Origin of the sequence: Nocardia sp. AB354, assembly GCF_049538315.1 — a bacterium.
Classification (GTDB): domain Bacteria; phylum Actinomycetota; class Actinomycetes; order Mycobacteriales; family Mycobacteriaceae; genus Nocardia; species Nocardia nova.
The window spans coordinates 1-57671 of sequence record NZ_JBMVFU010000024.1 but is presented as its reverse complement, the minus strand read 5'-3'; the positions used below and the strand labels follow the sequence as shown (position 1 = coordinate 57671).

Here is a 57671-nt window from a genome sequence, read left to right as displayed (position 1 = left end):
CGGAGGCGAGGCCCGCGACCAACAGCGCGGCCCCCAGCAACTGCAGCAGGAACACCTCGCGATCCTTGCTGTCCACGATCGAGGACACGAAGCGCCCGTAGCGCAGCGCGATGACCAGCACGATCGCAATCACGAGCAAGGCGAGCGCCAACGACCGTAGCCCGGCCAGCCAGCCGACACCGGCCAGGATGGTGGTCAGGATCGGCAGGTAGATCGCCATCGCCAGATCCTCGAACACCAGAACCGACAGCACGACCGGCGTCTCCCGGTTACCGAGCCGTCCGAGGTCGTTGAGCACCTTCGCCGCGATGCCGGAGGACGAGATGTAGGTGACGCCGGCCAGGGTGATCGCGCCGGTCGGCCCCCAGCCGAGCAGCAGCGCCACCACCGCGCCGGGCGTGGCGTTCAGCACGATGTCGAGCAGACCCGCGAGCCAGGACTTGCGCATGCCCGAGACCAGTTCCGGCGCGGTGTATTCCAGGCCCAGCAGCAACAGCAGCAGCACGACGCCGATTTCGCCTGCGAGATGGCCGAATTCAGTGGCGGCCTTGACGGTGAGCACACCGCCGTCACCGAAGGCCAGGCCGCCGAGGAGGTAGAGCGGGATCGGGGACATGCCGAAACGCCCTGCGACACGCCCCAGGACACCGAGGGCGAACAGGACCGCTCCGAGCTCGAACAGGGCTAGTGCGGTCGACTCCACCGGCTCACCCGCCGGTCAGAATCTCGAGCGCCTCGTCGAGGCCCTGCGGGGTTCCGACCACGACCAGCAGGTCGCCCGCCACGAGCACGAAGTCCGGACCGGGCGAGGGGTAGATCTGCCCGGCCCGCATGACGGCGACGATCGACGCCTTGGTGCGGGTGCGCATGCGGGTGTCGCCGAGCGCACGCCCCGAATACGGCGATTCGTCACCGATCGGGAGCTGGCGGGTGGTGATGCCCGGCAGATCGCGATGATCGTCCTTGAGCTTCTCCACGAGCTGCGGTGCGCCCAGCAGATTGGCGAGTACGGCCGCCTCGTCGACGGTCAGCGGCACCTGTGCGGCGCAGTCGTCGGGATCGTCGTGCTTGGAGACGATGAGATCGATACCACCGTCACGATGCGCGACAACTCCGATCCGGCGCCCGGACCGCGCCTCGAAGTCCTTACGGACGCCAATTCCGGGCAGCTGTGTCACATCGACGTTCACGAAATCCAGCCTAGATCAAGCACTTCGAGAAGCCGGCCACTGAGCCGGATCCGCGGTGAGTGCCGGAAATGTCCCTTTTTCATCAGGGCCATAGTAACTGGTGCGCACCACCGCCGTGACGGGAAGCGGGCCGTAGAGGTGCGGAAAGCGCATCGAACCCGGGTCGTCGGCCACGCCCGGCTCCCAGCGCAGCGGCGTGCTCAGGCGGGTGACGTCGACCCAGAGCAGCAGCATATCGTCGCACCCGGCGAACAACCGGTTCGCCGGCAGATGCACCTGATGCGGTGCGGACAGATGAAGGAAGCCCTCGGCCTCGAGCGAGGGTGCCACCCGTTCGCCGATTCGCCGCGCCTGCTCCCACTCCGCGGGCGTACAGAGATGAACCAGCATGCGCCCGTTGGTGTTTTCGGTATTCGAGGCGGCGGGGGCAACGTTGTCGGCAGTCACGGCTGCACCATACCCAGCGTGGCGCGCGCGACCCGCCGAACGGAACGAAGCGGACGTTTGATTGAGCGGTTGATTGTCGGTGGGCGCGGGTAATCTGCGAGCAGACAACTGGATCGGCCTTTTTCCGAAGTGTTGAACCACAGGTGGTGAACCGAGGTTCCCAAGGATGGTCATGGTGTTCGCCCACAGCGAAATACCTGGTCATGTTAGGGAAAACACATACAAACATCTTCGGGAACAAAGCCCCCGTCCCGAACGTCTGACAGAGTAGTCATCAGCCACTGCTGGGAAGTAGCGGTAGCGAGCCCGCGGAAGGGACCGCGGGCCCCACACCAGGCGAACGGCTTTCTGCGCCGGGAGCCAGGACGGAGGAGTCATGCCAGGAACACTGACAAGCACCCCACTGACTGCGGTCGATCGTTGCGACCGCTGCGGTGCGGCCGCGCGCGTGCGCGCGACACTTCCCGCCGGTGGCGAGTTGCTCTTCTGCCAGCACCACGCGAACGAGCACATGGAGCGCCTGCGCGAACTGGAGGCAGTCATCGATACCGAGTCGGCACCGGCACTGTAAGGCCGGCTCCTCACGTCCCCTGTCAGCCAAGGGCGGCCTCCGGGCCGCCCTTTTTCGTGTCTCGGATCACAGCACCTCCGATCACAGGTGCCGGGATGTCAGCCCGTCCAGCAGGCGGGCCAGTCCGTACTCGAAGGCGCCGTCCGGATCTCCGGGCGCCTGATACTGCTCCCCTACCGCGGCCCCCACCCGCTCCGCGAGCGGAAACGACTGCCCCGTCATGGCCTCGGTGAGCACCGGCCCGTACGCCTCCCACCAGCGCGCATCGCTCATCTCCTCGGCGCCGCGCCGGGCCGCGACCGCCGTGCGAGCATTGCCGGTCGCGAAATCCGACAGCGCGGCAATGGTCCGGTCCATGTCGACATCGGACAGCCCCGCCCCTTCCAGCGCGCTCAACTGCCTTTCGTAACGTCGCATCCGCCCCGGACCCAGATCCAGCCGCCACGGCGGTACCTCCAGTAGCCACGGGTGGGTGAGCAGTTCCGCGCGGACACCGCGAGCAATGGCCGCCAGACGCTCGCGCAGGGGCGCGGCCGGGTCGAGCGGCGTGTCCTCGCCGGCCACCCAGTCGACCATCGCGATGATCAGCGCCTGCTTGTCCGGGACGTAGGTATAGAGACTCATCGGCCCCAACCCGAGCGCCGTCGCCACCGCTCGGATGGATACCGCGCTGTAACCGTCGCGGTCGGCGATCCGGATCGCGGTGCGAATCACCTCGTCCACCTCGACCGTCTGCTTCGGCCCGCGCATCCCCGGACGGGCCGGAAGTTCGCGGCGCCACAGCAGGGCGATCACCTGCCGCGCCCGGTCGGAGGCGGATTTCTGGGCCACAACACTCCTCGGGAATCTCATTACACTGTACGGGGTTATACTACTCCGTACGCTATACGTAGATAAGCGAGGGTCCTCTGCACACGACACACGCCACCTATCTGCCTGACCGCCATGCGTTCGCCCTGTGGCACTGGGGCGCCGCGGCGACCGAAGCTCCGCCGCCCGGTGTGCGCGATACCGTCCGGCTCGCCCTCCCGGATCCCGACGGCACCACGATGGGAGTGAGCGAGGTTACCTGCGCCGTCGTCGACGCCGATCAACTCGGCGCGGTCGACGTGGCCCGCGCCGGTTCGTCACTGTCGGCCTGGCAGCGCGTCGCACGAGAGGCCGGCGGGCCGGAGCTGTTGCCCGCCGCCGCCCACGCCGTACCCAATGCCGCGGCGACCGCGATCGTCTCCGCCGACCGGGCGGTGCGGGCCTACCGCGAGACCGAGGACATCGCGCGGGCGTTGCGCGAACCACTCCGTGCGCGGTTGCGGCCCTATCAGGCGCGCGGGATCTCCTGGCTGCACCGGACGACCGCCGACCACGGCGGCGCGGTGCTCGCCGACGAGATGGGACTGGGAAAGACCGTGCAGGCCATCGGCTTTCTCCTCGGACGCGCCGAGTCCGGCCCGCAACTCGTGGTCTGTCCGACCTCGCTGGTCGGCAACTGGATCCACGAGATCACTCGCTTCGCGCCCGGACTGCGCCCACTCGCCTGGCGCGGCGGCGAACTCGGCGAGCCCGGACCCGATGCGGTGCTCGTCACCGGATATCCGACGCTGCGCGGCCACGGACCGGCACTGGCCGATATCGATTGGGTCACCGCGATATTCGACGAGGCGCAAGTGCTGAAGAATCCCCGCACGCAGGTCTCGCGCGCCGCGCGCGCCGTGTCCGCGCGAGCGCGGGTCGCCCTGACCGGCACGCCCGTGGAGAACCATCTCGACGAACTGTGGGCGCTGCTCAATCTGGTGACACCCGCGGCGTTCACCCACAAGGCGCAGTTCCGGCGGCGCTTCGTCCGTCCCATCGAGGAGGGTTCCACCGCGGCCGTGCAGCGGCTGCACGACACCATCGAGCCGATCGTGCTGGCCCGCCGCAAGATTCAGGTGGCCGCGACCTTGCCGCCGAAGATCCACACCGACCTGGTCTGCGATCTGACCGCGGAACAACAGCGTCTCTACGACGAGCTGCTCGGCCGCGCCGAGGCCGACGGATTCGGCGTGGGCGCCGAACGCAACGCGCGCGTATTGGCTGCGCTGACCGCCCTGAAGCAGGTGTGCAACCATCCCGGGCTGGTCACCGGCGATCTCGACGAACTCACCGGCCGCAGCGGAAAGTTCGACGTCTGCTTCGATGTCCTCGCCAACAACCTCGAACTGGATTGCCCGACACTGGTTTTCACCCAATACCGGCGCACCGGGGAGTTGCTGGCACGCCACTGCGCCGAGCGATTCGGAGTCGAGGCGCCGATGTTCCACGGCGGTCTGTCGCAGAGCGAGCGCGATGCGATCGTCACCGCTTTCCAGAGCGCCGACGGCCCGCCGATCCTGATATTGAGCCTGCGGGCCGCCGGGACCGGCCTGACCCTGACCCGCGCCGCGGACGTGGTGCACTTCGACCGCTGGTGGAATCCCGCGGTCGAGGCGCAGGCCTCGGACCGCGCGCATCGCATCGGGCAGACCCGCCCGGTCACGATCACCACACTGACCAGCGCCACCACCGTCGAGGAACATATCGCCGGTATGCACGATCGCAAATCAGCGCTGGCCGGACTCGGCGCCGGCGACGGACGTTCGGCGGTCGCCCGGCTGGCCCGGTTGGACGACGACCACTTGCTCGCCGTACTGCGCCGGAAGCGAGGCAATTGACATGCCCGACAACGAATTCGGTTACACGCCGTGGGGTATGGGCTGGGTGCGGCTGGCGGAGCCGATCCGGACGGCACGTCCCGAGCCGCTGCTGCCCCGCGCACGCAGCATCGCCCGCAACGGCGGCGTTCACCTGACAATCGACGGCACCACGGTCTCGGCGCACATCCACCGTGGCGGGCAGGCATCGGTGACGCTGCTGGAGATCGCACCGCTGCCGGCGTCCGTGGTGAGCGCCATGGCCGAGCACATCCCCGCGCAGCTGGTCCAGCTCACCGATGAGGTGCACGCCACCCTCACCGCCGCCGGCTTGGCCCCGATACCGCGGCTCGCTGCGACCGACTGCTCCTGTTCGGCCCGCAACCTACGCTGCCTGCACCTGCTGGCCGGCTGCTACGCCCTCGCCCGAGCCGTGGACGAGAACCCTTGGCTGTCCTTGGATCTGCAGGGCTACCAATCCGGCGGCGCGGAGGAGACCGGCGCGGCGGACGTCCCGCCCGCGCGGTGGACACCGCTCGATTCTCTCGACCCCGCAACGTTTTTCACCGGCGCGCACGACGGGATGTCACGCGTTGGTGCCGCCGTCGACGGTGAGGGTCGCACCGGTCAGGCGGGCGCCGGACGGGCCGGCGAGGAAGGCGACGACACCCGCCACGTCGTCGGCCTCGCCGAAGCGGCCGAGCGCCGAATGCCGTAGCTGGTTCTCGGCGTGCGACGACGCGGCCGGATTCATATCGGTGTCGGTCGAGCCCGGCTGTACCAGGTTGACCGTGATCCCGCGCGGGCCCAGTTCCCGCGCTAGGGCTCGGGTGAATCCGTTGAGTGCGGATTTGCTGAGGTTGTAGAGCGTCAAACCCTCGAACAACGCGCGTTCGGACAGGTTCGACCCGATGCTGATGATGCGCCCGCCGCGATCCATGTACGCCAGTGCGGTCTGCGCCGCGACGAAAGCGGCCCGGGCGTGGATGTGCAGCGCCTCGTCGATCTCGGCAACGGTGAAATCGGTGAACGGCTTGGCCGGGAAGATGCCCGCGTTGTTGACCAGGATGTCGACGCCACCCAGTTCCGCGGCGGTGCGATGGACCGCCGCGACGACCTGCGCGGCATCGGCACTGTCGGCCTGCACCGCGATCGCGCGCCGCCCGAGACCCCGGATATCGGCGGCTACCGCCTCGGCCGCCTGGGCCGCGCCGCGGTAGGTCAGCGCCACATCCATGCCGTCGGCGGCCAGGCGCCGCGCGATCGCGGCGCCGATGCCCCGGCTTCCACCGGTCACGAGAGCCACGGTGGTCGACTCGCTCATCTGCACTCCAATTCTGTGTCGATCAATACAGAAATAGACAAGCAGCTCGGCCGAGGGTCGTCAAGAGATATATTTAGTGATCGACACAGAAAGAGGATTCGATGGCCGAACGCGGACGACCGCGCGGATTCGATCGCGACATCGCGCTGCGGCACGCCATGGAAGTGTTCTGGGAACACGGCTACGAAGGCGCCGCGATGAGCGATCTGACGTCCGCGATGGGGATCAATTCCCCGAGTCTGTACGCCGCCTTCGGATGTAAGGAGCAACTGTTCCGCGAAGCCGTCGAACTCTACGGTCGCACCGAAGGCGGATACACCGCCCGCGCGCTCGCGACAGGGCCGACTGCGCGCGTAGCCGTCGAGGCGATGCTGCGCGACAACGCGGCCGCCTACTGCGACCCCGCCACGCCGCGCGGATGTCTGGTGGTGGTCGCGGGCAATACGGCGGGCCCGCGCCACGGCGCCGTCCGGGATCTGCTCGCCGAACGCCGTCGCCACACCACCGAAGCGGTGCGACAGCGCCTCGAGCGCGGCATCCACGACGGGGATCTGCCGGCCGACACCGACATCGACGGTCTCGCCGATTTCTACACCGCCGTGCTGTTCGGACTGTCGGTACAGGCCGGTGACGGCGTGGACCTGCACCGGCTCGGCCGGACCATCGACCGGGCGCTGCAAGCCTGGCCGGAATCGGCCCCCGCCGAACAGCGCTGAAACACCCGGCCCGTCTCGGAAAACCTGCGGGCCAGGACTTTTCGCCACCCCGACGCAGCTGCGACTACATGCGCCGCAGTGCCGCGATGCGCTGGGACAGCTGATCGGCGGTCGCCAGCGCTGTCGGCGGCCCGCCGCATTCGCGCCGCAGCTCGCCGTGAATCACCCCGTGCGGCTTACCGGTGCGGTGATGATGCATGGCGACCAGCGAGTTGAGTTCGCGCCGCAACTCCCCCAGCCGATCGGCGGTCGCGACGCGTTCGGCCGCGGCCGCCGCGGACGGGCCGGCATCGGGCGCCTCGGCCACCGAGACAGCGGCGCTGCGTTCGCGGATCTGGCGGGTCTGGCGATCGCGCAGCAGGGCGCGCATCTGATCGGCGTCCAGCAGGCCCGGAATGCCGAGGTAGTCGGCCTCCTCGTCACTACCGGAGAACGTCGCGGTACCGAACGAGTCGCCGTCGTAGATCACCTGATCCAGTTCGGCATCGGCCGCCAGCGCGACGAAGGCGCGTTCCTCCTCGCCCGGTTCGTCCTTCTGCTTGTTGGCGTCGATCAGCAGTTCGTCGTCGAGGGCGTCCTTCTCCCGATGCGGTTTGCCGATGACGTGGTCGCGCTGCACCTCGAGCTGGGCGGCCAGATCGAGCAGCACCGGCACCGACGGCAGGAAGACGCTCGCGGTCTCCCCGGTCCGGCGCGCACGGACGAAACGGCCGATGGCCTGGGCGAAATACAGGGGGGTCGAGGCGCTGGTGGCGTAGACGCCGACGGCCAGGCGCGGCACGTCCACACCTTCGGACACCATGCGCACCGCGACCATCCACGGGTCGGTGGTGTTGCTGAACTCCCCGATGCGCTGGGAGGAGGTGGGGTCGTCGGAAAGGACCACCGCCGGTTTGCTGCCCGAAATATGTTCCAGCAGTTCGGCGTAATCGCGGGCCTTCTCCTGATCGGTCGCGATCACCAGGCCGCCCGCGTCGGGCATGCCGGTGGCGCGCAGCTGCCGCAGCCGGGTGTCGGCGGCGGTCAGCACCTTCGACATCCAGTCGCCGGCCGGATCGAGGGCCGTGCGCCAGGCGCGCGCGGTCTGTTCGGCGCTCAGCGGCTCGCCCAGCCGGGCGGAGTACTCCTCCCCCGCGCTGTCGCGCCATTGCGCCTCACCGGAATAGGCGAGGAAGACCACCGGCCGCACGACGCCGTCGGCCAGGGCCTCGGAATAGCCGTAGGTGTAGTCGGCACTCGATCGCGGAAATCCGGATTCGTCCGGTTCGTAGTTGACGAACGGAATCTGCGAATCGTCACTGCGGAAGGGAGTACCGGTCAGCGCCAGGCGGCGGGTGGCGTCGCCGAACGCCTCGGCTACCGCATCACCCCAGCTCTTGGCGTCACCCGCATGGTGGATCTCGTCGAGAATCACCAGCGTCCGGCGATTCTCGGTCCGCACCCGATGCTTGAACGGATGCGAGGCGACCTGGGCGTAGGTGACCACGACGCCGTGGAAATCGCCGGAGGTGCCTCCGGTGCTGTTGGAGAAGTTCGAATCCAGCTGGATGCCGATCCGCGCCGCCGCCGCCGACCACTGATGCTTGAGATGTTCGGTCGGCGCGACCACGGTGACCTGGTCGACGGTGCGGTCGGTGAGCAGTTCGGTCGCCAGCCGCAGCGCGAACGTGGTCTTACCCGCCCCGGGCGTGGCCACGGCCAGGAAGTCACGTGGCTTGGTCGTCAGATATCTGGTGAGTGCCCTGCGCTGCCATGCTCGTAACGAACCGCCACCACCCGAAGTCACTCGACAGACAGTAGCGACCGGCACCGACACCTAGCCAATTCGACACCACCTCATCCGCCACGAATCCGGCGGCGGCCCGGCTCACCTCGCAGATCACCGCGGGCCTGTGCGGCAGAACACTTACGACACGTTCACCTCCTGTTGCTGCCGTCGGGCCACCGGTGGGCAATGCTGTACTCACGATGTGTTCCGACCGACCGGCCTCGACCTCCGGCGCGGCGCGCTCCTGGCAGCGGCTGCGCGGCCGAGTCATGGCCGTGCTCCGGCGCATCTGGCAGGTGATCGCGCGGGTCGCCGACAAGGCGTGGAGCGATTCGATCTTCGCCAAATCGGCCGCCGCCGCGTTCTGGCAGACCCTGTCGCTGGCACCGCTGCTGCTCGGACTGCTCGGTTGTATCGGTTACGTCGGCGGGCTGTTCGGCCCCGACACCGTCCACATCGTCGAGGGCAAGATCGTCAGCTTCAGCCGCAATCTGTTCAGCGCCAACGTCGTCGACGAGATGATCGCGCCGACCGTGCGCGACGTACTGCAGCGTGGCCGCGGGGCGGTGGTCTCGGTGGGATTCGTGCTGTCGCTGTGGGCGGGGTCCTCGGCCATGGCGACCTTCGTCGATTCCATCGTCGCCGCACACGGGCAGGCCGATGCCCGCCATCCGGTCTGGCAGCGCATCTTCGCGCTCGGGTTGTATCTGCTGTTCCTGGTGGCGGCCGTGTTCGTGCTGCCGCTGGTGGCGTTGGGCCCGACCCTGATCGGCCGCACGCTGCCGCCGGACTGGCGCGAACCCGGATTACGCCTGATCGACACCTTCTACTATCCGGCGGCCGGACTGCTGCTCATCGTCGGCCTGACCACGTTGTACAAGCTGGCCCTGCACCGGTCGCTGCCGTGGCACAGGCTCTTCGGGGGAGCGCTGGTGGCCGGCATATTCTTCATGGCGGCCAGCGACATCCTGCGCCGCTACCTGACCTACGCGGCGCGCGCCGGCGTCAGTTACGGGGCTCTCGCGACGCCGATCGCCTTCCTGCTCTTCACGTTCTTCCTGGCCTTCGCGGTGATCCTGGGCGCGGAATTCAACGCCACCGTGCAGGAGTTCTGGCCGGCCCGCGCGACCCGGTTCGAACAGTTCAAACAGTGGTGGGCCCGGCGCAAGCACCGGCACGACGGACCCCACGACGAGAATGAGACCGTGCGCGGCGACGCCGAGCCACCCGCCGATCTGCCGTGGACGCAGCCCGATGACCCGGGAACCGCGAAGCCGCAACACGCGCAGCATTCGGAAGCCTCGCCGACGACCGGGCAGTCCGACGACGCCGCCGGTGGTTCCGCCCACCGCGCCGACACCCGCCCACCGACCGTCCTCGATCGCGGCCGGATCCGCCCCGCCGGCTGACCGCACCGGAGACGATCGAGCCGGCAGCCGGCCCGCTCGCTGGGTGCCGTTCGGCGCGTCGCCTACTTCCCGGCGCCGGGCAACGGGTGGTCGCGGAAGAAGTCCCAGATGATCCGGTTCGCGCTGATCGCCGTCGTGGTGCGGCCGACCAGAGGTTCCGGCGAGATCACCGACGCGGTGCCCGGCCACGTGTGCCCGCCGCCGAGTACCGCGTACAACTGCACGGCCGTCTGCTCCGGGCACGGATAGGTGTAGCGCACGACGTCGGGGGTGACCTGCCGCCGGTCCGGTTGCGTTCCGCATCCTTCGCGCCGCGCCCACGCCGCCGCCTGATCGGGGATGCTCGCCGGTCCGGGTCCATCGACACCGCTCGGCCGCGTATCGCCGCGCTGAGCCGACCCGGTTCCGTCGGCCGAGGGCAGATATTTCGCATTGGGCCCGACACCGCCCGTATATGCGACGATCGGATCCTCGGTGCCGTGGAAGGCGACCACCGGGACGGCCCGAACCGGATCGCACCACGCGAAGTCCTGCAGTCCGGCCACCGGCGCCACCGCGGCGATGCGATCCGCGAGCTGACATGCCAGCGACGAGGTGGTGAAGGCCCCCATCGACAGCCCGGTCACATAGACGCGGCGTTCGTCCACGCACCGGGTGGCCTCGACGTGGGTCAGCAATTCTGACAGGTAGGCGATATCGGCGCTGTGCTCACCGAAATCCCATCGCGGCACACCGGATTCGTCCAGCTGCGGCGTGACCGTCGCGAATCCGTTCGCCATGCCGAAGGAACCCAGGCCGGTGCCGGCGTACTCGAGTGCGGCCGGTTCCAGATAGCCGTGCAGATCGACGACCAGCGGCAGCGGTGTGGTGGCGGCGGGGACGTCGAGAAGGTAGGTCCCGGATTTCCCGGCCGCCGCGAAACTCTCGTTCGAGGTGCCGGTGGGATGCGGCGCCGAACATCCCGGCGACGGCCGCGCCGCGACGTTCGCAGGTTCGCCGGCCTGGGCGGTGGTCGCGGTCGAGAAGGCGGCAGCCGCCACGAGGCAGGAGACGGTGCGCAACCACCGGGACGTCGCGATTTTCATGTAGTGCCCACCTCGCGGAAAACATTGTTCTCGTCAGAGAGAACAATGATCACACAAGCGGGACGGGCGTGGGCGCAGACGGAGGAGACAGCCGCAACCGGCCGCTCGGTCGGTGCTGCGGCTCAGTCCTTCTTCATCATTTCGTAGATGCGCTTGCAGTCCGGGCAGACCGGCGAGCCGGGCTTGGCCGAGCGCGTCACCGGGAACACTTCGCCGCACAGCGCTACCACATGGGTACCCATGACGGCACTTTCGGCGATCTTGTCCTTCTTCACGTAGTGGAAGAATTTCGGAGTATCGCTGTCGGTCGTCTCGTCGGTGGTCGTATCCGGACGAACCAGGGTGTCGGTGCTCACCCCATCGATTCTGCCATCGCCACGCGAGGGTGGTGAGCGGGTGTCGCCAACCTCATCGAATACCCCGCGGCCCGGCGGTGCTCGCGCGGCCGAAGGCGCGTGTGCATTCGATCATGCGGAGTGGAAGACTCGACGTATGCAGCGTGACGGCGACTCCTCCGACCTACCGCCCGAGTCCCGGACGTCGGGCCCCGGACGGGTCGGTTCGGAGCGCGAGGACGCACGCGCGGCCGAGCCCAGCGGCTCCGCGAACGCCGCCGAAGGCCCGGAGGTTTCGGTGCCGGCGGACGATCCGCGGCCATCGGGCGCGACGTTCGAGCGCCGGCCTCCCGGCTCGATCCCCCGGCCCACCCGCGCCTCGACCGGATATTTCCCCGGGGAGGACAAGCATCCGGTGTTGATCACCGAGGCCGCGCCCTCCCTGGAGCAGCAGCACCGCGCCCGCGTCAAGCGCTACATGATCCTGATGGGCTTCCGCATTCCCTGCCTGGTGCTGGCGGCGGCGGCCTACGGCCTGTGGAGCAACGCGCTGATCTCCCTGGCCATCATCGGCGTCTCCATCCCGCTGCCCTGGATCGCCGTCCTCATCGCGAACGACCGGCCGCCGCGCAGCAAGGACGAGCCCAGCCGCTGGGACGAGCGCCGGGCGGCGAAAGCGCTCGAATCGGGACAGCATCGGTCCATCGACGGCTGAACGACGCGGGCGACCTGCCCGGACCCGGCGAGTACGGCACCCCGTACCAGGTGGCAGAGTTCTCGTGTGCCTGCCGACCGGACCACCGCCTCCTTGCTCACCGCCCTCGCACCCGCGCTGCGCACCGCGCTGACCCGGGTCCGCTACGACGCCGACACCGTGCTCGAGGCCATCGGCGCCGACGCCCACACCGCTCTGGGGCGCTCCGAACCGGTACCGGTGCGCCGGGCCGCGCGCGAGGCCGGTGAACTCGGCACGCTGATCCGGCTGCTGCTGCTCGGTGACGCCCTGCCCGAACGGGAGGTGGCCGCGGCCTTCGCGCCGCTCGACCTCGGCCGAGCCGTCGCCGCCGGTCTGCTCGAGCGCGACGGTGATTCGATCCGCGCCGCCCTGGACCTGCGCCCACTGGACCTGGGATCGGGCACCCGCTGGGTGCTGTCGGATCTCGACGACTCGATGCGGCGCCGCACACTCAGCGCCGACCACGTCCTGGGCGTGGGACAGGCGTCGCTGTCGCTGCTGCGCGCCACACCGACCGAACCCGTCGGATCGGTCCTGGATCTCGGCACCGGCTGCGGTGTGCAGGCGGTGCACGCCGCGGGCTATGCGAAGACGGTGACCGGCACCGATGTCAGCAGCCGGGCGCTGTGGCTGGCCGAGGCGACCGCCGCGCTCAACGACCTGGAGATCGAATTCGCCGAAGGCTCGTGGTTCGAGCCGGTGGCCGGGCGCCGCTTCGATCAGGTGGTGGCCAATCCTCCGTTCGTGGTCGGGCCGGCCCGGATCGAGCACACCTACCGCGATTCGGGGTTGGCCCTGGACGGCGCCAGCGAACTGGTCGTCTCCCAGGCGCCCGGGATGCTGAATCCGGGCGGCACCGCGGCGATGCTCGCCTCCTGGGTGCACGCCGGCGGTGTCGACTGGCGGACCCGGGTGGCGAGCTGGCTGCCCGACCACGGGGTCGACGCCTGGATCGTGCAGCGCGATGTGGCCGATCCGGCGCTGTATGTCGGCACGTGGCTGCGCGATGCCGGCCTCGATCCGCGCGATCCCGAGGCCCAGCAGCGGGCCGAACAGTGGCTGGCCGCCTTCGATGCGGCGAAGGTGGAGGGTATCGGTTTCGGCTTCGTCTATCTGCGCGCGATCGACGGGCCCACCGAAGTGCTCGCCGAGGATCTCACCCATGGTTTCGACGACCCGCTCGGCGCGGAGGCACCGGCCTACTTCCGCCGCTCGGCGTGGCTGCGCAGGGTCCTGGCGGACCACGATGTCGCCTGGCGTGCGCGATTCACCGTCGACGCCGCGACGGCGCTCGAACGCGTCCTGCTGCTGGGCGCCGAGGGCTGGCAGGAGCGCGTGGTCCGGCTACATCGGGGTGACGGTCCCCGCTGGCAGCACGAGATCGACGACACTCTGGCGGCGCTGCTCGCGGGAATGCGGCCCGGCGGACTGCCGTTGGAAGAACTGGTCGAATTGCTCGCGATCGGCCACACCGGCGACACCGCCACACCGCAATTCCGAGCCGACGCGTTGTCGGCGGTCACCGGACTGGTCCGGCACGGACTGATCACACCGGAAGAACTCGACGCGACCGCAACCGACGCCGGGCGCGCGCCCGCGTCCTCCCCCCTGTTCCCGGAGTTCCCTTCTTAAGAACTTCTCAGACGGAGGATGTGAAAGCCGCAGCTCAGCACGGTTTATCGGCGCCAAGGCGGGGAACTTTCCCAGTGTCGGGTCCGTTGTTCGGAGTGAGACACCACCGACAGGAGGCAAGTCATGACAAGCCCCGCCACCACTGGAGTGCGCGCCATCGATTCGGACCTCGACGCCCAGAGCCCCGCAGCCGACCTGGTACGCGTGTACCTGAACGGGATCGGTAAGACCGCGCTGCTCACGGCCGCCGACGAGGTCGAATTGGCCAAGCGCATCGAGGCGGGCCTCTATGCCCAACACCTGTTGGAGACCGGCAAGCGGCTCTCGGCGACCCGCAAGCGGGATCTGGCGATCCTGGTCCGCGACGGCCAGGCCGCCCGCCAGCACCTGCTGGAGGCCAACCTCCGCCTGGTCGTATCGCTGGCCAAGCGCTACACCGGCCGCGGCATGCCGCTGCTGGACCTGATCCAGGAAGGCAACCTGGGACTGATCCGCGCGATGGAGAAGTTCGACTACGCCAAGGGATTCAAGTTCTCCACCTACGCCACCTGGTGGATCCGTCAGGCCATCACCCGCGGTATGGCCGATCAGAGCCGCACCATCCGCCTCCCCGTGCATCTGGTGGAACAGGTCAACAAGCTCGCCCGGATCAAGCGGGAACTGCATCAGCAGCTCGGCCGCGAGGCCAGTGACGAGGAACTGTCGGCCGAGTCGGGTATTCCGGTGGAGAAGATCGCCGATCTGCTCGACCACAGCCGCGACCCGGTGAGCCTGGACATGCCGGTCGGCAACGACGAGGAAGCCCCGCTGGGCGACTTCATCGAGGATTCGGAGGCGACCTCCGCGGAGAGCGCCGTCATCGCCGGGCTCATGCACCGCGACGTGCGCAGTGTGCTGGCCACCCTGGACGAGCGCGAACAGCAGGTCATCCGGCTGCGCTTCGGCCTCGACGACGGCCAGCCGCGCACTCTCGACCAGATCGGCAAACTGTTCGGTCTCTCGCGTGAGCGCGTGCGCCAGATCGAACGCGAAGTCATGGCCAAGCTCCGCAAGGGTGAGCGGGCGGACCGCCTGCGCGCCTACGCCAGCTAGGTCACACAGACGCTGGGCCGCCCGGAATCCGGCCCAGCACCATCCCGGTGACCGGATAGCGTGGTCACCTCCGCTGCGCCGGCCGACGCCGGTGTGCCCTTTCCCCCTCCGGGGCACATCCGTCGGCCGGCGTGCTGTATCGATCCGCCCTGACTCTGTGTGCGAATCCCCTTGCGGCCGGGGGCGAATCGGCCGGTTATCCCGAATTGCGCAGGGCGGTGGCCAGGCCGTTCATGGTGAGCAGGATGCCGCGCTCGACCAATTCCGATTCATCCCCGGCGCGCCTGCGCCGCAGCAGATCCACCTGCATCTGGTTCAGCGGTTCCAGATACGGGAAGCGATTACGAATGGATTCGGCCAGCGCGGGATTGTCCGAGAGCAACTGATCGCTGCCGGTGATCGCCGCGTGCACCTGCACGGTGCGGTCGAACTCGTCGCGGATCATGCCGAAGATGGTGGCGCGCAACGTCGCATCCTCGACCAGTTCCGCGTAGCTGGCGGCGATATCCATATCCGCCTTGGCCATCACCTGCGCCAGATTGGACATCACGGTGCGGAAGAACGGCCACTGCCGATACAGATCGCGCAGGGTATCCCAGCGCTCGGAATCCGTACCGGCCCACTCCTGGATGGCGCTGCCGGTGCCGTACCAGCCCGGCAGCATCACCCGCGACTGGCTCCACGCCATCACCCAGGGAATGGCCCGCAGGTCCGACACCGAATTGGTGGGCTTGCGCGAGGCCGGCCGGCTGCCGAGATTGAGGTCGGCGACCTCCGCGATCGGCGTGGAAGCCCGGAAGTAGTCGACGAAGCCGGGCGTCCGGTGCACCAGCCGCGCATAGACCTCGCGCGCCGCGTCCGCGAGCTCCTCGAAGACTTCGTAGGCCGCCTCGGCGCCGGACCCCAACCCCTCGACATCCAGCAGTGACGATTCCAGCGTTCCGGCGACCAGCGATTCCAGATTGCGGTGGGCCGAACCGGATTCGGCGTACTTGGTGGAGATCACCTCACCCTGTTCGGTCAGGCGCAGCGAACCACGCACCGCGCCCACCGGCTGGGCGAGGATCGCGTCGTAGCTGCGGCCGCCGCCGCGGCCGACAGTCCCGCCCCGGCCGTGGAACAGCCGCAACCGGATTCCGGTCTTGCGCGCGGTTTCCACCAGATCTAGTTCGGCGCGGTACAACGCCCAGTTCGCCGCCAGATATCCGCCGTCCTTGTTGGAGTCGGAATAGCCGAGCATCACTTCCTGCGCCATCGCGCGGGCGGCGACCAGCCGGCGGTACGCCGGAACCTCCAGTGCCGCGGCCAAAGTCGCCGCACCACCGCGCAGATCGTCGATCGTCTCGAACAGCGGAACCACCCCGACCGGGGAGTGGGGTGGAGTCTGTTCGTCGCCGGGGTCGAGAATTCCCGCCTCTTTCAACAGCAGCGCCGCCTCGAGCATGTCGCTGACCGAGGTGCACATACTGATGATGTAGTTGGGCACGGTATCGGGCCCCAGCGCGTCGATCGCGGCCCGGGCCGCACGAACCACACCCAATTCCTTGGTGGCGAGTTCGCTGAGCCGGGCGTGCGGGCCCAGCAGCGGGCGGCGCGTACTCAATTCCTGTGCCAGCAGCTCGACACGCTCCGGTTCGGAGAGGCTGCCGTAATCCGGGTGCACTCCCGACCACGCCAGCAGTTCGGCCACGACCTGCTCGTGCACCTCCGAGTTCTGGCGCATGTCCAAGCCCTGCAGGTGGAATCCGAACGTCTCCACCGCTCCGCGCAGTGCGGCCAAGCGGTCGTCGGCCAGCAGGCCGTCACCGGATTCGCGCATGGAGGCGTCGATGGTGTTCAGCTCGTCCAGCAGCTGCGCCGGCCCCTCGTACGGAGCGACGCGGGCGAGCTGCTCACCCGGCAGTTCGAGCACCGAGGGGAATTCGGCCGCCGAGCCGAGGGCGCGCTGCGCGGTCGCGGCTACCCGAAGCCGGATGCCGCGGATCGCGCGACGATACGGTTCGTCCGCGCGCTGCGGTGAATCGTCGCCCGCGGCATCGGCCAGCCGGGCCAGCTCCGGGGTGATCGCGACCAGCCGGATCGACTGCGACAGCGACTTCTCCAGCGCGACAAGCTCTTTCAGATAGTGGCCGAAGATCACCGTGGCGGCCCGGCGGGTGGCGCGTTCCACCACCTCGCCCGTCACGTTCGGGTTGCCGTCGCGGTCGCCGCCGATCCAGGAACCGGGCCGCAGGATCGGCCGGGCGAGCAGATCGTATCCGGGCCACCGCGCCCGCAGCGCCTCGCGCACCCCGGCGTTGATGCGCGGAATCACCTCGAGCAGGGTGAGGTCGTAGTAGCGCAATCCGACCTCGATCTCGTCGGAGATCCGCAACCGCGCGAGGCGGATCAGCGCGGTGCGCCACAGGGTGAGGATCTGGCGGCGGATGTCGTGGTCGATCGCCGCGTATTCGGGTTCGTCCTCGCGATAGCGCGCCCGCCGCCGCATCAGTTCGGTGATGCGGGCCTGGACGTCGAAGACGGTACGGCGCCGCGTTTCGGTGGGATGAGCGGTGATCACCGGCGAGACCAGCGCGTCGTCGAGCACCTCCGCGGCGACCGCGCCGTCGACGCGGGCGTGGTCGAGAGCCCGATAGGTCGCGGCCAGGCTGGATTCCTGCGGTGGCTCACCGGCGGCGACGTGGACCGCGCGGCGGCGGTCGCGCTGCAGGTCCTCGGCGAGATTCGCCAGCAGCAGGAAATGGCTGAACGCCCGGATCAGCGGGATCGCCACCCGCAACTCGGTATCGCGCAGCATCTCCGCGACCGCGCTGCGTTCCACTTCCGACCGCCGCACCCTGAAGGCCTCGACCCGCACCCGTTCGACGAGGTCGAACACCTCGGGGCCCTCGTGGTCGTGAATGGTCTCGCCCAGGATCGCGCCGAGAAACCGAATATCGTCCCGCAGGGGCGCCGTAGCGCTCTCGATCTGATCTTCGCGCATACGGCCAGTATCGACCATGTCGCCCGACCGGCCGCGGTGGCGCTGGTCACGGCGGTATGGCGGACCGGGCACGCGACGGCTCACACCAGGCGGCGCGGCCCGTTGTCGAAGCGGCTCGGCTCCGGCCCGATCCGCACCCGCGCGTACAGGATCGCGGCGCCCTCCGGTGAGGCCAGCACCGGTTCCACCGACAATTCCCGCACCTCCGGCAGATCGTCGCACAGCGCCGAAATGCGTTGTGCCAGTGCGGCCAACGCCTTCTTGTCCACCGGTTCGCCGATCGTGCGACCCGATCCGGCCTGCCCGTCGAGCAGCGGGGCGGCGCGCGGCGCGTCGATCAGTTCCACCGCCTCGGCCTCGGTCAGCGGCAGCGCCCGGTAGGCGCGGTCGCCGAGCAGGTCGATGATGGTTCCCGAGAGGCCGAATCCGATGACGGATCCGAACGAGGGATCGTCCTGGACTCGCAGCACACACCCCACCCCCTTGGTCGCCATCTTCTGAATGTGGACGACCGCGTTGCCGGTCAACTCCGCCAGATCGGTATAAGCACGCCGGACCGCGGTGTCGCGCCACAGATCGAGGCGGACACCGGTGAAATCGGGCCGGCTGCGCCACATTTCGCCGGTGGCCTTGGCGGCGACGGGATATCCCAATTCCGCGGCTGCCGCGACCGCGGCCTCGGGATCGTGGGCTTCCCGGAATTCCACCACGCGAATGCCGTAGCAGGCGAGCAGTTCCGCGGCCTCCAGGTCACCGAGCCACTCCCCGTCGGGACTGCGAGACATCCACTGCTCCACCAGCTCTCGCGCCCGCACGACCTCGAGACCGTCCGGCCGTACCACCAGGGAGGCCGGACGCGTCCGCCACGCCGCGTACCGCCGCACCCGAGCCAGCGCCCGCGCCGCGCGTTCCGGATCCGGGTAGGACGGAATGGAACCGCGGTCGACGATGCCGCCGGCACCGCGCACGGTGAGCAGGTTCGGCATTCCGTGATCGGCGACGAACGTGGTGAGCACGGGTTTGACCGCATCCTGCGCGCCGGCCCGGATCGCCTCGGCGAAGGCGGTGACCGCCGCCGGTACCGGCGGCGCGAAGATGACGATGACGGCGTCGACCTCGGCGGAATCCATCGCACTCGCGACGGCGGTCAGGTAGTCGGCGGGTTCGGCCTGCGGCCCCAGATCGGTCGGCTCCCCCACCTCCAGTCCCTCCCCGCGCGCCGCATCCACCGCCAACCAGCCCAGAGCCGCGCTGTTGCCGATCACCGCGAGCCGCGGACCGTCGGGCAGCGGCTGATACGCCAGCAGCATGGCGCAGTCGAACAGTTCGGCGATCGTATCGACCTGCACGATTCCGGCCTGAGCGAACAGATCGCGTTCCACCGACCGTTCCAGACCGCTGACCGGCACGTTGGCGGCGTTGCGGCCGCTACTCACCGCCACCACCGGCTTGGTGCGGGCCACCCGGCGCGCGATGCGGGAGAACTTGCGCGGATTGCCGAACGTCTCCAGATACAGCAGTACGACGTCGGTGTCGGGATCGGTGTCCCAGTACTGCAGCAGGTCGTTGCCGGATACATCGGCGCGATTGCCCGCCGAGACGAAGGTCGACAGGCCGAGCTTGCGCGCGGCCGCCTCACCCAGGATGGCCGCACCCAGCGGCCCGGACTGGCAGAAGAATCCGACTCGGCCGCGACCCGGCAGGACCGGCGCCAGCGTGGCGTTCAGCGAGACCGCCGGATCGGTGTTGGCGATACCGAGCGCACTCGGGCCCACCACCCGCATGCCGTGGCCGCGCGCGGCATCGACCAGATCGCGTTCGGCGTGATAGCCGGCCGGCCCGGTTTCGGAGAATCCGGCGGTCAGCACGACCAGGCCTTTGACCCCCTTGGCCATACAGTCGTCGAGGACGGATTTGATCTCCTCGGCCGGTACGGCGACCACCGCCAGATCCAGTTCGTCGGGGATGTCGTGCACGGTCGGGTAGGCGCGCACACCGCGGACGGAGTTCCGGTTCGGATTCACCGGGTACACCGGGCCCTGGAACACGCCGGACAGCAGATTCGCCAGCACCGCCCCGCCGACCCGGCTCGCCGCCGGGGTGGCGCCGATGACCGCGATCGACCGCGGGGCCAGCAGATTGCCGACACTGCGCGCCTCCGAGGCCCGCTCCCGCGAATCCCGCACCGACAGCAGCGCTTCGGTGGGGTCGATGGCGAATTCGAGGTGCAACACCGACCCGTCGCGACTGCGCTGCACCTGGTATCCGGCCTCCCGGAAAACCGTGACCATGGTGTGGTTCTCGGCGAGCACCTCGGCGACGAAGGTCTCGATGTCGTTCTCGGCGGCCGCACCGGCCAGATGCTCGAGCAGAATCGACCCCAGCCCGCGGCCCTGATGCTCGTCGGCGACGACGAACGCCACCTCCGCCGCGCGAGGGCCTTCGCGATCAGTGAGCAGTTCGTAGCGGCCGACCGCGATGATCACCGACCCCAGCTCGACGACCAGCCCCACTCGATTGTGGTAGTCCACGTGGGTGGTGCGGTACAGATCCTTCGGTGTCATCCGCGGATAGGGACCGAAATAACGCAGATAGCGGGTGCGATCGGACAACGCCGCGTGAAAGGCCTGCATCGGCTCCGCATCGGCGGGGGTGATCGGGCGGAGCCGGACCACACCGCCGTCGGCGGCGAGCACGTCGGCGAACCAATGCTGCGGAGGCGGCGGCGGATCGGCGGGAGTGTTCTCGGCGTCCGGTGTGGTGGCGGATGATTCAGTCACGGGGGTCCTCCGGGTCCAGGCCCAGCAATCCGTAGGTCGCGCGGCGGGTGGCGAGCACCGAGGTGTCGATCGCGCGCTGCACGCGGTCGATACGGGCGTCGCCGGTGTCGAGCACACCGCCCGGCCCCTCCCACGGGGTGAACGCGGTGTCGCCACCGTCGCCCATCGTGACCGGCGCCGGCACGGTCGGGGCATAGGCGCGCACGAGCTCACGCCATTCCTCGGGGATGACGGTCCCAGGATCGATCTCGCGATCCAGCGCTATCGCCAGCAGATGGGTCCACGCTCGCGGCACCACCCGGACCACCCCGTAGCCGCCGCCGCCCACGGCCAGCCAGCGCCCTTCGGCATATCGGTCCGCGAGTTCACGCATGGCGCGAAACGCCGCGCGCTGGCCGTCGACGGTGAGTTCGAGGTCGGCGAGGGGGTCTTCGCGATGGCTGTCGACTCCGCACTGACTGACCACCAGCTGCGGCCGGAACGCGGCCAGCGCTCCGGGCACCACGGCGTGAAATCCGCGCAGCCACTGCGCATCCCGGGTACCGGGCAGGACGGCGAGGTTGATCGCGGTGCCTTCGGCCGGGCCCGCGCCGATCTCTTCGGGCCAGCCCGTGTTGGGCCACAGCGTCGCCGGATGCTGATGCAGCGAAATTGTCAGCACGCGAGGGTCGTCGTAGAAGGCGCGCTGCACGCCGTCGCCGTGGTGCACGTCGACGTCGACGTAGGCGATGCGGTCGAATCCGTTGTCCAGCAGCCACGAAATGGCCACCGCCACATCGTTGTAGACGCAGAACCCCGATGCCGCGTCGGGCATCGCGTGATGCATACCACCCCCGATGCTCACCGCCCGCCGGGTGCGGCCGGCCGCGATTTCCCGGGCGGCGGCAAGGGTTCCGCCGACGATCACCGAGGCCGCCTCGTGCATATGAGGGAAGACGGGATTGTCCATCGACCCCAGCCCGTGCGGGGGCGCGGCCGGCGGTGTGGTGCCCGGCGGTGCGGGAACGGCGTGACGCACCGCGTCGAGATAGGCGGCGGTGTGGATGCGCAGCAGCTCACCGTCGCCGGCGGGACCGGGCGCGAGGGTTTCGATGCCGTCGAGCAATCCGAGACTGCGCGCGAGTGCCATCGTGAATCGGAGCCGGGCCGGTTTCATCGGGTGCTCCGGGGTCCAGGTGTAGTCCAGGAAGCGGTCGGTCCACACCACGGCGGCGTCGTCTGCCATACCGTCACGCTAGCCCACCGCGGCCCGTCGCCGTGGCGTTGCTCGCACGGCCGGGGACACGGGAAGCAGACCACCCGAGTTGTCGTTGTCATGCAGTAGAAATGCAAGACGACACCGGGCGCGCCTGTCGCCCGCGCGCATCCGGTCGCGCGCGCAGGTATCGGCGGAGTTCGTGCAGGACGTGCGAAATATGCTGAGGCCGATTGCGCAGCCGGGCGTGGGTAGAATTCGTGCCGACGAAGGGGTAACAGGTGAAGGATCTGGTCGACACCACGGAGATGTATCTCCGTACCATCTACGACCTCGAGGAGGAGGGCGTGGTGCCGTTGCGGGCGCGTATCGCCGAGCGCCTCGAGCAGAGCGGCCCGACGGTGAGTCAGACGGTCGCGCGGATGGAGCGCGACGGTCTGCTGATGGTCGCCGGCGACCGGCACCTCGAACTCACCGACAAGGGCCGTGCGATGGCCGTGGCGGTCATGCGCAAGCACCGGCTGGCCGAACGATTGCTGGTCGACGTGATCGGGCTGGACTGGCAGAACGTGCACGCCGAAGCCTGCCGCTGGGAGCACGTGATGAGCGAGGAGGTGGAAATGCGTCTGCTCGAGGTGCTCAACCATCCCACCACCTCCCCGTACGGCAACCCCATCCCCGGCCTGGACGAACTCGGCGTCAACTCCATCCATTCCGGTGAGGAGACGCTGGTCCGGCTCTCCGATCTGCCGCCCGGACAGGTGTCGGCGGTCGTCGTGCGGCGGTTGTCGGAACATATCCAGGCCGATCCGGATGTGATCGGTCAGCTGCGGGAGGCGGGGGTGGTCCCCGACGCCCGCGTGACCGTGGAGACCAAGCCGGGTGTGGTGATCATCTCGGTGCCCGGGCACGTCGGTTTCGAACTGTCCGACGAGATGGCCCACGCGGTCCAGGTCAGGCTGGCCTGACGAATGAAACTCCTGGTAACCGGCGGTGCCGGATATGTCGGCGGAGTATGCGCCCAGGTACTGGTTCAGGACGGCCACGAGGTCGTGGTGGTCGACGATCTGTCCACCGGCAACGCCGAGGGTGTGCCGGCCGGGGCGAAATTCGTCGACGGAGATATCGCGACCACCGGCGTCGAACTGATCGAATCCGAATCCTTCGACGGCGTCCTGCATTTCGCGGCGCAGTCGCTGGTCGGTGAATCGGTGCAGCAGCCCGAGAAGTACTGGTACGGCAATGTGGTGAAGACGCTGGCGCTGCTGGAGGCGATCCGCCGCACGCAGACCCCGCGGCTGGTGTTCTCCTCGACCGCGGCGGTCTACGGTGAGCCGGAACTGGTTCCGATTCTCGAGTCCGCCCCGACCCGGCCGACCAATCCCTACGGGGCGTCGAAACTCGCGATCGACCACGCGATCACCTCCTACGCCGTCGCCCACGGTCTGGCCGCGACGAGCCTGCGGTATTTCAACGTCGCCGGCGCCTACGGCGGGCTCGGTGAGAACCGTGTGGTGGAAACCCATCTCATCCCGTTGATCCTGCAAACGGCTCTGGGGCATCGGGATTCGATCTCCGTCTTCGGCACCGACTACCCGACGCCGGACGGCACCGCGGTGCGCGACTACATCCACATTCGTGACCTCGCCCGTGCCCATGTGCTGGCGCTGGCGCAGTCGCGGCCGGGCGAACATCGCATCTTCAACCTCGGCAGCGGTACGGGTTTCTCGGTGCGCGAAGTTATCTCGGCCTGTGAGCGTGTGGTCGGCCGGCCCATTCCGGCGGTGGACGCGCCGCGGCGCGCCGGTGATCCGGCGGTGCTGATCGCCTCGAGCGCGAAGGCGATCGACGAACTCGGCTGGCAGCCCGAACACAACGATCTCGACGAAATCGTCTCCGACGCGTGGGATTTCCTCACCTCGCTCGGCGACCGCGCGCACAGCGCTCGCTGATACGCGCGGTCCCCGCGACCGTGACCGGGCGGGTGTCATCGCGACTCCGCGTCGGTTGGCGGTTCGCCGAGGTCGGCGATGGCCAGGTCGACCCCCAGGCCGGCGGCGATATCGCGGCCGCTGACGGCGAGTTTGCGCACATCACCGGGGCGCATGCCGGTGCGTAGCGCCGCATCCAGCAGTCGTGCGATGCGATGCGCCGGATCGGCCTGCAGTGCCGCCTCGAACGCCACACCCGCCAGCGGTCCGTCGCCGCGGGTGTAGGCGCTGTAGCCGAACAGGGTGGCCAGTTCAGCGCGGTCGGGGCCGGTGAGGCCGCGGCAGGCACGGGACCACAGCGCTTCGGCCGCGGCGGCATGGGCACCCAGCGCCACCGCGAACAGGGAGTCGCGCACCGCGGTGTCGCGCACGGCGACGGCCAGATCCGCGAGTTCGCGTGGGTCGAGTTCGTCGCCCGATTCGACGGTGCTGATCTGCCACAGCACCATGTCCAGGGCCGCGCGGCTGTAGGAGCGTGGCTCGCCGGCACGCAGTGCGCGCCGGAACCGCAGCCTGGCGGCCTCCGCGGCGCTGCCGATCACCGCGTCGATCTCGACACGCAGCGGCATATCCTCTGCCACCGCGGCCGTGAGCTCGGTGCGCGAGCCTCGGATGGGACGGCCGTCGAGCACTTGGGCGAGCGCGACCGGCGAGGCCGCCGGATCCGCTTGTGTCCCGGCACTGTCCGGATCGAGCACACTCCACCAGTCGGCACCCGGGGTGATCCCGCCCACGGCCCATGCTTCGGCGAGGAGTACGTCCTGGCTCCGCAGCGCGCCGTCGAGCACCCGCACCAAGTCGCGATGCCGGGCCGCGCGCCGCCCGGCCCGCCCCGCCCGCGGTGCCGTGGCACGATCGTCGACGATCAGCGTCACCACACCGACGGCCTGCTCCTGACCACAGAGGGCGGCCAGCTGGCCGGCCAGTCGCACCCAGGCCCCGCAGCCCGCTACGTCGAGATCGTGGCGGGCCACCGCTCCGAGATAGACCGCCCCCGGGTACTTCTGCGACCGCAGCAGCAGACAGGCCACCAGCGAGCGCTGCGGTCGAAATCCCAGCAGCGCGGGCACGGCCGCGATGAACTCCGCCGGTTCGTTCATGGTCAGCGCCGTCGCCGTCCACAGCTGTTCGACGCCTTCTGCTCGCGTGTGCTGTTCCATCGCGTCTTGGGCCAGGTTCCCGGACGTCCCACCGTCGCCCCGGCCGGACGAACCCGGTTCGGCCTCACCGTCGTGCCCATCCCCGCCGGGCGGTGTCGAACCCGGTCCGGCGAGAGGCGTGTCCGCCACGCTCCCCGCCGGTTCCGGCGGCGTATCACTCTGTGACGACAGCGGTTTCGCCGTATCACCACCGGCGTCCACCATGTCGTCCGCGTTGTGCACAGCACCGTATTCCTCGTCACCGCCGTCGCTTCCGCAGATATCCGCACGCGGCCGCAACACCTGATCGGCCTCACACCGCCAACGCCGCTTCGGCTCCCTCGAGTAGCCACAGCCGTCTCCGGCGCCGGCGCTTTCGCGCACGGCCGCGCATCGGGTGCCGGCACACGCGTCTCGCGGGGCGTCCACACGTGCGCTCCCGCGAACAGTGTTGCAGTGCAACGGAACTGGTACCGTCTCGGCGGGCGACCCGCCCGTCCACCCGCCCGTCGTGCGGGTGACTCCGTTCTGCGAGCGACAGATCCGGTGGGCGTGTGGGGCGATGCGCGGTGAGAAAGGCGGCGACGCCGCGTCGCGCTCACTATCGGTAGCGGCTTCGTCCTCCGCGGCCTTCGTGGCCCCCCAGGCGTCCATGACCTTCCGCGCATGACCCGCAGCGGCAGAGGTGCCCTCCGACCCGCCGTGGCCTGCCTTCCGCGCATGATCCGCGGTCGTCGAGCAGCCCTCTCGGCCCGGCACGCCCGCCCCCGCCCTCGGCTCGGGCAGCGGCGGGGTGCCGGGGCCGGTCACGACTCGTATCGTGTCCGCCTCCGGCGAGGCCGCGTCGGGATGCGACGCAGTGTTCGAGAGCGGGGGCGTCCGCACGGCATCGGGGCGGTCGGTGCTGGGCCGGCTGGGGTCGGTGTGTGTGGTCATGGCATTCACACTGCCCGGGCGTCACCGCCGGCCCGCGTGGCTGAGCTGGGCTTTCATTTCGTCTGGGGAGCCCCTCGAGACCTGGGGATCGCGGCGGCGACACGCGGTGGAACCAGGCCGAGATGTCGGTGCCTGCTGTTACGGTTGCGCCGGGGAGAGCACATCCGCCAGAGGTGTTCAGCGGGTGCGGACCTTGGCGACCGCGGCCGTGAAGACCTGGTCCAGGCCGGTCGTATCCGGTGCGTCGGCACCGAAAGTCATTGCCGTGGTTTCGATTCGGATGTCACCGACCTGCGCGAGCAGTGTGCGCAAGGCCGGATCGGCGGAGCTGCCGGGCGGCGCGCCGGTCACCGTCCGGCCGAAGGCCAGAGAGTCGTCGGCATCGACCGGCGGAGGCGGCAGCAGCCGCGTGGTGATCGTGCGATCGATCGCCGCGTGCCGGGCGTGCACCGTGGCGCAGCGCGAAAGCTGATCCCCCAGATGGGACAACGGCTCGTTCGTACGGCTGAGCACGACGGTGATCGTGGCTCGCGTCCGGTCGTCCGTGCCGACCACGACGGCGATCCGGCCGGGATCGGGCGGATCGGGTGCGCAGTCCGGCGGGTCGATTTGTGCCCCCGGCGGAATCGCGGTGAGGTCCGCGGCTGCCGCCGCGGCGCGATCACCGGAGGCGACGACGGTCGTATAGCCCGTCGGGAATCGGTCCTGGCCGGGCAGCATCGCCGTCAGATCACCGTCGATATGCCGGGTGACCACACTCTGGCGCATCGCGGCCGGATGCCCGGACACCGTGGAACCGCACGCGGCGAGCAGACAACTCAATGCCGCGTACCCGACGGTGCGGCCGAACCCGCGGCGCCTCCGCGAGGCCGGCGGATCCGGGACGCTCACTCCCCCACTATGGCCGATACCGCCGCCCCCGCGAATCTGCCACGCCGACCCCGCGGGAATACGGCCCGCCGATCCGGAGTTGTCTTCTCCGGTAGGGCAGAGCGTGGCCTACCTCCGCCGGGTACGCTCCGCGACCGCTACTCTGCAGGGTTACATCCCCCGGTGGACCGGCGGTTTCCGTCGGATGTCACCACCCGCACGCCGACCGGTACGCGACCCCCGCGCGCGTACCCTGGACGGTGGAGAGGTGGCGAGATCCGGCACCGGGCCACCACTGAAAACGACTGAGGCGGACAGGGCTTGACCAGGGAGTTTGGCAAATGAGCAGTATGTACGAGCTGGAGTTCCCCGCTCCGCAGCTGTCCTCGGCCGACGGCGAGGGTCCGGTGCTGGTGCACGGCCTGGAAGGTTTCACCGACGCGGGTCACGCGGTACGGCTGGCAACGACCCATCTGCGCGAAAGCCTCGAGTCGGAGCTCGTCGCCTCGTTCGACGTCGACGAATTGCTCGACTATCGCTCGCGGCGGCCGTTGATGACGTTCAAGACCGATCACTTCTCGGACTACGCCGATCCGGAACTGAACCTGTGGGCGCTGCGCGATACCGCCGGCACCCCCTTCCTGCTGCTGTCGGGCATCGAACCCGACCTGCGCTGGGAAAAGTTCGTGACGGCGGTGCGCCTGCTGGCCGAACAGCTCGGCGTGCGTCGCAGCATCGGCCTGAGCGCGATCCCGATGGCGATTCCGCACACCCGGCCGCTGGGTGTCACCGCACACGCCAGCGACCGCGATCTGATCGGTGAGCATCAGCGCTGGCCCGGAGAACTGCAGGTTCCCGGTAGCGCGTCGTCGCTGCTGGAGTACCGCATGGGACAGCACGGCCACGAATCCATCGGATTCTCGGTGCACGTCCCGCACTATCTGGCGCAGACCGCGTACCCGGAAGCCGCGCAGACACTGCTGGAGAACGTCGCCGACAACGCCGGGCTGGAACTTCCGCTGGCCGCACTCGGCGAGGCAGCGGCCCGCGTGCGCGAACAGGTCAACGAGCACATCGCCGGAAATGCCGAGGTGGAGACGGTGGTGCAGGCGCTCGAGCGCCAGTACGACAGCTTCGTCACCGCCCAAGAGCGCCGCTCCAGCCTGCTCGCCGGCGAGGCCGACCTGCCGACGGGCGAGGAACTGGGCGCGGAGTTCGAGCGCTTCCTCGCCGAGCAGACCGAATTCGGCGACGGCGACGACCCCCGGGACTGACCCACACCACATCGCCCGGCGCGCACGGTTCACCGCCGTGCCGCCGGGCGATGCGGTACCCGCGGCGGTTCGTCGGTAACGTGGACGCACGTGCAGCTGTCCGAACTGGTTCCCGACCGTGCCGTGCCCGACGTGGATGCCGACTGGCTGTACGAAACCTTCGCCGAATGGACTTCCGCCCAGGGGCTGACGCTGTATCCAGCGCAGGAAGAGGCGCTGCTCGAGCTGATGACCGGCGCGAACGTCATCCTCGCCACCCCCACCGGCTCCGGCAAATCGATGGTCGCCGTCGGTGCCCACTTCGCCGCGCTGAACCGCGGTGAGCGCAGCTACTACACCGCGCCGATCAAGGCGCTGGTCAGCGAGAAGTTCTTCGCGCTGTGCGAGGTGTTCGGCGCCGACAAGGTCGGCATGGTCACCGGCGACGCCGCGGTGAATCCGACCGCCCCCATCATCTGCGCCACCGCCGAAATCCTCGCCAACCTCGCGCTGCGGGAAGGCGCGGACGCCGATATCGGCCAGGTGGTGATGGACGAATTCCATTTCTACGCAGATCCCGATCGCGGCTGGGCCTGGCAGGTGCCGCTGCTGGAACTGCCGCGCGCCCAATTCCTGCTGATGTCGGCCACTTTGGGTGAGGTGGACCATTTCGCCCGGGATCTGGAACGCCGCACCGGCCGCTCCACCGCCGTCGTCACCGGCTCCGAGCGCCCGGTGCCGCTGCTGTTCTCCTATGTCCGCACTCCCATCACGGAGACCCTGGAAGATCTGGTGACCACCAGCCAGGCCCCGGTCTACGTCGTGCACTTCACCCAGGCCGCCGCACTCGAGCGCGCTCAGGCGCTGACGAGTGTGAATTTCGCGTCCAAGGCGGAAAAGGACGCAATCGCCCAGGCGCTGGGCGGATTCCGGTTCGCGACCGGATTCGGCAAGACACTGTCGCGGCTGATCCGCCACGGCATCGGCGTGCACCACGCCGGGATGTTGCCGAAGTATCGGCGGCTGGTGGAACGGCTGGCCCAGGACGGGCTGCTGAAGGTCGTCTGCGGGACCGACACCCTCGGTGTGGGCATCAACGTGCCGATCCGCACGGTGCTGCTCACCGGATTGACGAAATTCGACGGGGTGCGCACGCGGCGTTTGAAGGCGCGCGAATTCCATCAGATCGCGGGCCGGGCCGGGCGCGCCGGATACGACACCGTCGGCACGGTGGTGGTGCAGGCACCCGAGCACGAGGTGGAGAACGCCCGGCTGGTCGCCAAGGCCGGCGACGATCCGAAGAAGCTGCGCAAAATCCAGCGGCGTAAACCTCCGGAGGGTTTCGTGTCCTGGTCGGAGGACACCTTCGACCGGCTCGTCACCGCGCAGCCGGAACCGATGGTGTCTCGCTTCCGTGTCACCAATTCGATGCTGCTCAACGTCATCGCCCGGCCGGGCAACTGTTTCGACGCGATGCGCCATCTGCTCGAGGACAATCACGAACCACGGCCTGCGCAGCGCAAACACATCCTGAAAGCGATCCGGCTCTACCGTGCGCTGCGCGATGCGGGCGTGGTCCAGCAACTCGACGAACCCGACGCCACCGGTCGTCGGGCGCGGCTCACCGTCGATCTGCAGCGCGACTTCGCGCTCGACCAGCCGCTGTCGCCGTTCGCGCTGGCAGCGCTGGAGCTGCTTGACAACTCCGCTCCCAGCTACACACTGGATGTGGTGTCGATCATCGAATCCACACTGGAGGATCCGCGCCAGTTGCTGCTCGCCCAGCAGCACCGGGCGCGGGGTGCGGCGATCGCCGAAATGAAGGCCGACGGCATCGAGTACGACGAACGCATGGAGCTGATCGAGGAGATCACCTGGCCGAAACCGCTGGCCGAGTTGATCGAACCGGCCTTCGAAACCTATCGCGCCGGCCATCCGTGGGTCTCGGAATTCAGCCCCTCCCCCAAATCCGTGGTGCGCGAAATGATCGAGCGCTCACTGACTTTCGCCGAACTGGTCTCCCAGTACGAGCTGGCGCGCTCGGAGGGCCTGGTGCTGCGCTACCTCGCCGACGCCTATCGCGCGCTGCGCCGGACCGTCCCCGAATCCGCGCGCACCGAGGAACTCGAGGACATCACCGAGTGGCTCGGTGAGCTTGTCCGCCAAGTCGATTCGAGTCTGCTCGACGAATGGGAGCAACTCACCAATCCGGGCGCCGAGACCGACGACGATCAACTCGCCTTCGGCGCCGACACCGTGCGGCCGATCACCGCGAACGAACGTGCGTTCCGGGTCATGGTGCGCAACAGCATGTTTCGCCGGGCCGAGCTGGCCGCCCGGCAGCGCTGGGACGAACTCGCCGAATTCGACGACGGTCCGGACTGGGCGAACGATCTGGCCGCGTACTTCGACGAGTACGGCGCGATCGGCACCGGCCCGGACGCCCGCGGCCCGGCGCTGTTCGCCGTGGAGACCGAACCGGGTTTCTGGCGGGTGCGCCAAGTGCTCGACGACCCCGCCGGTGATCACGGCTGGGCGCTCGAGGCCGTCGTGGATCTGGCCGAATCCGATGCCGCCGGCGAGGTGGTCTTCGACGCGATGACGGTGCGTGCGGGATGAGCACGATCGTCCTCGGCCTCCGTCGCGATCCGGCCACGACGCTCGTACGCCGCCGAAAACCCGGTGCCGACGCGCTGATCTGATCCGGCCGCCGTCCCCCGGTGCGGGCCGCGCTGACCCGAGCGTGATCAAGCCGACCCTCGTTCCGGTTCGTTTCCCGTGCCCCCGCGCTGATACTCTCTCGCTCGCTGCCTGCAGCGGGAGGCTGCCCAGAAGAAAGAGAGTTCCCTTAGATTGACCGGTACAAACGCGCCCGAGTCGCCCTGTCTCGTCATCGACCTCGATCGGGTGCGCGGCAACTTCCACGCTTTCCGTGCGGCCTTCCCGTCGGCACGAATTCGCTTCGCTGTCAAAGCATCTCCGATGCCGGAGATCATCCGGCTGCTCGATTCCGAGGGCGCCGAATTCGACGTCGCCAGCATCGGCGAGATCGAGATGTGTGTGGCGCTGGGGGTCGACCCGGCAGTGCTCTGCTACGGCAATCCGATCAAGAAGGCCGCCCACATCGCCGCCGCCTACGCCGCGGGCGTGCGCCGGTTCGCCTTCGACACCGAGGACGACCTGGAGCGGATCGCCGAACTCGCGCCGGGCTCGGAGGTGGAGTGCCGGTTCCTCGCCTCCGCGCCGCAGTCGCAGACCCCGTTCGGCACCAAATTCGGCTGCGCGCCCGGTGAGGCGGTGCGGCTGCTGGTGCGCGCCGGCGACCTGGGCCTGCGGGTGGCGGGCCCCTATTTCCACGTGGGGTCCCAGCAACTGGATCCGGTGGCGTGGCAGATCGGCATCGAGCAGGCCGCTGCCATCACGGAGGCGCTGTCGGTCAAGGACATCCCGGTGACGTCGGTGAATATCGGTGGGGGCCTGCCGATTTCGTACGCCGACCCGGCGCCGGAGCTGTCCGAACTGAGTGCCGTGATCGCCGAGTCGGCGACGCGGCACCTTCCCGAGCACACCGACCTGGTGGTGGAACCCGGCCGTGCCCTGGTGGGCAATGCCGGCGTGATCCACGCCGAGGTCGTGAACGTGCGCATCGCGCCGGACGGGCGGCGCTGGGTGTATCTCGACATCGGCCGCTACAACGGTATGGCCGAGACCGAGAACGAGTACATCGCCTACCGGATCGACACCGACCGCGACGGCGACCCCGCCGACGAGGCGGTGATCGCGGGTCCGACCTGCGACGGAGACGATGTACTGTATCAACGCACGCGAGTCCTTCTGCCGACCACGCTGCGAGCCGGTGATCCCGTTCGGATCCTCGATACCGGCGCTTATACGGCGAGCTATTCGTCGGTGTCCTTCAACGGTTTTCCGCCTTTGACTGTGCATGTCATCGGCGCTGAGCGAGAGTGAGTTTGCCCATGACGGCAGAATTCACCGGCTGGCACGTGCTGGCCGAGTTCGGTGGTGTCGACGTAGCCCTCTGCGACGATCTCGAACGACTCGAAACAGCGCTTCGACAATCGTTGCTCGCCGCGGGAGTGACGATCTGCGAGGTGGTGCACAAGAAGTTCGAGCCCCACGGCGTGACGGTGCTGGCGCTGCTGTCGGAATCGCACGCGTCGATCCACACCTATCCGGAATCCGGCGACATCTTCGTCGACGTGTTCACATGCGGCAGCATCGGCGCCGGCGCCACCAAGGCGGTCGAGTTGCTGCAGGAGGCGCTGCAGCCGGATTCGGTGCATATGGAGGTCGTGCAGCGCGGGCATCACGCGCGCCGGGTGCACGAGCCGGTCGGCGACGGCCTGACCCGCGTCTGGGATCTGTCGGAGGTGATCGTGGATGCGCGAACTCCGTTCCAGCACATGGTGATCGCGCGCACGGCGCAGGGCGTGTCGCTGTTCTCCGACGACGACCGGCAGTCCACCGAGTTCTCCCAGCTGACCTATCACGAGGCGATGCTGGTCCCGGCCTACGCGCTGGCGGCCAAGCTCGACAACGTGCTCATCATCGGTTCCGGTGAGGGCGTGGCCAGCCAGATGTCGGTGGCCGCGGGCGCGACCCGCGTCGACCATGTCGATATCGACCGGATGGAGGTCGAGCTGTGCGCCCGGCATCTGCCCTACGGATACACTCCCGCCGAGCTGGAGGCCGCGGTCCGCGGTGACGGCGCGATCCGAATGCACTACGCCGACGGCTGGGACTTCCTGGCCGAGGCCGAAGCCGCCGGTGTGCGCTACGACGTGATCGTCATCGACCTCCCCGATGAGCGGGTCGAGGACGCCCAGCACAACCGCCTCTACGAGGAGGAATTCCTCACCCGATGTAAGGCGCTGCTGGCCGAGGGCGGCGTTCTGGCCGCTCAGGCCGGTTGCCCGACCATGTGGCGCAACGAGACGCTGAAACGGTCGTGGCAGCGGTTCACCGATCTGTTCGCCACCGTGGTGCCCTACGGCAGCGACGAGCACGAGTGGACGTTCCTGTTCGGTGTCGCCGAGCGCATCGACGACCCGGTCGCGGCGATGTGCGAGAAGCTGCCGAAGCTGCCCTACCATGCGGAGACGGTCGACGAACGCGCGCTGGTGCGCGGCGCCATCGAACCGTACGCACTGCGGGAGATCGCCGCTCGGGCATGATACGGCCGGCGATCGTGGATCGGCTTGCCTGACAATCGAATACGAGAAGGACCGCCCGGGACGACCGTCCCGGGCGGTCCTTCTCGACAGCCGTCGTCACGAACCTGCCGCACACCTGCCTCGCGGTCTATGGCCGTCCACCGACGCTCAGGCGCGCTCCTGCCGCCACTGGGCCGTGCGCTCGACGTAGCGGTCGAGGTGGTGGGAGACGAACACTTCGGGCAGCCAGTCGTTGCCCGTGACCGCCGACGACCAGACGAAGGTCCGCACGGGTTGCTCGTAACCGATCAGCTCGATCGGGCGCAGATCGTATTCCGGATCCTCGAAGGCTTCGATGGTCCGCCAGTCGGCCGCGGTCAGCCCGCGCAGGACCAGCCCGCCCGCCATTCGCCCGGGTTCGGCCACCAGCCCCGGGTAGAGCCGCTGTGGCAGGGCCGCGACCCGCCAGCCCCGCGCGACCGCGACATCCATCTCGGGCGTGCGGCCCAGCAGCACATCGAGCACGGGACCGAATTGCAGGGTGCCGTAGGCGAACAGGTCCGGGCCGGGATCGTCGGGACGCGCGCGGCGTTGCGGCGCGGGCTTCTTCGCCGCGGTCACCGGATCACCCCTCCGGCATCTCCGGCGCCCTCCGCGCACCTATCCGTCGTTACGTCGAACCATCCGTTCCTACTCGCACACCCGTATCGCATCCCTCCACTGTGCCGAATGGCCGGGCGGCGGATCACACCGGGTAAACATGACCTACATCACAGGTTACGTCGTCGCTGGTCACGGGTTGCCGAGAAGTCGCCAGCTCGGGAAACCCTACTTCCACGGGATGCGCGCGGTAGCCTTCGCGGCGCTATCCGACGGGCCGCACGGAATTCCCGGTGACCCGGGCGAACAGATCACGGTCGTGGGAGTTGACGATGGTGATCGCATTGCCGTGGGCGCGGCCCAGTTCCACCAGTCGCCGCCGGTTCTCCAGATAAGCGCCGCGCACAATCGAGCCCAGTTCGAACGACCACCAGAACAGCGGTGTCTTCGGCCCGGCCGGGTCGATCTCGCTCGCGACGTAGAACGCGTCACCGGCGTGCAGCAGCCAGCCCGACCCCGTGTCGACGGCGACCCCGACGTGGCCGCGCGTGTGGCCGGGCAGCGGGACGACCAGAATTTCCGGCGGCACGCCCGGCAAATCGCGCACCGCGCGGAAACCGAACCACTCGTCGGTGCCGTCGAGTTCGTTGACCATCCAGCGCGGCCCGTGCGACCACTGCGCCGCCCGGTAGCGCAGTCGCTCCGACAGCGTCCGCCCCGCGGTCGCCGCGCGGAATTCGGGCCCGTGCACGTGAATTGTCGCCTCGGGGAAATCCGCCAGTCCGGCGGAGTGGTCGAGGTCGAGGTGCGTGAGGATGATGTGGCGCACATCGGCGGGGTCGTAGCCCAGCGCCTGGATCTGCCGGATTGCGGTGTGGTGCTCGGCGGGCCGGATGCCGAGCAGAAAGCGGCCGGGGCCGACGAAGCGGCCGGGATCGCGCACACAGTCGAGCCCGAATCCGGTATCCACCAGCACCAACCCGGTCCTGGTCTCGATGAGCAGGCAGTGGTCCACCATGCCCATGGCCATGGTGCCGCAGTTGAGGTGATGAATCCGCACGCGACGAGCGTTCCAGACGCCCACCGGCCGGTCAATCGGGATGGGAGACCATGGAATTTCTCATATCGGGCGTTGTGCCCGAATGATTTCCGCCAGCTGTTCGTAGTCCTCCACGCGTGCGGTCGAACCCCGGAAAACCAGGCCGATGGTGCGCCCCGGCGCGGGCGCGGCGAACCGAGCGATATCCAATGTGCCACGGGAGGTTTCGGCCGCCACGGCCATCTCGGGAATCAGCGTCACCCCGAGCCCTCCGCCCACGCACTGCACCACCGTCGTCAGCGAGGCCGCGCGAGTATCGCCGACCGGCCCCGGGCGCACGTCCTGCGACCGGCACAGATCCAGCGTCTGGTCACGCAGGCAGTGCCCCTCGTCGAGCAACAGCAGCGGCAGCTCGTCCAGGGCCGCGGGCTCGATGTCGCTCCGCCCGGCCAATTCGTGGCCGAGGGGCGTGACCAGGACGAATTCCTCGGTGTAGAGCGGGATTTCGACCATGCCGGTGGCCTCGGACGGCAGTGCCATCATCGCGACGTCGAGGACGCCGCTGCGCAATCCGTCGAGCAGCCGGGCGGTCTGATCCTCGATGACATGCGGCAACAGAGCCGGCAACCGGCGGCGCAGTTCCGGCAGCAACGCGGGCAGCACATAGGGCGCGACGGTGGGGATGATGCCCATGCGCAGGGTGCCGCCGAGACCGTCGCCGGCCGCGGTGGCGACGAAGCGGTCGGCGGCCTCGAGCGTCGCCATCGCCTGCGGCAGCAACCTTTTGCCCGCGGCGGTCACCAGCACCCGGCGGGTGCTGCGCTCGATCAGCTGCAGGCCCAAACCGTTTTCCAGTGATGCCAGTGCCTGCGATAACGTGGGTTGGCTCACATTCAGATGAGCTGCGGCGGTCCCGAAGTGGCGGTATTCCGCAATCGCCACGAACGCACGCAGCTGTGACAGGGTGGGCTGATAAGTCTGATCAGTCACGCCTATCAGTATAGTGCAACTGATCACCTTTACCTTTTATTGGTTTTTGGGCATGATCGACAGCGAAAGCTTCGACGGTGTCCCGCACCAGGCGACCCGTCACCCGTGCCCCACTACGACGAAGGAGACAACATGGCTCTGCTGACCATCGGCGACCAGTTCCCCGCCTACAACCTGACGGCGGTCATCGGCGGTGACCTGTCGAAGGTGAACGCGCAGCAGCCCGACGACTACTTCACCCAGGTCTCCAGTGACGACTACGCCGGCAAGTGGCGCATCGTCTTCTTCTGGCCGAAGGACTTCACCTTCGTGTGCCCGACCGAAATCGCCGCCTTCGGCAAGCTGAACGAGGAGTTCGCCGACCGCGACGCCCAGGTCCTGGGTGTGTCGGTCGACAACGAGTTCGTGCACTTCCAGTGGCGCGCCCAGCACGAGGATCTCAAGACCCTCCCCTTCCCGATGCTGAGCGACCTCAAGCGTGAGCTCGTCACCGCCACCGGCGTGCTCAACGCCGACGGTGTCGCCGACCGCGCGACCTTCATCGTCGACCCGAACAACGAGGTCCAGTTCGTCTCCGTGACCGCCGGTTCGGTCGGCCGCAACGTCGACGAGGTGCTGCGCGTGCTGGACGCGCTGCAGTCCGACGAGCTGTGCGCCTGCAACTGGAAGAAGGGCGACCCGACCATCGACGCGGGTGAGCTGCTGTCCGCGAGCGTCTGATCACCGAAAAGGAAGTTCCTGCCCGTGTCTGTTGAAAACCTGAAGAATTCGCTTCCCGAATACGCCAAGGACCTCAAGCTCAACCTGTCGTCCATCGCACGGTCGACCGTGCTGAACGAACAGCAGCTGTGGGGCACCCTGCTCGCCGCGGCGGCCGCCACCCGGTCGGCCACCACCCTGCGCGAGATCGGCGAGGAGGCCGCCGACACCCTGTCCGCGGAGGCCTACAACGCGGCACTGGGCGCCGCCTCGATCATGGGTATGAACAACGTGTTCTACCGGGGCCGGGCGTTTTTGGAGGGTCGTTACGACGATCTGCGCGCCGGGCTGCGCATGCAGATCATCGGCAATCCGGGCGTCGAGAAGGCCGATTTCGAGCTGTGGTCGTTCGCGGTGTCGTCGATCAACGGCTGCCAGCACTGCCTGGAGGCCCACGAACACACCCTGCGTGAGGCCGGTGTCTCGCGCGAGGTGATCTTCGAGGCGCTGCGCGTCGCCGCGATCGTGGCGGGCGTCGGCCAAGCCGTGCAGGCTAGCGAGACGCTGGCCGCCGCGGCGGTCTGAGGCACCGTCGAGACGCATTCCACCGGATGCCCCGCCCCGTCCATCGGGGCGGGGCATCGCGCGTGTTGCTCCGGGTACGCTGGGGCAGCATGAGCCAATGGGAAAGCGACGGCACACAGGTCGAGGTGGTTCGGGTCTTCACCGACGTCACCGGCCGGCTCGGTAACCCACTGGGCATCGTGCGCGCGGGGGCCGTGGCCGCGATCGATCACCAGTTGCTGGCGGCGCGAATCGGCCACAGTGAGACGGTGGTCGTCGACGATCCGGTGGCCGGGCGCGCCCGGATGCGCATCTACACCCCCGCACGGGAGCTGCCGTTCGCGGGACATCCGACGGTCGGCGCGGCATGGTGGCTGGCCGATCAGGGGCATCCCGTGAAGATCATCGACGTGCCCGCCGGTCCCGTCGAAATCCAGATGCTCGACGACGGCCTGGTCTGGATTCGCGCCCGCGCCGAATGGGCGCCCGAATTCACCTTCGACGAATTCTCCGACGCCGCCTTCCTAGACACGGTCGACCCGCGCCACTTCACCGACGGCCAGCATTACGTGTGGGCTTGGACGAACGAGGCGCGCGGCGCCGTGCACGCGCGAATGTTCGCTCCCGCCTTGGGAATCGCCGAGGACGAGGCGACGGGCGCGGCCGCGATCGCACTCACCGCGAAATTGCGCCGCAGCCTGATCATCACCCAGGGCGCGGGTTCACAGCTGTTCACCGAATGGGATTCCGACGGCTGGGTGCGTCTGGGCGGACGTGTCGTGGCTGATCACCCCATACTCCTCTGATCAGGCGACGGCGGCGATCAACATATAGGCGGTCCCGAGATCCATCACGACGTGCGGAACGGCGCCGAGGGCGCCCGGTGTGCCGGACGGATGCGAAATACTGTGCCGCAGTGCGGTTCTCGTACGCGGGAACAGCAGCAGTAGGCCGTCGAGCGCGAACAGCGCGGCCACGATCGAGACGGGTACGACCGGCGGGCCATCCGCACCGCTCATATCCGGGTGCCCCATACCGTGATGATGTCCGGCCATCACCCACAGCATCGCCGCGGCCGCGACCAGGTGGTAGACCACCGCCGGGAGCCGGAATTCGGCGCCGTCGCCGCCGGATGCCGTGCGCCAGTGCGCGATTCGCACGATCGACAGGCCCGCGTACACGACGATCATGGCGATGAGCACCCCGCGGATCGCATCGGGCGCGGCAGCCACCGGGAACAGCAGCATCGCGAGCATGACCAGGCACATCACGAGATGGGCCGCATCGGATTCGTGCGCGTCGACCTCGCTCGGCCAGGTTCCCGGCCGCTGTCCGCTCGCGTGTCCCGGCGTCACCGGCACCGCCACATGCCGTACCAGAACGATGCCCGCCGCGGCGACGAACGCCGTGACGACGCCCCAGCGCAACACCTCGTACTCGGTCACGAAAGACCCCACACCCCACCACCTTCCGCCGCGGCGCGTTCGCCTTCGCATCCATACTCGCACGGCGCGACGATGGGCACCGCCCATCCGGCGGCCCGGAGGCACCGAAGAGGCAGCCGTGGGGCAGACCGTGCGCTCAGCCCAGCGCGCGACCGATCGCCGCCGCGAGCTCGCCGATCTGTTCGTCGGTCATGACGAACGCCGGCGAGATCTGCAACGCGCCCTGGCCGGCGGACCGGGTGGAAACGCCTTCGGCGCGTAACGCTTTCACCATGGCCGGTCCCTCGGACGGATCGGCGAGCTGCACCCCGGCCACCGCGCCCAGCCCACTGCGAACCTCCGCCACGCGCGGATGTCCGGCCAGCGGCGTGAGGTGGTCGTGCAGCAGCGATTCGATGTTCTTGCTGGCGTCGAGCAGATGCTCGCGTTCGATGATGTCGAGATTGGCCATCGCCGCGGCGGCCGATCCGGCGTGGCCGCCGTAGGTGTAGCCGTGCCGGAACCACACTCCGCCACCGAAGAACGGCTCGGCCACTTGCGGTGCCACGAAGACCGCGCCCATCGACAGATAGCCGGACGTCAGGCCCTTCGCGGTGGTCATCAGGTCCGGTTCGAGCCCGAAACGAGTGGAGGCGAACCACGATCCGCCGATCCGCCCGAAGCCGGTGACGACCTCATCGGCGACGAACAGGATGTCGTTGTCGCGGCAGAGGCGGCGAACCTCGGAAAGATAACCCTCCGGTGGCAGATACACCCCGCCCGCCCCGATGATCGGCTCGCAGAAAAACGCCGCGATCCGATCGGCACCCACCTCGTCGATCAGCGCCCGCAGCGCCTGCGCCTGATCGAATTCCACCGTGCGGGTATCGGCCATCAGCTCGCCGTATCCCTCGTGATTGCCCTCGATGCCGGCCAGCGCCGTTCCGGCGACGTGCATTCCGTGATAGGCCAGCCGGCGGCCGACGAGCAGCGTCTTGTCCGGACGGCCCTGCTCGCGCCAGAACCGGCGGGCGAGTTTGGCGGCGGTGTCGACCGAATCGGATCCACCGGAGGTGAACATGATCTTGCTGCCGGGCACCGGCGCCAGCTCCGACAACCGCTCGGCCAGCCGCTGCGTCACCGGCGCGGTCAGATCGCCGAAGTTCGAATAGTGTGCGAGCGTCGACAATTGCGCCGCGACCGCGTCGGCGATCTCGCGGCGGCCGTGACCGACATTGGTGAACCACAGCCCCGCCGTCGCATCGAGATACCGTCGCCCGGCCTCGTCCCAGATGTAGGCGCCCTCACCGCGGGCGACCACGAAGGCGCCGTCGCGCTCCACCGCGCCCATATCCGCGAATCCGTGCCACAGCGCACCCATGCTCGGCTCCTCTGCCCGTCGTCCGGTGGCGATGGGCATACCCGATCGCCCGCGCCGCCAGACTACCCGCGCTACGCCCGACGAGGCCGGGTCGTCCGGCCCGCGCAATCGACCGGCAACCGCAGCGTCAGACCGGAACGGGGGCCTCGCGACGGTTGTGCAACGACCCCAGCCGCGCCACCGCGATCGCCAGCAGCGCGATCACCGCAGCCAGCATCACCACCCCGATCAGCAGCGAGACATACCCCTGCACTCGGGGGTCCAGGAACGGATACGGATACCAGTCCACGATCTCGCCGCGGACCAGGCTGTAGGCGCAGAAGGCGAGCGGGTAGATCAGCCACCCGCCGATCAGCGCCGCCGAGACCCGCAGCCGCGCCGGCACCAGAATCCAGTCGGCGACCAGCACGATCGGCAGCACCCGATGCAATGTGTCGTTGATCCACTTGTCGGTGAGCATCACATCGATGTTCGCCAGCAGCACCGCGTAGATCACCCCGGTGATCAGCAGATACAGCGTGGCCGCGCCGCGCACCACCTGCCAGCGCCGCGCCGCCGGATCCAGCAGTCCCCCGATCAGCAGAACCAGCAGACCGGCGATATTGGATTCGATGGTGAAGTAGCTCACGTAGTTGCCGAGCGAGAATCCGGGCGATCCCAACGCATGGAGCGGAATCCACAGCAGCGCAACAATTCCCAGCACACCGAACGCGATCCGCAGGATCCGGATCCACATCGGCGTTCCCGCGCGGGCGATCATCGTACGATCCTCGCATACCGGTCGGCCCGCCAGGCGATTTCACCACCGGCGCCCCGGCCACCGGCAGACGACGAACCCTGCCGCCGGCGTAATCCGGCGGCACGGAAGGTCTTCCGGGTCTAGGCGGATCCGACCGGCGACGTACGCTGCCTCGTCGCGGGCTCGGCTGCCACCGGCCGGCGCAGCGTGTTCGACGCGGTCGTCGCGACCGCGCGCACCCCGTCGCGGACCAGAGCGGCGATGCCCAGCAGCACCGATGCCACGCGCAGTCCACGGACCCACATCGGCGTTCCGGAACCAGCAGTCATGATCCGATGGTGACACAACCGGCCCCCGCCGGGTACCAAGATCATCCGATAGCAACGATTCGGTTATCTTCATCGTCCGGCGCCTCGACCAGCGCGGGAACGGGCCGGACGGCCGGTTTCGCTACGCTGGTCGATGCAATGACCTCGACTGCCACCACCCGCGAGCTGCGCGCTCGCCTGGCCGACCTCTCTCTCCGCGACGAACACCGGCTGCGCCGACGGCTGGACAAGGCACACGGCAACGACGGCGAGATCGAGCGGCTGGAGCGTGAGATCGCCGCCGCGCAGGCTCGCATCGACACCCGCCGCGGCGCGGTCCCGGCGATTCGCTATCCCGAACAACTGCCGGTCTCAGCCCATCGCGACGATATCGCCGCGGCGATCGCCGCCCATCAGGTCGTCGTGATCGCGGGTGAGACGGGGTCGGGTAAGACCACGCAGATCCCGAAGATCTGCCTCGAACTCGGGCGCGGGATCCGCGGCACCATCGGCCACACCCAGCCGCGGCGGCTCGCGGCCCGCACGGTGGCCGAACGCATTGCCTCCGAACTCGATACCGAGCTCGGCGACGTGGTCGGCTACACGGTGCGCTTCACCGATCAGGCCTCCGATCGCACCCTGATCAAACTGATGACCGACGGCATCCTGCTGGCCGAAATTCAGCGCGACCGGCTGCTGCGTCGCTACGACACGATCATCATCGACGAGGCGCACGAGCGCAGCCTCAATATCGACTTCCTGCTCGGCTATCTGAAGTCGCTGTTGCCGAAGCGTCCGGATCTCAAGGTGATCATCACCTCGGCGACCATCGACCCGGAACTGTTCGCCCGTCATTTCGCCGATGCCGACTCCGGGGAGCCCGCGCCGATCGTCGAGGTCTCGGGGCGGTCCTATCCGGTCGAAATCCGGTATCGCCCGCTGGCTCCGGACATGGCCGGCACCGACGACGAGGACGACTTCGAGGAGGAGCCGGCGCCGCGTCGCGCCCGGCAGAGCGGACGCGGCAGCGCCGAGGACGCTCGCGACCAGACCGATGCCATCGGCGACGCGGTCCGCGAACTGCTCGCCGAGGGCGACGGCGACGTGCTGGTATTCCTGTCCGGTGAGCGCGAGATCCGCGATACCGCCGACACGCTGCGCGATCTGAAACTGCCGCGCACCGAGATCGTTCCGCTGTACGCACGCTTGTCGGCGGCCGAACAGCATCGAGTCTTCCAGCCGCACACCGGCCGTCGTGTGGTGCTGGCCACCAACGTCGCCGAGACTTCGCTCACGGTGCCGGGTATCCGCTACGTGGTGGATCCGGGCACCGCGCGCATCTCCCGCTATTCGATGCGCACCAAGGTGCAACGCCTGCCGATCGAGCCGATCTCCCAGGCCTCCGCACGGCAGCGTTCCGGGCGCTGCGGACGCGTGGCCGACGGCATCTGCATCCGGCTCTACTCCGAGGAGGACTTCGAGGCGCGCCCCGCGTTCACCGAACCGGAGATTCTGCGCACGAACCTGGCCGCGGTCATTCTGCAGATGACCGCACTGGGGCTCGGCGACATCGAGAGCTTTCCGTTCGTCGAGGCGCCGGACCGGCGGGCGATCCGCGACGGTATCGCGCTGCTAGTGGAACTCGGCGCTCTCGGGCGCCCTGCCGAGGCGCCCGTGCCGGCTCGCGGTGCGCGCCGTCGCCGCGGACGCGGCAGCGAAGGCGCCACCGGGGGCCATGTGCGCGCGCCGGAAGGCGGGGACGAGCTGGCACTCACCGCGGTGGGACGGCAGATGGCCCAACTTCCGGTCGATCCGCGGATGGCGCGCATGCTCGTCGCCGCCGAGGCGAACGGATGCCTGTCCGAGGTGCTGGTCATCGTCGCGGCGCTGTCGATCCAGGACGTGCGGGAACGGCCGGCCGAATTCCAGCAGGCCGCCGACGCCAAACACGCCCGCTTCACCGTCGAGGGCTCGGATTTCCTCGCCTATCTGCGTTTATGGGACTATCTGCGCGGACAGCGGAAGTCGTTGTCGTCCAATCAGTTCCGGCGACTGTGCCGCGACGAGTTCCTGCACTACCTGCGCATCCGGGAATGGCAGGATCTGCAAGGGCAGCTGCGCACCATCACGAAAAGCCTCGGCTGGTCGGCCGCGGAATCGATCGCGCCGCAACAGAATCCGGAAGCCCTGCCGTGGGACGGGGACTCGATCCATCGCGCGCTGCTGGCGGGCATGCTGTCGCATATCGGGGTGCGCGAGGCCGAATCACGGGAGTTCCTCGGTGCGCGCGGCGCGAAGTTCATGATCTTCCCCGGTTCGGCGCTGGCGAAGAAGCCGCCGCGCTGGGTGATGGCGGCCGAACTGGTGGAAACCTCGCGACTGTGGGGCCGGATGGCCGCGCGGATCGAGCCCGAATGGGCCGAACGGCTCGCCGGCGATCTGGTCAGACGCAACTACTCCGAACCGCACTGGTCATCCCGGCGCGGCGCGGCGATGGCCTACGAGCGGGTCACCCTCTACGGCATTCCGCTGGTCACCCAGCGCCGCGTCGACTTCGGCCGCATCGATGCCCAGCTGTCGCGGGAGCTGTTCATCCGGCACGCACTGGTCCAGGGCGAATGGCAGACCCGGCACCGGTTCTTCCACCGCAACCGCGAACTGCTCGACGATGTGGCCGATCTGGAGCATCGGGCACGGCGGCGCGACATCCTCGTCGACGACCAGGTGCTGTTCGATTTCTACGAGCAGCGCATTCCCGCCGACGTGGTGTCGGTGCGGCATTTCGACAGCTGGTGGCGCAAGGCCGAGCGCGAGGATCCGCATCTGCTGGACTTCTCGACCGCCACCGTGGTCAATGCGCAAGCGGCCCAGCTGGATCCGGCCGCCTACCCGGACAGCTGGCGGCAGGGCGAGCTGACTTTCCCGCTCACCTACCAGTTCGAGCCAGGACAGGCCGACGACGGCGTGACCGTGCACATCCCGGTCGCCCAGCTCGCCCACGTTCGTGCCGTGGGCTTCGACTGGCTGGTTCCCGGCATGCGCGAGGAACTCGCCGCCGCACTGATCAAGACCCTGCCGAAACAGCTGCGCCGCAGTGTCGTTCCCGCGCCGGACTTCGCGAAGGCCGCGTTGGCGCGGCTGACTCCGCGCGCGGAACCATTGCGCAGCGGACTGGCCCGCGAATTGTCGGCACTGGCGTCGACCTCGATCGCACCGGCCGACCTCGACCCCGCCGCGCTGCCCGATCATCTGCGGATGACGTTCGCCGTCGCCGGTCCCGACGGCGCGCACCTCGCCCGCGGCAAGAGCCTCGCCGCCTTGAAAACTCAGCTCTCCCAGCAGATTTCACAGTCGGTGGCGAAGGCGACGAGTGCGGCCGAGAAGGCGCCGGCGACGGTGTGGACGGCGCAAACGCTGGGCACCGTGCCGCAGACCGTTCGGCGTGAGGTCGGCGGCCAGACCATCACCGGCTATCCGGCGCTGGTCCGCGAGGGCGACGGGGTGGCGGTGCGAGTGTTGTCCTCACCGGCGGCACAGCGTGCCGCGATGCGTACCGGAACCCGCGCGCTGCTGCTGCGCGAGATGCCGGCCGCGCACCGCTCGGTCACCTCGGGGCTGTCGGCCGCCGATCGCCTCGCGTTGAGCCAGAACCCGTACGGATCGCTGGAGGCGCTGCTCGACGACTGCCGCGCCTGCGCGGCCGACGAACTGATCGCCGCACACGGTGGCCCGGTGCGCAGCCCGGAGCAGTTCACCCGGCTCGTCGAGCAGGTTCGACCGCAGTTCGCCGGTGCGGTCGCGCGCATCCTCGCGCTGGTGGTTCCGGTGCTGGCGGCCGCGCACCGGGTGCGCACCGCCCTGGCCGACACCACCGATCGCGATATCGCCGACGATGTCGCCGGGCAGCTCGACGACCTGGTCTTCGCCGGTTTCGTCAGCGAATTCGGCAGTGCCCGGCTGCGCGAGATCCCGCGGTATCTGCACGCCGCCGAGGCACGACTGCTCGCGTTGCCGGCCTCGGCCGACCGCGATCGCCACGGCGCGGCCGAACTGGATCGGGTGCACACCGCCTACGCGCGGTTGCTCGACCGCCTCTCGGAGGCGCGTCGCACGGCCGCCGACGTCACCGAGATCTGGTGGATGATCGAGGAACTGCGGGTGAGCCTGTTCGCCCAGCAGCTGGGCACACCGTATCCGGTGTCCGCCAAGCGAATCGTCAAGGCCATCGACGGCATCGGCGCGGCGCCCGCCGGCGCGCGATCCCGCTGACCACCGGTCCCGCTGATCACCCGGCGCGTTGATCAGTCGGCGCCGGCGCTCACCGATCGTTCGGCGCGATGGCGGCGCAGATCGGCGATCTCGCGTTCGAAATCGTCGGCGGAGCTGAAGGACCGGTAGACCGACGCGAAACGCAGATAGGCGACCTCGTCGAGATCGCGCAACGGCCCGAGGATGGCCAGACCGACTTCGTGGCTCGGCACCTCCGGAGAGCCCTTCGCCCGCACCGCATCCTCGACCTGCTGGGCGAGCAGGTTCAGGGCATCGTCGTCGACCTCGCGCCCCTGGCAGGCGCGGCGGACACCACGGATCACCTTCTCGCGGCTGAACGGTTCGGTGACACCGCTGCGTTTGACCACCGAGAGGATCGCGGTCTCGACCGTGGTGAAGCGGCGACCGCACTGCGGACACGCGCGGCGGCGCCTGATCGCGCTGCCTTCCTCGGCCTCACGCGAGTCGACCACCCGCGAATCCGGGTGCCGACAGTACGGGCAATGCATCCGGGATCCTTCGTCGATGCCTGCGTCGGTTCGCGACGAGCTGCCTGTCCTCGACCTTGTTCCGCCGATACAGCCGCACTCACCACGTATGTCCTGAGCGTCTTTCAGGATACCCGGACGGTGTTCGGCACGGCCCATGCGCATCCGCGACCGGGCCCGCTCACGCCGTCAGTTGCCACTGGCTCGTCAGGTCGGTGAGCAGATCCGGCAGGCGATTCAGCAATCGTCCGGCGGCGAGATCACCGGCGAACGGCACCGACAGCACCTGGCGGGCCAGACCCGGAGTGGCCTGCATCCGTTCGTAGCACGGCACCAGGTCGCCGGTGATGTAAGTCCAGCGCGGGTCGCGGTCGGCCCAGTTGAAGTCGGGCAACGGGGTGCGCAGCGTGATCGTGCGACCGTCGACCTCCGCCGAGACGGTGGTCGGTGCGAACACACCGGGTGCGCGCACGCCGGGTACCGCCGGCTTTGCCGCCACGGTGCTGACGTAGGTCATCACCCGGCCCATCGCGCCCCGCCCCTGCGATGTCACATCCCATTGATCGGCGATGATCTGATTTTGTTCGCGATCGGTCATCCGCATCAGCGCGTCGTTGTATCCGGTGACCGTGCCGGTGGCGAGCGAGCGCCAGGCCTGGACGGCATTGTCGTCGAGCACGCCGGCGGCGTACATCTCCTCGATCGCGGGCAACCCTCCCGCGACATAGGCCTCGTGCATCGGCACCTGGTCGAGGAAGATGTGCTTCTGCATGATCATCAGCCGGGTCTGGAACCATGCCAGATCCTCGGCGGTGAGCCGGGGCCCCTCGCTCGCCAGGAGCCGGATGTCGGCGGGTAGCGCCGCGACGAGCTGCGGCGGTGTGGCTCGCAGCAGATCCGCGACCGCGCCGCCGAGCTGATGAATACCCGGTACGCTGAGAATTGTTGCCACGTCGCTCATGTCGAAGAAGCCGGAGGCGAACGAGCCGCCCGCCAGTCCGGCCAGCCCGGTCCAGTAGAACTCGGGGTGGGCGGTCGTCAGCCGCAGGTAGTTCACGTAGACCTGGGTGAAGGTGCGCGAATTGGCGGCAACTCCCCGGATCGGATCCCACGCGGCCAGGTCGATATCGGCACCGGCGGTCGCCACTGTGAGCCAATACTGATGCAGCAGTGCCGCATACCGCGACGGTGCGACTCCGTCGGCGCGCGCCTGGTCCAGCGCCGCGCGCAGCGTCGAAATGTCCAGCGGCAGCTCGGGATTCAGGCCACCGGCGCTCTCCCCCGCCCCGTTCACCACGGGAATGTCCAGATATGCGGTGTATCCCGCCTCCGCGTGTACCGCCGGCGCCGCGGCACCGGCGATGACGAAACAGATGAGCAGTGCGGCCGCGTGTGCGAACAGTCGCGGCAGCGCCCGCTGGAGGGTGTGCGCCATGATGCCTCGTCCTCGAAATTTGTTGGCGGCGAATGTAGCCCCGATCACATTCCGAGCAGGGTAGCAACAGGTTTCAGTTCTGGATCAATAAATCCGGCCACGCGGATTCGCGGTCATCCAGGCCTCCGACCACGGCTTTATCGCGATGCCGGAACCACGAGAGTGCGTCCGGCGGCCACCTCGGCGCCGCGTAATCCGTTCAACTCCACGATGCGGGCCACCGTGTCGCGCACCGGATCTCCCGGCGCCACCCGCAGCGCGAGGTCGGCCAGCGACTCACCGGGCTGCACCTGGACGGTCTGTGTGGACGCCGGGCCACCCGCGTCGCGCAGCTGCGCCACCCCCATCAATCCACAGATCGCTGCCGCGGTGAGCAGGGCGGTCGCCGCGAGGGTCGCGAGTCCGATTCGGGCTTGTTCCACCCGCTGGAGCGGATGGGGCCCGCGGGCCGGCGCGGCGGCTGGCACTCGGTCGTAGCCCGCCACGGCGTGCGGGCGATACGGGCCGCGGGGACGCCGCAGGTCGGCCCGGCCGTGGCGCCGGACCGGCCGCACGGTGCGGACGGGGGCACCGCCGGCCGAACCGGTCCGGGTGCCGATCGTGCTGAATTCATCGACCGCGGTACGCATCTGACGACCTCCATGAATGCTGTGACGAGTGCTGGGCTGATGGATCACAGGGATATGAGAGTGGTGGCGTATTCGCTCATCTGTTCGACGAACTGATGTTCGAATTCTTACCACGCCGGACCGACAAAGTCACCAGCCACGCCGACATGCGTCGAACAGATGTTTGAAACCTGGCCGCGGGCGGACTACATTCGAAACACGCGATCCGGCGGCGCCGGCAGAACCCGGCGTCGGCAGAACCCGGCAGACACACGCCCCGGCAGACAGACGAATGGAGGACGGCGAGCGTGAGCGAACGTACGGTGGTCGGACACGAGGAGGCGGCCGGAAGCGGCACGGTCTCCCCCGACGGCGCCCCGGCGCCGGCCGGTGACACCGAAACCCCCGGCAACGGAGCGGATCTCACCGTCCGCCAGCGAAAGGTACTCGAGGTCATCCGGACCTCGGTGAACGAACGCGGCTATCCCCCGAGCATCCGCGAGATCGGCGATGCGGTCGGACTCACCTCCACCTCCTCGGTCGCGCATCAGCTCCGGGCACTCGAGCGCAAGGGGTATCTGCGCCGCGATCCCAACCGTCCCCGTGCGGTCGACGTCCGCGGCCTGGACGAGACCGCCGTGCGCGCGGCCGGTGCCGCGCCGGTGCTGCGCGCGGTGGCGACCGAAACCTCCGACGCGACCCCGGCGCCCACCTATGTGCCGGTGCTGGGCCGCATCGCCGCCGGTGGGCCGATCCTCGCGGAACAGGCCGTCGAGGACGTGTTCCCGCTGCCGCGCGAACTGGTCGGCGAGGGTTCGCTGTTCCTGCTGAAGGTCGTCGGCGAATCGATGGTCGACGCGGCGATCTGCGACGGCGACTGGGTGGTCGTCCGCCAGCAGAATGTCGCCGACAACGGCGATATCGTCGCGGCGATGATCGAGGGCGAGGCGACGGTCAAGACGTTCAAACGCACCGGCGACCAGGTCTGGCTGATTCCGCACAACCCGCTGTTCGATCCGATCGACGGTAACGACGCCCAGATCCTGGGCAAGGTCGTCACGGTGATCCGCAAGATCTGAGTGCGCGAGATCCGGGTGCGACAGCCCGGCCGGCGGCAGGAAGCGGTGGCCGTCCGGACGGGCGCATTCCGTCAGCGCCGGAAGCGGTCGCGCAGCACGGGATCGTTTTCCCACCACAGGCCGCTCTGGACCGGTGCCTCCGCGCTCGCCGTCGCCGCGGCGGGCGCGGGCGAGGTCCGCCCGTCCGCGTCGGCCGGTGGCGCCGAAAGCTCTTCGGCCGCATCGAGTTCGGCGTCCATTTTCGCGGCGTTGCGTCGTTCGTCGGCCGCCCACGATCGCATCAGCGTCAGCAGGTAGGGCAGGCCGAGCACGTCGCCGAGCACCCAGATGATGCCCGCGCCGATGATCTGATCCATGCGCAGATCGGGGCCCCACGTCCGGCCCACCTCGGTGTAGTAGTCCACCGCGACCAGCGGCCCGAACCACAGCACCAACCCCAGCACCCCGTCTGCCAGCGACTCGAAAACCGTGATCAACAACGAGAGGGCCTGCGAATAGCGGTGCGGCACCGGATCGGTCTGCAGCCGCGAATAGAAGTACAGGAAGCCGACGGCCACCAGCAGCATTCGGGTGAGCGCATCGACCACGCCGTGCCGCAGGACGGCTTCGTACCACGGGGTCAGGATCAGCAGCCAGGGAGTGGCCAGGATGGCGATCGAGGAGACCAGCGGATAGGTCACCACCCGCGCCGGCGCCGAGGCCAGCACGCGTTCCATCCTCGCTCGTCCGGCCGCGCCCAGCGAATCCCGCACCACGGTCAGCGGCCGCCCGGTCGCCAGGCCGAACGGAACCACGTAGAGCAGCAGCAGGATCTGCAGTGCCCGCATCCAGAAGAGGGTCCCGGAGTACACGCCGATCACGCTGATGCCGGTCAGCAACCACACTCCGAGGCCGACCGCGCCGAACGCCCAGCTGCGTCCCGCCGACTCCGTGCTACCGCGCCGATCGGCGCGCCGGCGAGCCAGGCCGTAGCCGAGCCCCAACGCCGCGGTCACCACGATGGTCGAGGTGTCCCAGCGCCATTCCTCGATGACGGACTGCACGGTCAGCGGCGTGTCTATCCATCCCACGGCAGCCAGTATCCACCCGGCGTCCCGGGGCGTTTGCGCCGGTCCGGCGGGGTGTCCGGTTAGTTCCGATTACCGGATTCGTGGGCGTGCGCGACACCCTGCGACCGGTGCGCGGGGCCGTGCGACTCAGCACAGTGGCCACTCGAACCGGCCCCGAGTTCGATCAGTTCGGGCTGTGCGTGATCCACCTGCAGCGTGGCGTGCTCGATGTGATGGTCGGCGGCCAGCCACTGCGCCAGATCCTGACGCACCGCATGACAGTCGCGGCCGGGCTCGACCAGCACGTGCGCCGAGAGCGCCGGAGACCCCGAGGTGATTTCCCAGATGTGCAGGTCGTGCACCTCGACCACCCCGTCACGGGCGGCCATGCCCACACCCACCGCAGCCGGGTCGATATCGGCCGGGGCGGCCTCGAGGAATATCTGGCTCGACGCGCGGACCAGGCCGACGCCCGCCTTGACCATCAGCGCGACCACCACGAGCGTCGCTATCGCGTCGGCGCGTTCGAATCCGGTGACCATGATGATCACTCCGGCCACCGCGGTCGCGAGGAAGGCGTAGAGATCGGTGAGGATGTGCTGGAACGCGCCCTCGACATTCAGGCTGCTGCGATTGGCCCGGGAAATCATCCAGGTGGCGGCGAGATTCACGACCACACCCACGAGCGCTGTGGCGAGTACGAGCCCCCCGGTGACCGACGGCGGCTGGATCAGGCGGCGGATCGCCTCGTAGAACAGCCAGGCCGACAACACCAGCAGCGTCAGGCCGTTGGCTTGCGCGGACAGGATTTCGACCCGCTTCCAGCCGAAGGTCATCCGCCCGGCCGGTGGTCGCGCCGCGAGACGAATTGCCCACAGCGCCAACGCGATCGAAGCGGCGTCGGTGAGCATGTGCGCGGCATCCGACAGCAGGGCCAGTGATCCGGCCACCACACCGACGACCACCTCGCCGAGGAGGAAGACCACGATGACCGCGAGCGCCCCGGCGAGCCAGCGCCGATCGCTGTCGGGAGTGGCGTGCGCATGACTGTGCGCATGCCCGTGGCCCGAGCCGTGTGTATGTCCGGCGCCCATGCCCGAAACTCCTCTCCGTCGCTTCGCTCGTCATCATATGCATACATCGCTATGTGTGCAATATCCCCTGCTCCGCGCGCCGCGAGGCCCGGCAGCCGGGTACCCGCGCACCGCTCCCTTTATCCGAACCGCACGATCCGAACTCCCGAGTAGTGTCCGAAGACCGCGAGCATTCCGATAACTTTTGCCGTGCCCGCACTAAATGCGTCCGGCCGATTCTTTTCGCATTCCGGGAACATTCACGATCGAAAACGCCCGAATAGCACCGGATTCACTACGGCCGGTCGCACTACGGTACGGTATACACAATCCCAGTTGCTCCGTGTCAGTGCGAAAGGGCTCGATCATGGCCAAGAAAGTCACCGTCACACTCATCGATGATTACGACGGGAAGTCCAAAGCGGATGAGACCGTGCAGTTCTCGATCGACGGTGTGGCGTATGAAATCGACCTGTCGACATTGAATGCCGGGAAGCTGCGCGGGGCACTCGAACCCTGGACGGAAAAGGCCCGCAAGGTCGGCCGCTTGAAGTCCGGCGGCGGCACCCGCACGAAGTCCGCGGCCGACCGCGAGCAGACGGTGGCGATCCGGGAATGGGCCAAGAAACACGGCTATAACGTCTCCGCGCGCGGCCGCATTTCCTCCGAGGTTGTCGCCGCCTATCACAAAGCGAGCAAGTAGCCGGCATCCGATCTTTCCACCGAGATCGCACACCGTACATACCGAGCGGGCCCGCAGCATCACGCCACAGCCGTGATCTTGCGGGCCCGCTCGGCGCGGTAATCTGGTTCTCTGGTTCGGCGCCGCGCCGTACTCACAAGTCGCTGGGAGTAGTTCCGAGGCGGGGTTGGTGTGCATGACAGGGGAAACCGGGGTCGGTGAACTGGCTCGGCGATGGCGTATCGCGATCGCCGACACCGGTTTCGTTCCTATGTCCATGCGCGAGCTCGAGCACCTGCTGCTGGGGTTGCTCCAGCAGCTCGTCACCATCGTGCGGGCGGAACCGTTCGACGCGGCGCCCGCGGCCGCGATCGGCGCCGCGCTGGTGCGCGCCAACCTCACCGATCCGCAGGTCATGCCCCGCTCCGCCCGCGCGCTGACGCCGCTGGCCACCACCGCCTTCCCCCCGGGCGATCGGGTGCTCGCCGTACTGGGTGAGATGGCCCGCGGATATACCGAGGAGTTACTCGCCACCCGGGCACGGCATCAGGAAATGTTGCACTCGGCGATGGCCGATGCCCGCAATGCCGCCGAGGCGCGATTCCGGGTGGTATTCGACAATGCCGCCATCGCCATCGGCATCGGTGACGCCGAAGGCCGGGTGGTCGACGTGAATCCGGCCATGGCCGCGATGCTGGGCGTGAGCCGCGAGTATCTGCTCGAACGCGGGGTCACCGATCTGATCCATCCGGACGACCGAGTGGAATTGCGGCGCCGCGTGCTGGGCGAACTTTTGCACGCCGGCTCGGGCACGGTCCGGATGGAATTGCGCTATCCCCGGCCCGAAGGTGTCGACGGCTGGGCCACCTGGGCGATCACCCTGGTGCCGGCGACCGGCGGGCGCGCGGCCTATCTGCTGGTGGTCGGCGAAGACACCACACAGCGGCGGGAATTGCAGGCCGAATTACATCGCCAGGCCCGCCTGGATCCGCTCACCGGCCTGCCGAATCGGCGGCAACTGGTGGAAGTGCTCTCGACCATCATCACCGACGCCGAGACCGAGGATTGCATCGGCTTGTGTTTCATCGACCTCGACGGATTCAAATCGGTCAACGACACCTACGGCCACGGGGTGGGCGATCGCCTGCTGGTCGCCGTCGCGGACCGGCTCTCGGCGGCCGTCCCGGCGATCCTGCTGGCCCGGGTGGGCGGCGACGAATTCGTCGGGCTGGTGCGGCCGACCTGCGATACCGAGCACATCGCCACGGTCGCGCAGCGCCTGCTCGACGCGCTGGCCGAACCCATACCCGTCGACAACCACGACCTGATGATCTCGGCCTGTATCGGCGCGATCGTCACCCCCGTCACCGGCACCGACGCCGAGCGGCTGCTCGATGCCGCCGACGCCGGGCTCTATCGCGCGAAGGCCAGCGGACGCAACCGCTGGGTCCTTCATGCGACCGATGTCGCCGCCCGGGTGCGCGGCCTAGGATGAGTTGCGTGCAACCTCTGTTACCCGACTGGGCGGCCGACGACATCGACCCCAGGATTCCCAGCCCGGCGCGAGTTTACGACTATCTGCTCGGAGGATTCGCCAATTTCGAGGTGGATCGGGCGGTCGCCGCGCAAATGATCGAGGTCATTCCCGAAGTCCCGCGCACGGCCCGCGCCAACCGCGCGTTTTTGCAGCGTGCGGTGGGTTTTCTCGCCGAGGCGGGTATCGACCAATTCCTCGATCTGGGCTCCGGAATTCCGACCGCGGGCAACGTGCACGAGATCGCGCAGCGCGTCGTGCCGGGCGCGCGAGTGGTCTATGTCGATATCGATCCGGTCGCGGTGACCATGAGCCGCAAGCTGCTGGCCGACAATCCGAACGCCACCGCGGTGCACGGCGATTTCACCGATATCGATGGGGTACTGGAGCATCCGCAGGTCCGGGAGCTGCTGGATTTCGACCGGCCGGTCGCCGTCCTGCTCGTATCGATGCTGCATTTCGTCGCCGACGATGCGCTGGCCGCGACGGTATTCGAACGACTGCGCGACACCATCGCCTCCGGAAGTTATCTGGCGCTGTCGCATCTGACCAGCGAGGGACCGCCCGAGCAGATGGACCGCATGCTCGCGGTGACCGAACGCGTCACCGGCCGGGGCGATCGGCTGCGCACCCGCGCCGAGATCATGGAACTGCTCGGCGATCTGGTCCTGGTCGAACCCGGTCTGGAATATCTGGCCCGGTGGCGACCGGATCCGGACGAGCCCCTGCCGGAGGTCCGGCCCCTCGACGGCTATGCGGGTGTGGCCCGCAAGCCCTGATCCGGGCTGCTAATCGGCGAGCGCCCGTGCGATCATCGGCCACGCCTCGTGCAGGGACCGCTCCCAATACGGCCAGTCGTGCAGCCCGCCCGGCGTGTAGCGGTAGGTGGCGGGAATTCCGAGAGCCTCGGTCGCGTCCTGCAGCCGCCGGGTGCACTGCGCGACCACCGATTCCAGCGCACCGCCTCCGGCGGGATCGGCGACAGCCGGGCCGTTCGTCGCACCGCCGGGGCGCGGCACCCCCGCGGTCACGAAAAGCTCTGTCCCCCGGAGCTTTTCCAGATTCGCCGCGGTGCTGGGATCGGCGTCGTTCCAGCCGGGCGAACCGTCCGGGCCCCACATGTTCCACGGATTTCCGCCGCCGGAGGCCACCACCGCCTGCACGAAGCGCCGGCCCGGATCGGTTCCGGTCTGGGCGCATCCGCTGAACGACCCCACCGCGGCATACAGCCCGGGAGCAGCCTGCGCCAGCGCGAGGACCGAGGTCGCCGACATCGACACCCCCGCAATCGCATTGCGGCCCGAGGTGCGCAGCGCGGCGTCGACGAGCGGCGGAAGTTCCCGCGTCAGGAAGGTCGTCCATTCGTTGCGGCCCAGCACCGGATCGTCGGCGAGCCAATCGGTGTAGTACGTGTAGCGGCCGTCGAGGATGTTCACCACGGTGACGTCCTTGTCGGCGGTGAAAGCGTCGATGTCGGTGCGGGTTTCCCACGAGGTTTCGATGCCGCCGGGTCCGGTACCGTCCTCCGCGCCGTCGAGCAGATACAGCACCGGGGCCGGCCGCGAGGTGTCGACCGGGCGCAGTACCCGCATGCTGATCGTGCGGTCCATGGCCGCCGAGTACACGACGAGCGTGGCGTGGCGGGCGTCGGTATCGATGATCCGGTCGATCCGGGATCCGTCCGCGGACGCCGAGTCGGTCGCCGCGGCGACGCCGCTCGACAGCGCCACCACGGCCGCCAGCGCCAGGCACAGCACCGGCAGGCGCCGATACCGTGACCCGAATCGCCTGCTCATCCAGCTCACACATCCTTTTCCGGCGGGGTCCGGCACCGTTGTGACGCGGGACAGCCGCTGGCTCAACGATCGGGGCGGTGGACGACGTTCCGTTCCGGACTGCGACGCACATCACGCATCGGACGATCGGCGGCCAACTCACAACCGTGCCCCCGGGCGCTCCGGGAATTGTCACAAGGCATCTTCTGCGCGAAATCAATCCCGGTTACAAAGGAATTCCCGCCGGTGTGCTCGAAGAACCGGCCCGCGAGAAGTGTAAGAAGTTGGCTACCGAGGTTTTCGACACCGCCGTCGAGCTGCCGGTCGAGCGCAGCGCCGTCTGGGAGCTGCTCATGGACCCGCAGCTGTATCCGCGCATCTTCACCGGGATCGGCGTCTGTGAACGGCTCGAGACCGTGGCCGGCGCGCCGCTGTGGCAGCTGCGCATCGGAACCGCCGACACCGAGATCCGGATGCTCTCGCTGACTGTGCGGGTGGGCCCGCGCGGGGAGGCCTTCGAGTTGTACTGCGCGGCGACCGGAAGTTTCGCCTCCGTGCGGCTGCGCGATATCGAGGGCGGCACCCGGGTCGTGATCACCTGTTTCGCCGCCGGCCGGATACATCCGGTCGCCGCGCGCGCCTCGACCGCCGGCGCGCTGGCCTGGCTCGACGCCGGGCTGCGGCGGCTGCGCGAACTGGTCACGGCCGCACCGACTTCGGTCGTGATCAACCGCGAGAACTCTCCGCTGCGGCGGCGCGCGGACGTGGCTCGCCACATCCTCGGAACGGGCGTGGTGCACACGGCGCGGCCGGATCGCAGTGTCGGGCAGTTGCGCGGACTCGCCCGGTGGGGTTTCAATCTCGCCGGCGGCTACGCGGCCGCGGCCGCGCATTCCCCCCACCGCATCGCCGTCGTCGACGATCGGCGCAGTCGCACCTTCGCCGACATCGACCGGCGCAGCACCGCACTGGCGGGCGGCATGGCCGGCCTGGGCCTGCGCACCGGCGACGCGATCGGCCTGCTGGCTCGCAATCACGCCGGCATGGTCGAAACCATGGTCGCGGCAGGCAAACTCGGCGTGGACACGATCCTGCTCAACGCGGGCCTGTCGGCCCGGCGGATCGAGGAAATCGTGCAGCGGCACCGGCTGGCGCACGTCTTCGTCGACGCCGAGCTGGAAGAACTGATCCACTACCTGCATTCCGACATCGTGCGCATCGCCACCGACGACGGCGCACCCGGGCGCACCACCATCGAGGATCTGATCACCGAGGGCGACAACGGTTTCGACAGACCGGCGCGGCCGGGCCGGTTGATCGTGCTGACCTCCGGGACCAGCGGCACCCCGAAGGGTGCGCGCCGCCCGCACGCCAAGGGCTTCGCCACGGTGGCGGCGCTACTGTCGCGCATTCCGCTGCGCATGAACGACACCATGCTCATCCCGGCACCGCTGTTCCACACCTGGGGGCTGGCCGCCCTGCAGTTGAGTACCGCGCTGCGCGCCACCGTCGTGCTGCCCGAGCAGTTCGATGCCCGCGACACCCTGCGCCGGATAGCCGAAAACCGGGTCGGCACGGTGATTCTGGTGCCGACCATGGTGCAGCGGATCCTGGACCTGCCGACCCATGTGCGGGCCCGCTACGACACCTCCAGCCTGCGGATCGCGGCGAGTTGCGGGGCGCCGCTGGCCGGTGCCACCGTGCTGCGGTTCGCCGACAACTACGGCGATGTGCTCTACAACATCTACGGCTCCACGGAGGTGTCGTGGGCGACCATCGCCACGCCCGAGGATCTGCGGACCGCGCCGACCACCGCCGGGCGGCCACCACTCGGCACCAAAATCGCTGTGCTGGGCCCGGATCGCACGCCCGTGCCGGTCGGCGCGACCGGACGCATCTACGTGGGCAATCACATGCTGTTCGACGGATACGTCAATTCGGCGCCGCCGGACGAGACCGACGGCATGCTCGACACCGGCGATCTGGGGTATCTGGACGCCGACGGGCGGCTGTTCATCGCCGGCCGCGACGACGAGATGATCATCTCGGGCGGTGAGAACGTCTTCCCGCGGCCGGTGGAGGAGGCGCTGTCACATCTGCCGCAGATCGCCGATGTGGCCGTGATCGGGGTGCCGGACCACGAATTCGGGCAGCGGCTGGCCGCGTTCATCGTCAAGCGCGAGGGTTCGGGCCTGGACCCGGACATGATCCGCACCTACGTCCGCAACCGGCTGAGCAGGTTCTCGGTGCCGCGCGATGTCACCTTCCTGTCGGCACTGCCGCGCGGTGAGACCGGCAAGGTGCTCAAGCGGCTGCTGATCGGCGGGAGCGCCGACCTGACCGGTCCGTTCCAACCGGCGGCCGAGTTGTGACCGCTCACCAGCGCGCACCCGGGTGACATCCTCATTTGTCACGAGGATGAGCGAAATACATCCATCGGGGTCTCGTTACGGTTACGTTATAAAGGCAGCGCAGTAAACGGGCGGGGAAGGAAGTTTTCGCCAATGTCTGTTGCCACGCCGGGTTCTGCCGCCTCGCCAGGGTCTACCGCGTCCCGGGGGCCCGTCGCCGCACCGGGCGCTTCCGGCGAGGCCACCGCCGGCTCGACGCGCCCCAGTTTGACCATGTCCGGTCAATTGC

The 57671-nt window shown here is 68.7% G+C and carries 48 protein-coding genes (1 of these 48 running past the window's edge); 22 read left to right on the top strand and 26 right to left on the bottom strand.

Annotation, left to right across the window (positions count from 1 at the left end):
- The 3 genes in view from ACPCUW_RS27940 to ACPCUW_RS27930 are tightly spaced (at most 15 nt apart) and all read right to left on the bottom strand, a layout consistent with a single transcriptional unit that may run on beyond the window.
- A protein-coding gene (locus ACPCUW_RS27940; RefSeq protein ID WP_030517227.1) for a cation:proton antiporter crosses the window boundary here: on the bottom strand, positions 1-703 show its 5' portion. Its footprint begins 476 nt before the window's first position; the window shows 703 of its 1179 coding nt (coding positions 1-703); its start codon is at positions 701-703; its stop codon lies beyond the left edge, outside the window.
- 4 nt (positions 704-707) lie between these two features.
- Entirely contained in the window at positions 708-1190 is a 483-nt protein-coding gene (locus ACPCUW_RS27935; RefSeq protein WP_030517228.1) for a cation:proton antiporter regulatory subunit, read from the bottom strand.
- A 15-nt stretch (positions 1191-1205) separates the two neighbouring features.
- Positions 1206-1580, bottom strand: coding sequence for a DUF952 domain-containing protein (locus tag ACPCUW_RS27930; RefSeq protein WP_423428163.1), 375 nt, complete (start codon positions 1578-1580; stop codon positions 1206-1208).
- Between the two features lie 433 nt (positions 1581-2013).
- Between ACPCUW_RS27930 and ACPCUW_RS27925 the strand changes: the two genes are divergently transcribed.
- Complete coding sequence (locus ACPCUW_RS27925) at positions 2014-2208, top strand: DUF7455 domain-containing protein (protein ID WP_030517230.1); 195 nt, start codon at positions 2014-2016, stop codon at positions 2206-2208.
- 81 nt (positions 2209-2289) lie between these two features.
- Here ACPCUW_RS27925 and ACPCUW_RS27920 read toward each other — a convergent pair whose 3' ends face one another.
- Positions 2290-3060, bottom strand: coding sequence for a TetR/AcrR family transcriptional regulator (locus ACPCUW_RS27920; RefSeq protein ID WP_063019143.1), 771 nt, complete (start codon positions 3058-3060; stop codon positions 2290-2292).
- A gap of 197 nt (positions 3061-3257) precedes the next feature.
- Between ACPCUW_RS27920 and ACPCUW_RS27915 the strand changes: the two genes are divergently transcribed.
- Positions 3258-4898 carry a DEAD/DEAH box helicase gene (locus ACPCUW_RS27915; RefSeq protein WP_423428162.1) on the top strand — a complete coding sequence of 547 codons (1641 nt, stop codon included), beginning with the start codon at positions 3258-3260 and terminating at the stop codon, positions 4896-4898.
- 565 nt (positions 4899-5463) lie between these two features.
- Here the strand turns inward: ACPCUW_RS27915 and ACPCUW_RS27910 are convergent.
- The gene (locus ACPCUW_RS27910) at positions 5464-6201 is read right to left on the bottom strand and encodes an SDR family oxidoreductase (protein ID WP_063019147.1); all 738 of its coding nucleotides are present in this window, start codon (positions 6199-6201) and stop codon (positions 5464-5466) included.
- Positions 6202-6302: 101 nt separating this feature from the next.
- On the opposite strand from ACPCUW_RS27910, the gene ACPCUW_RS27905 reads away from it, so the two are divergent.
- Complete coding sequence (locus ACPCUW_RS27905; RefSeq protein ID WP_423428113.1) at positions 6303-6917, top strand: TetR/AcrR family transcriptional regulator; 615 nt, start codon at positions 6303-6305, stop codon at positions 6915-6917.
- 64 nt (positions 6918-6981) lie between these two features.
- Here the strand turns inward: ACPCUW_RS27905 and ACPCUW_RS27900 are convergent, their stop codons facing one another.
- Positions 6982-8703, bottom strand: a complete 1722-nt coding sequence (locus ACPCUW_RS27900) for a DEAD/DEAH box helicase (protein ID WP_227462841.1) — start codon at positions 8701-8703, stop codon at positions 6982-6984.
- A gap of 251 nt (positions 8704-8954) precedes the next feature.
- Here ACPCUW_RS27900 and ACPCUW_RS27895 point away from each other — a divergent pair, with 251 nt between their 5' ends.
- Complete coding sequence (locus ACPCUW_RS27895) at positions 8955-10094, top strand: YihY/virulence factor BrkB family protein (protein ID WP_423428160.1); 1140 nt, start codon at positions 8955-8957, stop codon at positions 10092-10094.
- A 62-nt stretch (positions 10095-10156) separates the two neighbouring features.
- Here the strand turns inward: ACPCUW_RS27895 and ACPCUW_RS27890 are convergent, their stop codons facing one another.
- Both ACPCUW_RS27890 and ACPCUW_RS27885 read right to left on the bottom strand, forming a co-directional pair.
- Complete coding sequence (locus ACPCUW_RS27890; RefSeq protein WP_423428110.1) at positions 10157-11179, bottom strand: alpha/beta hydrolase family esterase; 1023 nt, start codon at positions 11177-11179, stop codon at positions 10157-10159.
- A 122-nt stretch (positions 11180-11301) separates the two neighbouring features.
- A complete protein-coding gene (locus ACPCUW_RS27885) occupies positions 11302-11535 on the bottom strand; it encodes a DUF3039 domain-containing protein (protein WP_030517239.1) in 234 nt (77 codons plus the stop codon).
- A gap of 337 nt (positions 11536-11872) precedes the next feature.
- On the opposite strand from ACPCUW_RS27885, the gene ACPCUW_RS27880 reads away from it, so the two are divergent.
- From ACPCUW_RS27880 to ACPCUW_RS27870, 3 genes are all read left to right on the top strand, one after another.
- Positions 11873-12229, top strand: a complete 357-nt coding sequence (locus tag ACPCUW_RS27880; RefSeq protein WP_051756799.1) for a DUF3099 domain-containing protein — start codon at positions 11873-11875, stop codon at positions 12227-12229.
- 66 nt (positions 12230-12295) lie between these two features.
- Complete coding sequence (locus ACPCUW_RS27875) at positions 12296-13882, top strand: DUF7059 domain-containing protein (RefSeq protein WP_423428108.1); 1587 nt, start codon at positions 12296-12298, stop codon at positions 13880-13882.
- A gap of 123 nt (positions 13883-14005) precedes the next feature.
- Positions 14006-14974: a sigma-70 family RNA polymerase sigma factor gene (locus tag ACPCUW_RS27870; RefSeq protein ID WP_030517242.1), complete on the top strand. Its 969-nt coding sequence runs from the start codon at positions 14006-14008 to the stop codon at positions 14972-14974.
- A gap of 196 nt (positions 14975-15170) precedes the next feature.
- Here ACPCUW_RS27870 and ppc read toward each other — a convergent pair whose 3' ends face one another.
- The 3 genes from ppc to ACPCUW_RS27855 form a co-directional block, all read right to left on the bottom strand.
- Positions 15171-17957, bottom strand: coding sequence for a phosphoenolpyruvate carboxylase (ppc, locus tag ACPCUW_RS27865; RefSeq protein ID WP_305781289.1), 2787 nt, complete (start codon positions 17955-17957; stop codon positions 15171-15173).
- An 80-nt stretch (positions 17958-18037) separates the two neighbouring features.
- On the bottom strand, positions 18038-20737 hold the full coding sequence (locus ACPCUW_RS27860; RefSeq protein WP_104364463.1) for a bifunctional GNAT family N-acetyltransferase/acetate--CoA ligase family protein: 2700 nt from the start codon (positions 20735-20737) through the stop codon (positions 18038-18040).
- Positions 20730-21962, bottom strand: a complete 1233-nt coding sequence (locus ACPCUW_RS27855) for an acetoin utilization protein AcuC (RefSeq protein WP_104364462.1) — start codon at positions 21960-21962, stop codon at positions 20730-20732. Before ACPCUW_RS27855 ends, ACPCUW_RS27860 begins: the two co-directional genes overlap by 8 nt.
- 251 nt (positions 21963-22213) lie before the next feature.
- Here ACPCUW_RS27855 and ACPCUW_RS27850 point away from each other — a divergent pair, with 251 nt between their 5' ends.
- Together ACPCUW_RS27850 and galE are read left to right on the top strand one after the other, a co-directional pair.
- The gene (locus ACPCUW_RS27850) at positions 22214-22900 is read left to right on the top strand and encodes a metal-dependent transcriptional regulator (RefSeq protein WP_030517246.1); all 687 of its coding nucleotides are present in this window, start codon (positions 22214-22216) and stop codon (positions 22898-22900) included.
- A gap of 3 nt (positions 22901-22903) precedes the next feature.
- Positions 22904-23884, top strand: a complete 981-nt coding sequence (gene galE / locus ACPCUW_RS27845; RefSeq protein ID WP_423428105.1) for a UDP-glucose 4-epimerase GalE — start codon at positions 22904-22906, stop codon at positions 23882-23884.
- Between the two features lie 35 nt (positions 23885-23919).
- Here the strand turns inward: galE and ACPCUW_RS27840 are convergent, their stop codons facing one another.
- Positions 23920-25305 (bottom strand): DUF4192 family protein, encoded by a 1386-nt coding sequence (locus tag ACPCUW_RS27840; protein ID WP_423428103.1) that lies wholly within the window; start codon positions 25303-25305, stop codon positions 23920-23922.
- Between the two features lie 870 nt (positions 25306-26175).
- Entirely contained in the window at positions 26176-26889 is a 714-nt protein-coding gene (locus ACPCUW_RS27835) for a sensor domain-containing protein (protein ID WP_423428101.1), read from the bottom strand.
- A gap of 320 nt (positions 26890-27209) precedes the next feature.
- Here ACPCUW_RS27835 and ACPCUW_RS27830 point away from each other — a divergent pair, with 320 nt between their 5' ends.
- The 4 genes from ACPCUW_RS27830 to speD all read left to right on the top strand — a co-directional run bounded on the left by ACPCUW_RS27830 (position 27210) and on the right by speD (position 33316).
- A complete protein-coding gene (locus ACPCUW_RS27830; protein ID WP_062962321.1) occupies positions 27210-28142 on the top strand; it encodes a proteasome assembly chaperone family protein in 933 nt (310 codons plus the stop codon).
- Positions 28143-28232: 90 nt separating this feature from the next.
- The gene (locus tag ACPCUW_RS27825) at positions 28233-30740 is read left to right on the top strand and encodes a DEAD/DEAH box helicase (RefSeq protein WP_423428100.1); all 2508 of its coding nucleotides are present in this window, start codon (positions 28233-28235) and stop codon (positions 30738-30740) included.
- 288 nt (positions 30741-31028) lie between these two features.
- Entirely contained in the window at positions 31029-32090 is a 1062-nt protein-coding gene (locus tag ACPCUW_RS27820; RefSeq protein ID WP_423428159.1) for a type III PLP-dependent enzyme, read from the top strand.
- A gap of 8 nt (positions 32091-32098) precedes the next feature.
- Entirely contained in the window at positions 32099-33316 is a 1218-nt protein-coding gene (gene speD / locus ACPCUW_RS27815) for an adenosylmethionine decarboxylase (RefSeq protein ID WP_423428099.1), read from the top strand.
- Positions 33317-33463: 147 nt separating this feature from the next.
- Here speD and ACPCUW_RS27810 read toward each other — a convergent pair whose 3' ends face one another.
- From ACPCUW_RS27810 to ACPCUW_RS27800, 3 genes are all read right to left on the bottom strand, one after another.
- Positions 33464-33916, bottom strand: coding sequence for a gamma-glutamylcyclotransferase family protein (locus ACPCUW_RS27810; RefSeq protein WP_063016633.1), 453 nt, complete (start codon positions 33914-33916; stop codon positions 33464-33466).
- Positions 33917-34160: 244 nt separating this feature from the next.
- The gene (locus ACPCUW_RS27805; RefSeq protein ID WP_064905025.1) at positions 34161-34955 is read right to left on the bottom strand and encodes an MBL fold metallo-hydrolase; all 795 of its coding nucleotides are present in this window, start codon (positions 34953-34955) and stop codon (positions 34161-34163) included.
- Between the two features lie 60 nt (positions 34956-35015).
- Positions 35016-35924 (bottom strand): hydrogen peroxide-inducible genes activator, encoded by a 909-nt coding sequence (locus ACPCUW_RS27800; protein WP_305781282.1) that lies wholly within the window; start codon positions 35922-35924, stop codon positions 35016-35018.
- A 132-nt stretch (positions 35925-36056) separates the two neighbouring features.
- Between ACPCUW_RS27800 and ACPCUW_RS27795 the strand changes: the two genes are divergently transcribed.
- The 3 genes from ACPCUW_RS27795 (at position 36057) to ACPCUW_RS27785 (ending at position 37993) form a co-directional block, all read left to right on the top strand.
- Positions 36057-36644, top strand: a complete 588-nt coding sequence (locus ACPCUW_RS27795) for a peroxiredoxin (protein ID WP_030517257.1) — start codon at positions 36057-36059, stop codon at positions 36642-36644.
- A gap of 24 nt (positions 36645-36668) precedes the next feature.
- Positions 36669-37208, top strand: a complete 540-nt coding sequence (locus tag ACPCUW_RS27790) for a carboxymuconolactone decarboxylase family protein (RefSeq protein ID WP_104364458.1) — start codon at positions 36669-36671, stop codon at positions 37206-37208.
- Positions 37209-37297: 89 nt separating this feature from the next.
- Positions 37298-37993, top strand: a complete 696-nt coding sequence (locus ACPCUW_RS27785) for a PhzF family phenazine biosynthesis protein (RefSeq protein ID WP_030517259.1) — start codon at positions 37298-37300, stop codon at positions 37991-37993.
- On the opposite strand, the gene ACPCUW_RS27780 is transcribed toward ACPCUW_RS27785, so the two are convergent.
- The 4 genes from ACPCUW_RS27780 to ACPCUW_RS27765 all read right to left on the bottom strand — a co-directional run bounded on the left by ACPCUW_RS27780 (position 37994) and on the right by ACPCUW_RS27765 (position 41060).
- Positions 37994-38644 carry a DUF5134 domain-containing protein gene (locus ACPCUW_RS27780; protein WP_423428096.1) on the bottom strand — a complete coding sequence of 217 codons (651 nt, stop codon included), beginning with the start codon at positions 38642-38644 and terminating at the stop codon, positions 37994-37996.
- Positions 38645-38768: 124 nt separating this feature from the next.
- The gene (locus ACPCUW_RS27775; RefSeq protein ID WP_423428095.1) at positions 38769-39992 is read right to left on the bottom strand and encodes an aspartate aminotransferase family protein; all 1224 of its coding nucleotides are present in this window, start codon (positions 39990-39992) and stop codon (positions 38769-38771) included.
- A 127-nt stretch (positions 39993-40119) separates the two neighbouring features.
- Positions 40120-40752 carry a Pr6Pr family membrane protein gene (locus tag ACPCUW_RS27770; RefSeq protein WP_423428093.1) on the bottom strand — a complete coding sequence of 211 codons (633 nt, stop codon included), beginning with the start codon at positions 40750-40752 and terminating at the stop codon, positions 40120-40122.
- A gap of 119 nt (positions 40753-40871) precedes the next feature.
- On the bottom strand, positions 40872-41060 hold the full coding sequence (locus ACPCUW_RS27765; protein WP_156511469.1) for a hypothetical protein: 189 nt from the start codon (positions 41058-41060) through the stop codon (positions 40872-40874).
- A 138-nt stretch (positions 41061-41198) separates the two neighbouring features.
- Here ACPCUW_RS27765 and hrpA point away from each other — a divergent pair, with 138 nt between their 5' ends.
- The gene (gene hrpA / locus ACPCUW_RS27760; RefSeq protein WP_423428091.1) at positions 41199-45308 is read left to right on the top strand and encodes an ATP-dependent RNA helicase HrpA; all 4110 of its coding nucleotides are present in this window, start codon (positions 41199-41201) and stop codon (positions 45306-45308) included.
- A gap of 32 nt (positions 45309-45340) precedes the next feature.
- Here the strand turns inward: hrpA and nrdR are convergent, their stop codons facing one another.
- The 3 genes from nrdR to ACPCUW_RS27745 all read right to left on the bottom strand — a co-directional run bounded on the left by nrdR (position 45341) and on the right by ACPCUW_RS27745 (position 47860).
- Positions 45341-45817, bottom strand: a complete 477-nt coding sequence (gene nrdR / locus ACPCUW_RS27755) for a transcriptional regulator NrdR (protein ID WP_063016647.1) — start codon at positions 45815-45817, stop codon at positions 45341-45343.
- Between the two features lie 160 nt (positions 45818-45977).
- Complete coding sequence (locus ACPCUW_RS27750) at positions 45978-47231, bottom strand: hypothetical protein (RefSeq protein ID WP_423428089.1); 1254 nt, start codon at positions 47229-47231, stop codon at positions 45978-45980.
- Between the two features lie 137 nt (positions 47232-47368).
- Positions 47369-47860: a LysM peptidoglycan-binding domain-containing protein gene (locus tag ACPCUW_RS27745; protein ID WP_423428087.1), complete on the bottom strand. Its 492-nt coding sequence runs from the start codon at positions 47858-47860 to the stop codon at positions 47369-47371.
- Positions 47861-48147: 287 nt separating this feature from the next.
- Here ACPCUW_RS27745 and lexA point away from each other — a divergent pair, with 287 nt between their 5' ends.
- Positions 48148-48918, top strand: a complete 771-nt coding sequence (lexA, locus tag ACPCUW_RS27740; RefSeq protein ID WP_030517267.1) for a transcriptional repressor LexA — start codon at positions 48148-48150, stop codon at positions 48916-48918.
- A gap of 71 nt (positions 48919-48989) precedes the next feature.
- On the opposite strand, the gene ACPCUW_RS27735 is transcribed toward lexA, so the two are convergent.
- Both ACPCUW_RS27735 and ACPCUW_RS27730 read right to left on the bottom strand, forming a co-directional pair.
- Entirely contained in the window at positions 48990-49979 is a 990-nt protein-coding gene (locus tag ACPCUW_RS27735) for a cytochrome c oxidase assembly protein (RefSeq protein ID WP_063016674.1), read from the bottom strand.
- Positions 49980-50047: 68 nt separating this feature from the next.
- Positions 50048-51061, bottom strand: a complete 1014-nt coding sequence (locus tag ACPCUW_RS27730) for a cation diffusion facilitator family transporter (RefSeq protein WP_423428085.1) — start codon at positions 51059-51061, stop codon at positions 50048-50050.
- Positions 51062-51407: 346 nt separating this feature from the next.
- Here ACPCUW_RS27730 and ACPCUW_RS27725 point away from each other — a divergent pair, with 346 nt between their 5' ends.
- The 3 genes from ACPCUW_RS27725 to ACPCUW_RS27715 all read left to right on the top strand — a co-directional run bounded on the left by ACPCUW_RS27725 (position 51408) and on the right by ACPCUW_RS27715 (position 54035).
- Entirely contained in the window at positions 51408-51743 is a 336-nt protein-coding gene (locus ACPCUW_RS27725) for a histone-like nucleoid-structuring protein Lsr2 (protein WP_030517270.1), read from the top strand.
- 175 nt (positions 51744-51918) lie between these two features.
- Positions 51919-53217 (top strand): diguanylate cyclase domain-containing protein, encoded by a 1299-nt coding sequence (locus ACPCUW_RS27720; protein WP_423428084.1) that lies wholly within the window; start codon positions 51919-51921, stop codon positions 53215-53217.
- A 5-nt stretch (positions 53218-53222) separates the two neighbouring features.
- Positions 53223-54035, top strand: coding sequence for an SAM-dependent methyltransferase (locus ACPCUW_RS27715; RefSeq protein ID WP_169812447.1), 813 nt, complete (start codon positions 53223-53225; stop codon positions 54033-54035).
- A gap of 9 nt (positions 54036-54044) precedes the next feature.
- Here the strand turns inward: ACPCUW_RS27715 and ACPCUW_RS27710 are convergent, their stop codons facing one another.
- Entirely contained in the window at positions 54045-55052 is a 1008-nt protein-coding gene (locus ACPCUW_RS27710; protein WP_423428083.1) for an alpha/beta hydrolase, read from the bottom strand.
- Between the two features lie 332 nt (positions 55053-55384).
- Between ACPCUW_RS27710 and ACPCUW_RS27705 the strand changes: the two genes are divergently transcribed.
- On the top strand, positions 55385-57403 hold the full coding sequence (locus ACPCUW_RS27705; protein ID WP_423428157.1) for an AMP-binding protein: 2019 nt from the start codon (positions 55385-55387) through the stop codon (positions 57401-57403).
- Positions 57404-57671 lie beyond the last annotated feature (268 nt).

What these genes read in the sequence shown, in the direction of transcription:
- ppc (WP_305781289.1), bottom strand. Translation starts at nt 17,957, where the DNA reads ATGCGCGAAGATCAGATCGAGAGCGCTACGGCGCCCCTGCGGGACGAT.
- nrdR (WP_063016647.1), bottom strand. Translation starts at nt 45,817, where the DNA reads ATGCATTGCCCGTACTGTCGGCACCCGGATTCGCGGGTGGTCGACTCG.
- ACPCUW_RS27905 (WP_423428113.1), top strand. Translation starts at nt 6,303, where the DNA reads ATGGCCGAACGCGGACGACCGCGCGGATTCGATCGCGACATCGCGCTG.
- ACPCUW_RS27785 (WP_030517259.1), top strand. Translation starts at nt 37,298, where the DNA reads ATGAGCCAATGGGAAAGCGACGGCACACAGGTCGAGGTGGTTCGGGTC.
- ACPCUW_RS27765 (WP_156511469.1), bottom strand. Translation starts at nt 41,060, where the DNA reads ATGACTGCTGGTTCCGGAACGCCGATGTGGGTCCGTGGACTGCGCGTG.
- ACPCUW_RS27915 (WP_423428162.1), top strand. Translation starts at nt 3,258, where the DNA reads ATGGGAGTGAGCGAGGTTACCTGCGCCGTCGTCGACGCCGATCAACTC.
- ACPCUW_RS27730 (WP_423428085.1), bottom strand. Translation starts at nt 51,061, where the DNA reads ATGGGCGCCGGACATACACACGGCTCGGGCCACGGGCATGCGCACAGT.
- ACPCUW_RS27720 (WP_423428084.1), top strand. Translation starts at nt 51,919, where the DNA reads ATGACAGGGGAAACCGGGGTCGGTGAACTGGCTCGGCGATGGCGTATC.
- hrpA (WP_423428091.1), top strand. Translation starts at nt 41,199, where the DNA reads ATGACCTCGACTGCCACCACCCGCGAGCTGCGCGCTCGCCTGGCCGAC.
- ACPCUW_RS27930 (WP_423428163.1), bottom strand. Translation starts at nt 1,580, where the DNA reads ATGCTGGTTCATCTCTGTACGCCCGCGGAGTGGGAGCAGGCGCGGCGA.
- speD (WP_423428099.1), top strand. Translation starts at nt 32,099, where the DNA reads ATGACGGCAGAATTCACCGGCTGGCACGTGCTGGCCGAGTTCGGTGGT.
- ACPCUW_RS27920 (WP_063019143.1), bottom strand. Translation starts at nt 3,060, where the DNA reads ATGAGATTCCCGAGGAGTGTTGTGGCCCAGAAATCCGCCTCCGACCGG.
- ACPCUW_RS27750 (WP_423428089.1), bottom strand. Translation starts at nt 47,231, where the DNA reads ATGGCGCACACCCTCCAGCGGGCGCTGCCGCGACTGTTCGCACACGCG.
- ACPCUW_RS27895 (WP_423428160.1), top strand. Translation starts at nt 8,955, where the DNA reads ATGGCCGTGCTCCGGCGCATCTGGCAGGTGATCGCGCGGGTCGCCGAC.
- ACPCUW_RS27705 (WP_423428157.1), top strand. Translation starts at nt 55,385, where the DNA reads ATGGACCCGCAGCTGTATCCGCGCATCTTCACCGGGATCGGCGTCTGT.
- ACPCUW_RS27925 (WP_030517230.1), top strand. Translation starts at nt 2,014, where the DNA reads ATGCCAGGAACACTGACAAGCACCCCACTGACTGCGGTCGATCGTTGC.
- ACPCUW_RS27795 (WP_030517257.1), top strand. Translation starts at nt 36,057, where the DNA reads ATGGCTCTGCTGACCATCGGCGACCAGTTCCCCGCCTACAACCTGACG.
- ACPCUW_RS27870 (WP_030517242.1), top strand. Translation starts at nt 14,006, where the DNA reads ATGACAAGCCCCGCCACCACTGGAGTGCGCGCCATCGATTCGGACCTC.
- ACPCUW_RS27725 (WP_030517270.1), top strand. Translation starts at nt 51,408, where the DNA reads ATGGCCAAGAAAGTCACCGTCACACTCATCGATGATTACGACGGGAAG.
- ACPCUW_RS27775 (WP_423428095.1), bottom strand. Translation starts at nt 39,992, where the DNA reads ATGGGTGCGCTGTGGCACGGATTCGCGGATATGGGCGCGGTGGAGCGC.
- ACPCUW_RS27770 (WP_423428093.1), bottom strand. Translation starts at nt 40,752, where the DNA reads ATGATCGCCCGCGCGGGAACGCCGATGTGGATCCGGATCCTGCGGATC.
- ACPCUW_RS27855 (WP_104364462.1), bottom strand. Translation starts at nt 21,962, where the DNA reads ATGGCAGACGACGCCGCCGTGGTGTGGACCGACCGCTTCCTGGACTAC.
- ACPCUW_RS27710 (WP_423428083.1), bottom strand. Translation starts at nt 55,052, where the DNA reads ATGAGCAGGCGATTCGGGTCACGGTATCGGCGCCTGCCGGTGCTGTGC.
- ACPCUW_RS27910 (WP_063019147.1), bottom strand. Translation starts at nt 6,201, where the DNA reads ATGAGCGAGTCGACCACCGTGGCTCTCGTGACCGGTGGAAGCCGGGGC.
- galE (WP_423428105.1), top strand. Translation starts at nt 22,904, where the DNA reads ATGAAACTCCTGGTAACCGGCGGTGCCGGATATGTCGGCGGAGTATGC.
- ACPCUW_RS27745 (WP_423428087.1), bottom strand. Translation starts at nt 47,860, where the DNA reads ATGCGTACCGCGGTCGATGAATTCAGCACGATCGGCACCCGGACCGGT.
- ACPCUW_RS27890 (WP_423428110.1), bottom strand. Translation starts at nt 11,179, where the DNA reads ATGAAAATCGCGACGTCCCGGTGGTTGCGCACCGTCTCCTGCCTCGTG.
- ACPCUW_RS27830 (WP_062962321.1), top strand. Translation starts at nt 27,210, where the DNA reads ATGAGCAGTATGTACGAGCTGGAGTTCCCCGCTCCGCAGCTGTCCTCG.